The sequence below is a fragment of the Paenacidovorax caeni genome (genome assembly GCF_001298675.1).
Lineage (GTDB): Bacteria > Pseudomonadota > Gammaproteobacteria > Burkholderiales > Burkholderiaceae_C > Paenacidovorax > Paenacidovorax caeni.
Map to the genome: position 1 here is coordinate 1 of NZ_CYIG01000022.1, position 51,786 is coordinate 51,786.

Sequence of the window (51,786 nt, forward strand, 5' to 3'; positions counted from 1 at the left end):
CGCAGGGCGTCAAATGGGCGTGCCGCTGGCTCATAACGCCGGAATTTGCCGGCGAATCGAGCTGCCATCGTCGCTTCGATCCGCATCGCGAAACTCAACGTGCCTCAGTCAGCTCGGACACGCAGGCGGACTGGGTTTTGCAGACCTTCCCTAGGTAAAGATCGTGAACAGGCTCTCAGAGCACGGAGCGTACCCAGCGCACGATCTCGCCGGGCGGCAGCGCGCCCGAGACGCGCGCTACCTCGCGCCCTGCGCGGAACACGATCATCGTCGGAATGCTGCGGATTTGATAGCGCCCCGCGATTTCCGGGTGGGCCTCGGTGTCCAGTTTCGCCAACTGCACCTGTGGCGCCAGCGCCTGTGCCGCCTGGGCAAAGCCCGGCGCCATTTGGCGGCAGGGGCCGCACCAGGGGGCCCAGAAGTCCACCACCACTGGCAGGTGACTGCGGCCCACATGCTTGTCGAAGGTGGTGCCGTCCAGTGCCACAGGGGCGCCGGTCACGAGGGGGCGGTGGCAGTGGCCGCAATCGGGCGCGCTGTCCAGGTCGGCCGCGCGCACGCGGTTCGTGCCGTGGCAGTGCGGGCAGACGAGGTGCAGGGTCTCGGGGGAGGTCATAGAGGCTCTCGCGGGGGTTGTGCGTCTGCCCCTGCAGATGGGGCCGGTGCAGCGACGTTCAACAGCTTCACAGCAGCCGCGCCAGCAGGCTGACCACCCAGCTCAGCAGCAGGGTGGAGGCGAGCGGAATGTCCCACTCACGCCCGGCCAGGCGAAAACGCAGGTCGCCCGGCAGGCGCCCAAAGCCCCAGCGGCGCAGCAGCGGCGTCAGCCCATTGATGAGCACCAGGGCCAGGAAGACGACGAGAAACCAGCGCAGCATGGCGTGCAGTGTAGGGCCGGCGCAGGGTGCCACGCGCGGCTGGCTTGGAGTAAGCTGTAACGCATCACCATCACAACCAGCACGGAGCGGTCATGAGCGACAACAACGCCTTTGGTTTTGCCAAATTGGTTCCCGGGTTCGATTTCTTGCAAAACCTTGCCAAGGGCGCGGCCGACCGGGTGCCGCAATTGCCCAACCTGTCCAACTGGGTTGCGCCCACACTCAACGTTGAGGAGCTGGACAAGCGTATCTCCGAGCTCAAGTCGGTGCAGTTCTGGCTGGAGCAGAATTCGCGCGCGCTGGCCGCGACCGTCCAGGCGTTGGAGGTGCAAAAGATGACCCTGGCGACCTTGCAGGGCATGAACTTCAGCATGGGTGACGTGGCCAATGCCTTCAAGCTCAAGGCGGCCGATACCGTAGCCTCCGGTGTGCAGAAGGCCGGTGACACTGCCGCTGGTGCGGCCCAGGCGATGGCCGGTGCAGCACGTGCGGCAGCCGAGGCCGTGCCCGATGCCGCCGCGAAGGCGGCCAAGGGCGCTGCCGATGTTGGCCTGATCGATCCGCTGCAGTGGTGGGGCGCCTTGACTACCCAGTTCCAGCAGATTGCTGGCAACGCGCTCAAGGATGCCGCACGCCAGAGTGCCATGGACACCACGCGCAACGTGGCCACGGGGCTGGCCAAGGAGGCCTTCAAGACGGCCAGCGACATGGCCACCCAGTTCGCCGCCAAGGGCGTGCAGAGCATGCAGGAGGCCGCAGGCGTGAAGCCGGCCGCGCCAGCCAAGAAGGCACCCGCCAAGAAGGCCGCGAAGCCGGCCGCCAAGCCTGCGGCGAAGGCGGCAAAACCTGCGGCGAAGGCCGCGGCCAAGGCCCCGGCACGCCGCCCTGCGCGCAAGTCGGCAGGCTGAGCGGCAGGCGCTCACTCTAGAGTCAAAATGGCCTCCAGCGCTTATCCATCAAGCGCTGGCAGCTATTAAATCAGGAGCTTTTCGGGCCCGCCATGCTGCGCCGCATGCCCGTGAACGCCTCGAACTCCCAACTGCGCATGGCCAGCAGCAGCGTGTAGCCCTCGCGCTGTGCCTCGGGCTGGCGCTGGTCCGCCAGGTGCTGCTGGGCAAAGTCCTGCGCCACGCGCTGCATGCGCTCCATAAAGGCGGGCGCCAGGCTGCGGCTGATGCTGCCGTGCACCAGCAGCACGCCTTCGCCGGGCCCATCAAAGCCGCCAGCGAAATAGTCCAGCAGCGCGTGCTCGCGGAAGTAGTCCATCACCGGGCCGTGCGGCCGCCAGCGGAAGGTCTTGGCCAGCTTGAGCCGGTAGCGGTTGCCGGGGCGCAGCTCGATGATGCCGATGCGGTCGAGCTGCGCGAGGTATTTCACGCCCTCGGCCTCGGTGAGGCGGTAGGTGGCCAGCACCTGCTCCAGCGTCCACTGGCTGAGCACGCAGATGGCCATCAGCAGCAGCTTCTTGTCGGCCACCACGGCGCGCTCCTGCTCGGCCGACAGCTCTTGTAGCAGGGGCTGGCTGTCGGCCACGCGCCGCGCCAGGTCGGCGAAATCGAGCTTGAGTGCGCGGCAAATGGCATCGATGCGCGACAGTGGCATGTCGCCCTTGGCCAGCATGCGCTTGACGCTGGATTCGGCCATGCCGATGGCCTGTGCCAGATCGGCGTAGGTCATCTGGGCGGCCTTGAGTTCTTTTTTCAGGGCGGTCACGAGGTCGGCGGTGGTGCTCATGGGTATCGATTATGGATACCTGTGGCGTTCACGGTTGGTGCTGGTGCATCCAGGCGGTGCCCAAAATGCGGTGCCTGCCGACACTGCCGGCCATGGCGCCCCGCAGGGGGGCGCCGCTGACCGAAGGAGTGCGCGATGCACCTGCCAACCCTTTCCGCCCAGCGCCTGCGCTGGCTCCTGGCCACTGCCGTGGCCGTTTTCCTGGGCCTGGCCTGCGGGTTGCCGCCGCTGGCCCAGGCGCCCCACTACCACGCCTTTGCCGACCAGCGCGCCTGGGCGGGGCTGCCCTGCGCGCTGGACGTGCTGAGCAACGCCGCCTTCGTGCTGGTCGCCCTTTGGGGCGCTTGGGCGCTGCACGGGCCGCAGGCGCGCCGCCTGCCCGCCACGCCGCGTGCCCTGGCGGCGCTGTGCTTCGCAGGGCTGGCGTTGACGGGCGGCCTTTCGGCCTGGTACCACGGGGCGCCGCACGACGCGACGCTGTGGTGGGACCGCTTCGGCATGCTCTGGGCCTTTGCCGGGCTGCTGGGGCTGGCCGTGCACGCCCGCGTGGATGCGCGCGCTGCCTGGGCTGTGGCGGCGGCCGTGCTGCTGGGGGGCGTGGCCGCGCTGCAGGCGTGGACGGCCACAGGCAACCTGCTGCCCTGGGCGGTGCTGCAGGGCGGGGGCGTGCTGGTGCTGCTGGGCCTGGCCTGCGTGGCGCCGCTGCCGGGGGCGCTGCCGGTGCGCTGGGGCGCGGTGGTGGTGGTCTACGCCGTGGCCAAGGCGCTGGAGGCGGGCGATGCCGCCGTGTTTGCTGCCACGCAGATGTGGGTGTCCGGGCACAGCCTCAAACATGTGGTGGCGGCTGCCGCCGCGCTGCCGCTGATGATGGCGCTGCGGCCCCGCCGTGTCGGGCGCGAAGGCACAATCGCCAGCCTGCCTTTGCGTACCGCAAAGGCGTTCAACATTCAGCGAGGGAGCGCACGATGAGCCAAGCCCAGGCCAACCCGCATGCCGCGTCCGTGGCGCATGACGACCACCCCAACCAATTTGCCCTGCTCACCCAGCGGCGCTTTGCGCCGTTTTTCTGGACGCAGTTTGCCGGTGCGGCCAACGACAACCTGTTCAAGTTCGCCTTCACGGTGATGGTGACCTACCAGCTCAGCGTGTCGTGGCTGCCGCCGAGCATGGCGGGGCTGGTGATCGGGGCGCTGTTCATCTTGCCGTTTTTGCTGTTCTCGGCCACCTCGGGGCAGCTGACCGACAAGGTGGACAAAACGCGCATGATCCGCTTTGTGAAGAACCTGGAGATCACCATCATGCTGCTGGCGGCCTGGGGCTTTTTTGCCGCCAGTCCGGTGGTGCTGCTGGGCTGCACCTTTTTGATGGGGCTGCATTCCACGCTGTTCGGGCCGGTGAAGTTTGCCTACATGCCGCAGGTGCTGTCCGAGCGCGAACTCACCGGCGGCAACGGCATGGTGGAGATGGGCACTTTTGTGGCCATTTTGCTGGGCCAGGTGGCGGGCGGCCTGCTGGTGGCGCTGCCCGGCGTGGGCCCGGCCTACGTGGCCGTGGCCTGCGTGGGCGTGGCGCTGGCGGGGCGTGCGGTGGCGCAGTTCATTCCCAGCGTACCGGCCACCGACCCGGGGCTGGTCATCAACTGGAACCCGTTCAGCGAAACCTGGCGCAACCTGAAGCTGGCGCACGGCAACATCGTGGTGTTTCGCTCGCTGCTGGGCATTTCGTGGATGTGGTTCTTTGGCGCCGTGTTCCTCAGCCAGTTTCCCAGCTTTGCCAAAGAGGTGCTGCACGGCAACGAGCAGGTGGCCTCGCTGTTGCTGGTGGTGTTCTCGGTGGGGATTGGTATCGGCTCGCTGCTGTGCGAGGTGCTGAGCCGCCGCCATGTGGAGATTGGCCTGGTGCCGCTGGGCGCCATCGGCATGAGCGTGTTTGCCATCGACCTGTACTTTGCCTCGCGCGCGTTGCCCGCGTCGCCCATCATGGGGCTGGCGGCGTTTGTGGCGCAGCCAGCGCACTGGCGCGTGATGGCCGATTTGCTGCTGCTCTCGCTGTTTGCCGGGCTGTACAGCGTGCCCATGTACGCGCTCATTCAAATGCGCAGCCAGCCCACGCACCGCGCGCGCATCATCGCCGCGAACAACATCTTGAATGCGCTGTTCATGATTGCCAGCGCGCTGCTGGCGGGGGCGCTGCTGTCGGCCGGGTTCTCGGTGCCGCAGGTGTTCCTGTTCACCGGCATCGCCAATGCCGTGGTGGCGGGCTACATCTTCCTGCTGGTGCCTGAGTACCTGCTGCGTTTCGTCGCCTGGGTGCTGTCGCGCTGCATCTACCGCTTCAAGGTGCGCGGCGACGCGCACATTCCCACCACGGGCGCGGCCATCCTGGCGTGCAACCACGTGAGCTTTATCGATGCCGTGCTACTCATGGCCGCCAGCCCCCGGCCCATTTACTTTGTGATGGATCACCGCATCTTCCGCGTGCCTGTGCTGGGCTGGCTGTTCCGCCTGGCCAAGGCCATTCCGATTGCGCCGCAAAAAGAGGACGCCGCCACTTACGAAGCCGCGTTTGAACGCGCTGCCCAGGTGCTGCGGGGTGGCGACCTGCTCGCCATCTTCCCCGAGGGCGGCATCACGCGCGACGGGCAACTGCAGCCCTTCAAGGGCGGCATCATGAAGATTCTCGAACGCGCCCAGGCCGAGGGCGTGCAAGCGCCCGTGGTGCCCATGGCGCTGACCCAGCTGTGGGGCTCGTTCTTCAGCCGCATCGAGCAAGGCGGGGCCATGGTGCGGCCCTTCCGCCGGGGCATCTGGAACCGCGTGGGGCTGAATGTAGGCGCCCCCGTGGCGCCGTCTGCCGTGCAGCCCGAGGCGCTGCGCGCGCAGGTGGCGCAGCTGCTGGCGGCGGGGTAAAAGTATCGTTTTTTGATGCTGAGTGGCGAATGGTTTGCCACTTGGCACTGAAAGCGAGACTTTCTCGCTCTGCCCGCTGCACCATGCGTTCCATGTTCAACCAACGCCTGAGTGCAGCCACCATGCAAAACGCTCCCCTCACCCTCCCGCGCGACACCAAGGCCTGGCAGCTCCAGGTCTGGGCCTCTTTCGGTATTGCCCTGCTGCTGTGCGCCACCGGCCTGGCCTGGCTGCCCGGCGAGCCGCTGGCGCGCGCCTTCATGTTCATGGGCTATGTGTTTTGCCTGTCGGCAGCCCTGGTGCTGGCCAAGTTTGTGCGCGACAACCAAGGCGGCAGCAGCGACACCCCGCTGTGGCGGCTGGTGGTGTGGGGCGGCTTTGGCACCGCCATGGCACTGACCGGCTGGGGCCTGTGGGACATGGAGGTAAACCCCACCTACAAAGCTTTTCTGGGGGTGAGCTGGCTCTACCTCATCACCAGCGCCTTCACCCTGGCCAAGATGCTGCGCGACCGCCACGAGGCTGATGTGCTGGAGGCGCGCCTGCAAGGCCGCCGCGAGGCGGCCCAGTGAGCGGGCGGGCGCTTCTTTCGTATCGGGTTTACAGGAGAAACGTCATGCGCAATGACATGCCTTCATGGGTGCAGCGCCTGGCCGTCCAGGCACTGCTGGTGGCGGGCCTGGCCTGCGGCAGCGCCGCCCAGGCGCAAAGCGAGGCCTCGGCCGCCCTGTCGCTGATGCCGGTGGCCTCGGTGGTGGTGGCGTCGGGGGCGGCATCGGCCACGGCCGGCGCGGTGGTGGCCCTGCCGGTGGCGCTGTCGGTGGGTGGCGCCGTGCTCACGGTGAAGGCCGTGCAGGCCTCGGCCACGGGCACGGTGATCGTGCTGGAGCGTGCCTCGGACGGCGCCCAGGCCAGTATTGAGCTCACTGGCCGCGCCGCCAGCGCCACGGCCTACGGCGTGGGCACGGTGGTGTCGTGCAGCGTGATCGGCACCGGCGTCATCCTCTCGGCGGCGGGCGAGGTGCTGGCCTTCGTACCCAACGCCCTGGGCCGCGCCCTGCTGCACAACGAAAGGCTGTGACCATGCGCCCCGTTGTTGTTGTTTCCGCAGCGCTGGCGCTGTGGGCTGCGCTGGGGCTGCCAGCGCACGCCGGCCGCTCGTGCGCGCCGCACCGCCCCACGGTGCAGGGCATCGAGCGCGGCATGCAACTGGCGCAGCAGACCGCGCAGGCGCTGGACGCCAGCGGCGCGCGTGTGGTGCTGCTGGGCCGCGCCGGGCAAGACCTGACGAAATACGGGCTGCGTTACTCGCACCTGGGCTGGGCCTACAAGAGCGAAGCCGGGCCCTGGCGCGTGGTGCACAAGCTCAACGAATGCGGCACGGCCGTGGCGGCGGTGTACCGCCAGGGGCTGGGCGAGTTCTTCCTGGATGACCTGTGGCGCTATGAAGCCGTGTGGGCCGTGCCCACGCCCGAGGTGCAGGCGCGCCTGCTGCCGGTGCTGCAAGCCAACGCCCAGGCCACGCAGCTGCACGTGCGCCCCTACAGCATGGTCAGCTACGCCTGGGGCGAGAAATACCAGCAGTCCAACCAGTGGGCGCTGGAGACCCTGGCCGCCGCCATGGAGCCGGTCAGCGTGCGCCAGCGCGCCCAGGCCCAGGCGTGGCTGCGCTTCAAGGGCTACGAGCCCAGCGTGCTGAAGATCGGCCCGCTCACCCGGCTGGGCGGGCGCGTGACGGCGGCCAACGTGGCGTTTGACGACCACCCGCCGGAAAAGCGCTTTTCCGACCGCATCGAGACGGTGACGGTGGACTCGGCCCTGGTGTGGCTGGAGCGCGCGCAATTGGCCGGGGCGCCGCAGGTGACGCGGTGATTAGGGGTCAAAATGGGCTCTGGCGCTTGTGTGGCAAGCGCTGGCAGCTATTAAATTCATAGTTTCCAACGAGATTCCCAAGGAGAGAGGTGCATCATGGGCAAGGCATTGCGTCTGTCGGAGAAGTGGTTTCGCCGCGGCCTGTGGCTGGTGGCGCTGGTGTTCGCGGGGTTTCTGATCGGGCTGGGCGGCACCATCGTGGGCGATTTACCCAAGGTCGAGGCACCGCTGCGCGTGGACGATTTCCTCGACCGCACGGCCGCGCAGGCGCTGCGCAGCCAGGTCAAGGAGGCGCACCAGGCCGAGCAGGACGCCCAGGCCGCGCTGGAGCAGGCGCGGTTGCAGCGCGCCAAGGCGCGCAGCGAGAACCAGGCCGAGCGCGAGACCTTCAACAACTGGCTGGCCGCGCGCCAGGCCACGCAGCGCGCCGAGCACGACCCCGAGGTGATCGCGCGCACCCAGGCGCTGGATGCGCTCAAGGGCCGCGAGCGCCAGGCCCAGCAGGCCGTGGAAGCGCAGGAGCAGGCCCTGCTGGACGCGCGCCAGGGCGCCCAGGCCGCGCAGCAGCAGCTCGACGCGCTGGAGCGCGGCGGCTACGAAAAGCTGGCCGCGGCCCAGCGCACGGTGGAGCTGCGCGTATTCCTTTACCGCCTGGCGCTCACCCTGCCGCTGCTGGTGGCGGCGGGCTGGCTGTTCGCCAAAAAGCGCCAGGGCACCTGGTGGCCGTTTGTGTGGGGTTTCATCTTCTTCGCGCTGTTTGCCTTCTTCGTCGAGCTCGTGCCCTACCTGCCCAGCTACGGCGGCTACGTGCGCTATGTGGTCGGCATCGTCGTCACCGCGCTGGTGGGGCGCTATGCCATCGTGGCGCTGAACGGCTACCTGGAGCGGCAGAAGCAGGCCGAGGCGCTGCCTGACCAGGAGCGGCGCAAGGAACTGAGCTACGACGTGGCGCTGGCGCGCCTGGCCAAGAGCGTGTGCCCGGGGTGCGAGCGCCCGGTGGACCTCAAGAACGACCAGATCGACTACTGCCCACACTGCGGCATTGGCCTGTTCGACCGCTGCGGCCACTGCAGCACGCGCAAGAGCGCCTTTGCCCGCTTCTGCCACGCCTGCGGAACGCAGGCGGCGTGAAACACCCCCTGCGTCGCTTCGCGCCTCCCCCTTCTCCGTAGCGCTGGGCGCGATGGGACGCTCCGTTGTCATCCGGCACGGGCGGTGCGCAGCGCCGTGGAAAACAGAGGGCGCCAACCCGTTCCAGGCCCCGCCGGGGGGCTGTGCGAGAATCGCCGCGCAACCCCGCTCGCTCATGTCCGACCTCTCCCCCGAATCCCCGTCCGCCGCGCCCGCTGCGCGCAAGCGCCCCAAGCCGGGGGAGCGGCGCGTGCAGATTCTGCAGGCGCTGGCCGCCATGCTGGAGCAGCCGGGGGCCGAGCGCATCACCACCGCCGCGCTGGCGCGCCAGCTCGACGTGAGCGAGGCCGCGCTGTACCGCCACTTCGCCAGCAAGGCGCAGATGTTTGAGGGGCTGATCGAGTTCATCGAGCAGTCCGTCTTCACGCTGGCGCAGCAGATCGTGGGCCGCGAGCCGCTGGACCCGCAGCAGGGCAACCCCGAGGGCGCGCAGCAGGCGGCGCGCGTGGTGGCGCTGCTGCTGCAGTTCGGCGAAAAGAACCCCGGCATGGTGCGCGTGATGGTGGGCGACGCCCTGGTGCTGGAGCATGAGCGCCTGCAGGCGCGCATGAACCAGTTTTTCGAGCGCATCGAGTCCACGCTGCGCCAGGCGCTGCGCGGCGCCGCGTTGGCGCGCGGCTCTGGCACGCCGTCGGTGGATGCGCAGGTGGGCGCCAGCGTGCTCACGGCGTTCGCACTGGGGCGGTTGCAGCGTTTCGCGCGCTCGGGCTTTCGCCAGTTGCCCACCGAGCATCTGCAGGCCAGCCTGGGCTTGATGCTCTGAGCTGTGCACCACGCGCGCCAGCGCCCGCGCGGTGCTGTGTTTTGTCAAAAATGTGAGCTTCCAGCGCTTGTCCTGTAAGGGCCGGAGGCGTTTTTTGCTCTGATTTTCAACCCAGGTAGGCCCACGCCGGCAAAGGCGGGCCGCTCTGCGTACCATGGGCTGCTGGAGGCCTTAGTCCGTGCTTTTTTCGTTTTTTGAGAACCGCGTTCCCCCGTATCCCAGCACCGAGCCCGTGCCGCCCCCGCCGGGCTTCTTCGCTTTTGTCTGGGCCTGCACGCGCGGCATGCGCGGCTGGATCGGGCTGCTGACGCTCACCTCGGCGCTGCTTGCGGTGTACGAGGCGGCGCTGTTCGCCATCATGGGCCACGTGGTGGACTGGTTGTCCACCGTGTCGCCCGCAGGTTTCTGGCAAGCGCAGCGCGGCACGGTGTGGGGCATCGCGGCCATCCTGCTATCGAGTGTGCTGCTGCTCGGGCTGCATACGGCGGTGATGCACCAGGTGCTGGCCATCAACTTTCCGATGCGCCTGCGCTGGGTGTTCCACCGGCTGATGCTGGGGCAGAGCATGTCGTTCTACGCCGATGAGTTCGCCGGCCGCATCACCACCAAGATCATGCAGACCGCGCTGTCGGTGCGTGAGGTGGTGTTCATGGTGGTGGATGTGCTGGTGGGCGTGAGCGTTTACATGATCGGCATCCTGGTGCTGGCCGCCAGCTTCGAGTGGCGGCTGATGCTGCCGTTCGCGCTGTGGCTGGCGGCCTACACGGCGGCGTGCTTCTACTTCGTGCCGCGCCTGGGCCAGATCGGCAAGGCGCAGGCCGATGCGCGCTCGATGATGACCGGCCGCGTGACCGACGCGTATACCAACATTGCGACCGTGAAGCTGTTCGCGCACACGCGCCGCGAGGCCGAGTTTGCGCGCAGTGCCATGGAGGCCTTCAAGGCCACGGGCTACACGCAGATGCGTCTGGTGAGCCAGTTCGAGATCGCCAACCACCTGATGATCACGCTGCTGCTGTTGGGCAGTACCGGCACGGCGTTGTGGCTGTGGTCCGAGGGCCAGGCCACGGCGGGCGTGGTGGCGGCCGTGATGGCCATGGCACTGCGGCTGATGGGCTATTCGCACTGGGTCATGTGGCAGATGACGGGGTTGTTTGAGAACGTCGGCACGATCCAGGACGGCATCCTGACATTGACCAAGCCGCGCACCATCGTGGATGCCCCCGGGGCGCAGCCGCTGCGCGTGACGCAGGGGGCGATCGCGTTCGAGGACGTGTCGTTTGCCTACAAGGACGGGGGCAAGCAGGTGATCGACCACCTCAGCCTGCACATTCGCCCCGGGGAGCGCATTGGCCTGATTGGCCGCTCGGGCGCGGGCAAGTCCACGCTGGTGAACCTGCTGCTGCGCTTTCACGAGGCGCAGGGGGGGCGCATCACCATCGACGGGCAGGACATCACCGCCGTGACGCAGGACAGCCTGCGCAGCGCCATCGGCATGGTGACGCAGGACACCTCGCTGCTGCACCGCTCGATGCGCGACAACATCCTCTACGGCCGCCCTGACGCCAGCGAGGCCGAGATGCGCGCCGCTGCGGCGCGCGCCGAGGCCGCCGAGTTCATTGAGCAGCTCACTGACCTCAAAGGCCGCAGCGGCTACGACGCCCAGGTGGGCGAGCGTGGCGTGAAGCTCTCAGGCGGCCAGCGCCAGCGTGTGGCGATCGCGCGCGTGATGCTCAAGGATGCGCCCATCCTGCTGCTGGACGAGGCCACCAGCGCGCTCGACAGCGAGGTGGAAGCCGCCATCCAGCACAGTCTGGACGGCCTGATGCACGGCAAGACGGTGATCGCCATCGCACACCGCCTGTCCACCATCGCCGCCATGGACCGCCTCGTCGTGCTGGAGGCGGGCCGCATCGTGGAGCAGGGCACGCACGCCGCGCTGCTGGCGCAAGGTGGTATCTACGCCCGTCTGTGGGCGCGCCAGAGCGGCGGCTTTCTGGGTGAGGCGCAGCGCGAGGATGGCGGGGCGTTGGGAGGGTAGGGCGGGTATGGGTAATCATTTCGATGGGTTGCGCCTGGCGGCGGCGCTGGCGGTCTTTGTCTCGCATGGCGTGTTTCTGTACCGGCTGCAGCTGCCGGTGCCGTTTCCCGGGCACAGCCTCGGATCGCTGGCGGTGTATGTGTTTTTCTTCATCAGCGGTTATCTGGTACAGCAGAGCTGGGCGCGCAAGCCGCAGTGGCGCGCTTTTGCGTTGAAGCGCTGTATGCGGGTTTTTCCAGGGCTGCTGGTGGCCGTGGCGTTTTCGGTGTTCATCCTCGGTTGGGCGGTAACGACCCTGCCAACAGCCGCCTATTGGAGCGCGCCCGGAACATGGATGAACTTCTTCAACAACGCGGCCGGCCTGGCGACGGTGCAGACACTGCCCGGGGTGTTCGAGTCGAACCCTTTCGCGCGTGCGGTAAATGGCTCCCTGTGGACGATTCGCTATGAGCTGTTCATGTACGCACTGCTGGCCCTACTGGCCTGGAGTACCCGAGGGCGGCGCTGGGCGTATCCGGCAGTGGCGTTGGTTTTGGCCGTTCTGTGGATGGCAGCCCGGCAGGGGCAGTGGGATGTTCGCTGGGAGGCCATCGGCGGCTGGGGGGCTGAGGTATTCAGGTGGGCTGATTTTTGTGCCTTCGGCGTGCCCTTCTTCTTGGGCTGCACGTTTGCCGCCTATGCCCTGCGTCCGCGCGGTTGGATGGCCGGGGGGGCGCTGCTGGCAGCGCTGTGCGCGTACCACGCTGATGCGCAGGCGCTGCGCCAGGTGGCTGTGTGGAGCCTGATTGCCTGCGGGGTGTTCTATGCAGCGCATGTCGGTGCGCCCGAGCGGCAGGGCCGGGGGCGCATCGATATTTCCTATGGGGTTTACATCTATGCGTTCCCTGTCCAGCAGGCAATGACGCAGCTGTGCCTGCGCCAGGGCTGGCCGTTGGCAGTCTGCCTGGGGCTTTCGCTCCTGCTGGTGCTCGTGTTGGCCGTTGCGTCGTGGTTCTGGGTGGAGCGGCCGTGTTTGCGATACGGGAAAACGTGACGCCAAGGGCATAGCCAGGCTTTTGAGGGGGGCGCCGTCTGCGCTGCTCTTTGGAGCCGCCTCCCTATTTTCCCTTAGAGGGATGCCTAACGCGGGAAATTGCTGCAGAATAGAACGAACGTTCGTTTTTTTCTGCTCTCATGCCCACTGTTCCCAAGTCTCGCACAGCCTCCGCCTCCAGCGCCGCACGCACCGGCCGGGGGCGTGCGCTGCAGAAAGGGCAGCAGACCAAGGCGGCCATCGTTGATGCGGCCCTGGGCTTGGCCACACACATCGGGCTGGAGGGGCTGTCCATTGGCGCCCTGGCCGATGTGACGGGCATGAGCAAATCTGGTGTGTTCGCGCACTTCGGCTCGCGTGAGGAGCTGCAGATTTCGGTGATCCGCGAGTACCACCAGCGCTTCGAGCAGGAAGTGTTCTACCCCGCACTGGCGGCGCCGCGCGGCGTGGCGCGCCTGCGCGCGCTGTTCGACAACTGGATGAAGCGCACCTCGGTCGAGATCGACTCGGGCTGCATCTACATCAGCGGCGCGGTCGAGTTCGACGAGCGCTCTGGCCCGGTGCGCGACGCGCTGGTCGACTCGGTGCTGACCTGGCACGCCGCCATGCGCCGCGCCATCCAGCAGTGCAAGGAGTGTGGCGACTTGCAGGCCGAGGTGAAGGAGGAGCAAATGCTCTTCGAAATCCATGGCCTCATCCTGGCGCTGCATTACGAGGCGCGCTTCCTGCGGCACGCGGGCTCGATCGAGCACGCGCTGACCGGCTTCGACAACATCCTGGCCCGCTACGGTGCGCACGCGCGCCTGCCGGGCTGATTTCCTTTTCCACCCAACGCATCACTCAAGGAGTACGCACATGCCCACCTACCAGCCGCCACTGCGCGACATGCACTTTGTTCTGCACGAAGTCTTCCACGTCGCGGACGAGCTCAAGGCGATGCCTGCGCATGCGGAGACCGATGCCGACACCATCAACGCCGTGCTGGAGGAAGCCGGCAAGTTTGCCGCCGAGGTGGCCTTTCCGCTGAACATCAGCGGCGACACCGAGGGCTGCAAGCACGACGTGGCCACGCATTCCGTGACCACGCCCAAGGGTTTCAAGGAGGCTTACGCCACCTACGTCGAGGGCGGCTGGCCCGCACTGTCGTGCGATCCGCAGTACGGCGGCCAGGGCCTGCCCCACGTGGTCAACCAGTGCCTGTACGAAATGCTCAACAGCGCCAACCAGGCCTGGACCATGTACCCTGGTCTGTCGCACGGCGCGTATGAAGCCCTGCTGGCACACGGCACCGATGAGCAAAAGGCCACGTACCTGCCCAAGCTGGTGAGTGGCGAGTGGACCGGCACCATGTGCCTGACCGAGCCCCACTGCGGCACCGACCTGGGCCTGCTGCGCACCAAGGCCGAGCCCGTCGGCGATGGCACCTACAAGATCACGGGCAACAAGATCTTCATCAGCGCGGGCGAGCATGACGTGGCGCCCAACATCGTGCACCTGGTGCTGGCCCGCCTGCCCGATGCGCCCAAGGGCAGCAAGGGCATCAGCCTGTTCGTGGTGCCCAAGTTCAACGTGAACGCCGATGGCTCGCTGGGCGCGCGCAACCCCATCTACTGCACCGGCCTGGAGCACAAGATGGGCATCCACGCCAACGCCACGGCGCAGATCGCCATTGATGGCGCGATCGGCACCCTGGTGGGCCAGCCGCACAAGGGCCTGGCCGCCATGTTCGTGATGATGAACGCCGCCCGCCTGGGCGTGGGCAACCAGTCGCTGGGCCTGACCGAAGTGGCGTTCCAGAATGCGCTGGCCTACGCCAAGGACCGCATTCAGATGCGCAGCCTTTCCGGCACCAAGGCCAAGGACAAGGACGCTGACCCCATCATCGTGCACCCCGACGTGCGCAAGATGCTGCTCACCGCCAAGGCTTACGCTGAAGGCGCGCGCGCGCTGCAAATCTACTGCACGCTGCTGCTGGACAAGTCGCACCACCACCCCGACGAGAAGGTGCGTGCCGAGTGTGACGAACTGGTGGCGCTGCTGACCCCCATCGTGAAGGCCTTCATCACCGATAACGGCCACATCGCCACCAACGCCTGCATGCAGGTCTTCGGCGGCCATGGCTTCATCAAGGAATGGGGCATGGAGCAGTACGTGCGCGACAACCGCATCAACATGATCTACGAAGGCACGAACACGGTGCAGTCGCTCGATCTGCTGGGCCGCAAGGTGCTGGGCAACAACGGCGCCACGCTGAAGAAGCTGGGCAAGCTGATCGGCCAACTGGTGCAGGAAGAGGGCGTGAACGAGAAGATGGCCGAGTTCATCAACCCCATCGCCATCCTGGGCGACCAGATGACCAAGTTCACCACCGAGATCGGCTTCAAGGGCATGCAGAACCCCGACGAAGTGGGCGCTGCCGCCGTGGACTACCTGCGCGTGGCCGGCCACCTGGTGTTTGGCTACCTGTTCGCCCGCATGGCCCAGGTGGCGCTGCGTGCCATCGCCGCCGGCAGCACCGACCCGTTCTACACCGCCAAGCTGCAGACGGCGCGCTTCTACTTCGCCAAGCTGTTCCCCGAAGTCCAGACGCTGATGCGCACGGCCCGCGCCGGCAGCAAGGTACTGATGGACACCGACGCCGCCCTGGCCTGACCGGCGCGGTGTGTGGCGGGGGCGCGGCCGCTCCCGCCAGAAAACAGCCTTTTTGCCATGGAGACCTTATGAGACAAGCGCTAGCAGCTATCGCTTTGGTAGCAATCACGGCACCTGCCCTGGCCCAGATGACCCCGGTCGGGTTGTGGCGCAGCTTCGACGAAAAGACCAACGAGCCCAAGTCGGAGGTGCGCATCGGCGACAACGGCGGCGTGCTCGAGGGGCGCATCGACAAACTGCTGCGCAAGGGTGCAGACCCCGCCGCCAAGTGCACCGAATGCCGCGATGAGCTGAAGGACCAGCCCATGGTGGGCCTGCGCATCATCAAGGACGCGAAGAAGGCCGAGGGCAAGGACGTGTGGGAGGACGGCAAGATACTCGACCCCGAGAACGGCAAGTTCTACACCCTGCGCCTGACCCCCATCGAGGGCGGCAAGAAGCTCGAAGTGCGCGGCTCCATCGGTCCGTTCGGCCGCACGCAGACCTGGCAGCGCGTGGAGTAACCCCCTCATTCATCCCCGGATTCAAAGACAACCATGTCCCGATTCAATGTGAAAAAAGTCGCCGTTCTCGGCGCGGGCGTGATGGGCGCGCAGATCGCGGCCCACCTCGTCAACGTGAAGGTGCCCGTGGTGCTGTTCGACCTTCCCGCGAAGGAAGGTCCCAAGAGCAGCATCGCCGAGCGCGCCATCGCCAACCTGAAGAAGCTCAAGCCCTCGCCCATCGGCGTGGCCGAGGACGCCGACCTGATCCAGGCCGCGAACTACGAGGAGCACCTGAAGCTGCTGAAGGAGTGCGATCTGGTGATCGAGGCCATTGCCGAGCGCATGGACTGGAAGCTCGACCTGTACACCAAGATTGCCCCGTTCGTGGCCAAGCACGCCATCGTGGCCAGCAACACCTCGGGCCTGTCGATCACCAAGCTGAGCGAGGCGCTGCCCGAAGCCATCAAGCCGCGCTTTTGCGGCATCCACTTCTTCAACCCGCCGCGCTACATGCCGCTGGTGGAGCTGATTCCCACCCCGACGACCGAGCCCGTGGTGCTCGACCAGCTCGAAGCCTTCGTCACCAGTGGCTTGGGCAAGGGCGTGGTGCGCGCCAAGGACACGCCCAACTTCATCGCCAACCGCATCGGCATCGCCGGCATGCTGTCGACGATGAAGGAGGTGGAGAACTTTGGCCTGACCTACGACGTGGTCGATGACCTGACGGGCAAGAAGCTGGGCCGCGCGTCCAGCGGCACCTTCCGCACCGCCGACGTGGTGGGCCTGGATACCATGGCCCACGTCATCAAGACCCTGCAGGACAACCTGAGCCTGGAGTCCGATCCGTTCTACGGCAGCTTTGGCACGCCCGCCGTGCTGCAGAAGCTGATCGAACTGGGCAACCTGGGCCAGAAGACCAAGGCCGGCTTCTTCAAGAAAGTGGGCCGCGACATCCTGCGCTTCGAGCTGGAGAGCGAGTCGTATGTGCCTGCCGGCCAGAAGGCCGACGATGTGTACGCGCGCATGCTCAAGCGCCCCGCCGCTGAACGCCTGCAGCTGCTGCGCAATGCCGAAGGCGCGCCGGGCCAGTTCCTGTGGGCCATTTTGCGCAACAGCTTCCACTACGCCGCGCTGCACTTGGAAACCATCGCCGACAGTGCGCGCGACGTGGACCAGGCCATGCGCTGGGGCTTCGGCATGAAGCAGGGCCCGTTCGAGCTGTGGCAGGAGGCTGGCTGGCTTGAAGTGGCGCGGATGGTGCAGGAGGACATCGACGCCGGCAAAGCGCTGTGCAAGGCGCCTCTGCCCAAGTGGGTGTTCGAGGGTCCGGTGGCGCAGGCTGGCGGTGTGCATACGGCTGAAGGCTCGTGGAGCCCGGCGCTGGGCAAGTTTGTGCCGCGCCGCGTGCTGCCGGTGTACGAGCGCCAGCTGTTCCCCGAGAAACTGCTGGGCGAGGCCAGCCTGCCTGACTGGCAGACGGCTGGCACCACGCTGTTCGAGTCCAAGGCGCTGCGCACCTGGACGCTGGACGGCCAGGTACTCATCGCCAGCATCAAGAACAAGATGCACGCCATCAGCCCCGAAGTGATGGAAGGGCTGGTGGAAGCCGTGGAACTGGCCGAGGCCGAGTACCAGGGCATGGTCATCTGGTCGGGCGACGCGCCGTTCTCGGTGGGCGCCGACCTGGAAGCCACCATGCCCGCCTTCGTGGTGGGCGGCGCCGACGCCATCGAGAGCGTGGAGCAGGAGCTGCAGAACCTGATGATGCGCATCCGCTACGCGCAGGTGCCGGTGGTCGCTGCCATCCATGGCATGGCGCTGGGCGGCGGCTGCGAGCTGGCCGTGTACAGCGCGCGCCGCGTGGCCCACATGGAAAGCTATATCGGCCTGGTGGAAGTGGGCGTGGGCCTGGTGCCCGGTGCCGGTGGCCTGACCTACATCGCCCGCCGTGCGGCCGAGAACATGGCCAAGAGCACCAGCCGCGATCTGTTGCCCTTCCTGACCGAAGGCTTCACCGCAGCCGCCATGGCCAAGGTGGGCACCAGCGCCATCGAGTCGCGCAAGCTCGGCTACCTGCTGGATTCCGACCTCATCGTGCCGCACAAGGACGAGGTGCTGTTCGTCGCCATCAACGAAGCCAAGGCCATGGCAGCCGGTGGCTGGCGTGCGCCGCTCAAGCGCCTGTTCCCGGTGGCCGGCCGCAGTGGCCTGGCCACCATCAAGGCACAGCTGGTCAACATGCGCGACGGCGGCTTCATCAGCGCCTACGACTTCAAGATCGCCAGCATGATCGGCGACGTGGTCTGCGGCGGCGACGTGGACGCGGGCTCCCTGGTGAGCGAGGAATACCTGCTCACGCTGGAGCGCAAGGTGTTCTGCCACCTCATCGCCCAGCCCAAGACGCACGAGCGCATCCTGGGCATGCTGAACACCGGCAAGCCGGTACGCAACTGATCGGCCAGGAGAGAGAAACATGAAACAAGTGCAAGACGCCTACATCGTTGCCGCCACGCGCCTGCCCATCGGCCGTTCGGGCCGCGGCTACTTCCGCAACACCCGCCCTGACGACCTGCTGGTGGCCGCCATTCGCGGCGCCATGGCCCAGGTGCCCACGCTGGATCCGAAGGCCATTGAGGACTCGATCATCGGCTGTTCCTTCCCCGAGGGCGAGCAGGGCATGAACATGGCGCGCATTGCCATGGGCCTGGCCTTCGACCACCCCGTGGGCGGCGTGACGGTGAACCGCTTCTGCGCCTCGGGCGTGACGGCCATCCAGATGGCGGCCGACCGCATCCGTGTCGGCGAGGCCGACGTGCTGATTGCCGGTGGCGCCGAATCCATGAGCCTGGTGCCCATGGGCGGCAACAAGCCTTCGTTCAACCCCGAGGTGTTCGCGCGCGACGAGAACGTCGGCATCGCCTACGGCATGGGCCTGACGGCCGAGAAGGTGGCGCAGCAGTGGGGCGTGACGCGCGAGGCCCAGGACGCCTTCGCACTCGAATCGCACCTGCGCGCCATCAAGGCCCAGCAGGCGGGTGAGTTCGCCGACGAAATCACGCCGTTTGAGATCGTCGAGCGCACCCCCAACCTCGCCACCGGCGCGGTGGTGGAAAAGAAGCGCACCGTGAACCTGGACGAAGGCCCGCGCCCCGACACTTCGCTGGAAGGGCTGGCCAAGCTGCGCCCGGTGTTTGCCGCGCGCGGCAGCGTGACGGCGGGTAACAGCTCGCAGACCAGCGACGGCGCAGGCGCGCTGATCCTGGCGAGCGAGAAGGCCGTCAAGCAGTTCGGCCTGACGCCGCTGGCGCGCTTCGTGAGCTACGCCGCGCGCGGCGTGCCGCCCGAGATCATGGGCATCGGCCCGATCGAGGCCATTCCCGCCGCGCTGCGCTACGCCGGCCTGAAGAGCGACGACATCGGCTGGTACGAGTTGAACGAAGCCTTCGCGGCCCAGTCGCTGGCGGTGGTGAACACCCTGGGCCTGGACCCGGCCAAGGTCAACCCCATGGGCGGCGCCATCGCCCTGGGCCACCCGCTGGGGGCGACCGGCGCCATCCGCGCCGCCACCGTGGTGCATGCGCTGCGCCGCCACAACCTGAAGTACGGCATGGTCACCATGTGCGTGGGCACGGGCCAGGGCGCTGCCGGCATCTTCGAGCGCGTCTGATGAGCCTCTGACGCACCTGCCACCCGTCCCCCGTGCAGGGGGCGGGCGGCGGCTTTCTTCCATGCGAGCCGACGCAGAGCGGCACCCAATCCAGGAGACCGACATGGAACCCCGCACCAGGCGATACCCCAGCACAGTCGCTGGGACGACGGCGCCGCCCGCCAACTCCGGGCACACTTGCGCGCCATGAGCACTTCCCAATCCCACCCCCTGGACGCGGCGCTGGCGCTCGCGTCCTCCGCGCCCGGCCAGTACGCGGGCCAGACCAGCCCGTCCTACTGGAACATGGTCGGACCCTTTGGCGGTATCACCGCCGCCACGCTGCTGCAGGCCGTGCTGCAGCACCCCGACTGCCTGGGCGAGCCGCTGTCGCTCACCGTGAACTACGCCGGCGCGCTGGAGGCCGGGCCCTTCACGCTGCAGGCCGTGCCGGTGCGTACCAACCGTTCGACGCAGCACTGGACCCTGGCCATTTCCCAGGCCGGGGCCGACGGCCAGCCGGTGGTGACCACCACCGCCACCGCCGTGACCGCCACCCGCCGCGACACCTGGAGCGCCAGCGACCAACCCCTGCCGCCGGTGCCCGCACCGGCGCAGTGCCCGCAGGCCGAGGCGTTTTTCGGCTCCGAATGGCTGCGGCGCTACGAGATGCGGCTGGTCGAAGGCAGCCTGCCCACGCAGTGGGACGGCAGCGGCGACTCCAGCCTAACGCGGTTATGGATGCGCGATGCACCCGCGCGGGCGCTCGACTTCTGCGCCCTTGCGGCCATGGCCGACATCTTCTTCCCGCGCGTGTGGCTGCGCCGCGCGCAGATGGTGCCGGCCGGCACGGTGTCGATCACCATCTACTTTCATGCCAGCCGCGCACAGCTTGCCGCCACGGGCGCGGGCTACCTGCTGGGGCAGGCGCGCGCCCAGGAGTTCCGCCACGGCTTCTTCGACCACAGCGCCCAGTTGTGGAACGAGGCGGGCACGCTGCTCGCCACCAGCCACCAGATCGTTTACTACAAAGAGTGACCCCCCAAGGAGATTGCACGCCATGAGCGAAGCCACGACCCAAGACATCCTGATCCACACCGAAGCCGGTGTTTGCACCATCACCTTCAACCGTGTCGAGAAGAAAAACTCGCTCACGCAGGCCATGTACGCCACGCTGGCCGATACCCTCGGCCAGGTCGAGGCCGACGCCACCACCCGCGTGGTGGTGTTCCAGGGCGACCCTGCCATCTTCAGCGCTGGCAACGACATCGGCGACTTCTTGAATGCGCCCCCGGCCACGCAGGAGTCGCCGGTGTTCCGCTTCCTGCGTGCCCTGGCAGGCTTTTCCAAGCCGATCGTGGCCGCCGTATGCGGCCCGGCCGTGGGCATCGGCACCACCATGCTGTTCCACTGCGACCTGGTCTATGCGGGCGACAACGCGGCATTCTCCATGCCCTTCGTCAACCTGGGTCTGTGCCCCGAGGCCGCCTCGAGCCTGCTGGTGCCGCAGATGCTGGGGTACCACCGCGCCGCTGAGGCGCTGCTGCTGGGCGACCCCTTCATGGCCGAGGCCGCGCTGGAGGTGGGGCTGGTCAACCGCGTGGTACCTCCAACCGAATGCAACACCGTGGCGCAGGCGCAGGCCCGCAAGCTGGCCGCCAAGCCCCTGTCGTCCCTGGTCGAGACCAAGCGGCTGATGAAGAAGGGCCAGCTGGCGCCGGTGCTTGAGCGCATGGCGGAAGAGGGCGCGAGCTTCGGCCGCATGCTGCGCGAGCCCGCAGCGCGCGAGGCGTTCACCGCCTTCATGGAAAAGCGCCTGCCCGATTTCAGCAAGGTTTGACATGGGCAAGGCCACCGCGGCTCCGGCCGCTTTCGAGCCCGAGTTCATCGAGGGCGTGCGCACGATCTTCGAGGAGAAGATCGTCTTCAACCAGGTGTTGGGCCTGAAGGTGCAGGACGTGGCGCCCGACCGCGTGACGGCGCGCATTGACATGCGCCCCGACCTGATCGGCCACTACGCCTACAACCGCATGCACGGCGGCGTCATCAGCGCCGGGCTTGACGCCATGGGGGGCCTGGCCGTGATGGCGGCTATCGGCGCACGCCACATGGACGAAGCGCCCTTGCAGCGCCTGCAGCGCTTCGCCAAGCTGGGCACCATCGACTTGCGCATCGACTACCTGCGCCCAGCCATCGGCGCGCATTTCGAGCTGCGTGCGCAGGTGCTGCGCCTGGGGTCGCGCGTGGCCACCACGCGCATGGAGTTTCTCGGGGCCGATGGGCAACTGCTCTCGGCAGGCGCGGCCGCCTATATCGTTTCCTGAAGGGCGCCACGGCGGCCTCTGGTGTTGCAACAGGATGGTGGCTGCGGTGTTCCGGTGCAAGACGTGCAAGTGCAGGCAACAAACGAAGGGTTTGCTTACGGCTCTTGCGCGATGCTGGAATTTGTCACGCGTCAAGGCTTCTAGGATGGGCTTTTCCCATTGAACCCAGGAGTCCTGATGGCCGTGCAAAACCCCTTCTTTGGCAAACGTGAACCCGAGTCACCGTTGATGCGCACCAGTGCGCAGCCGCTGCCTGGCGGCACTTCCATGGGCGCCAGCGCCGCAACCGGCCAGGCGGCGCCCGCGTCAACGCAGGCCAAGCCCGGCCGCACCGACAATGGCGGCAGCAAGCTCACGGTGGGGCCCAACATCAAGCTCAAGGGCGTGGAAATCACCGACTGCGACACGCTGGTGGTCGAGGGCACGGTCGAGGCGACCATGGATTCGCGTGTGATCCAGATCGCCAAGGAGGGCGCCTTCCATGGCACGGCCCAGATTGATGTGGCCGAGATCCATGGCCTGTTCGACGGCACGCTCACCGTGCGCGAAAAGCTCGTGATCCACAGCGGCGGCAAGGTCAGCGGCAAGATTCGCTACGGCAAGGTCGTGATTGAGGAGGGGGGGCAGTTGACGGGCGAAATCTCTGCGGGCAACGCCTTGGCTGCCTGAAAGCGTGAACGCGTTGTGAGCGTGGGGCATCTTCCTGTGCGGCCTGTAGCTGTCGGGAAGATGCATCGCGTTACAATCTGACACTTGGTTGGCTTCCTTCGGTATAGTGCGGCAACCGGAATTTCCCCTCTCTCCCTTGGCTGCGCAATTGTTTGACAAGCTTTCCATTCGCACCAAGCTGGTGGTGCTGCTGGGCCTGAGCCTGGGGTTGGGGCTGTGCGTGTCTTCCGCAGTGGCGCTGTATTCCACCTTTGCGGCAGAGCGCCAGTCATCCTTGCGCGCGCTGCACCAGATCGCGGCCATTACCAGTGAAAACATGCGCGCGGCGCTGGCGTTTCACGATGCGCAGAGCGCCGCCAATATTCTGGCGCCGCTGCACACCAACCCGCATATCCGCTATGCCTTCGTTGAAGACGAAAAGGGCCTCCTGCTCGGCCAGTACCGTGCCTCGGCCACGACCGAGCCCGAGGCAGCGGGCTGGCGCAAGGCACTGCAACAGGCAGAGGCGGCAGGCCCGGACGGCCTGCGCCAGGGCATGGAGCACGACCACCATTACGTCATCTACCCGATCGATTTCGACGGCAAGCGCATTGGCACCCTGTCGCTGCGGGCGGATAACCAGGCCATGTACGCCAAGATGCGGCAATTCGTCGTGCTGCAGGGCGGTGCCTCGGTGCTGATTCTGGTCGGCCTGCTTCTGCTGTCTTGGCGACTGCAACTGATTTTTACGAGGCCTATCCTGGAGCTGCTGGACGGCATGCTGACCGGAGGTGAGATAAAGAAAGAGTGGGCGGCGCGATAAATGGGATTTTTGGGGCCGTACCGGGGAATAGTGGGATGACGGTTTTGCAAGTGTCTTGCACACTGCGCAAATGCCGTCATCACTTCCCGACCCGTTGCAACCACTCCAACGTGCGCTCCACGATCTCGCTCCGATCCTCATCGGATAGACCGAGGTAAGGCCGGGCCGGGATCGTCACGGATTTCGCAACGTGCCCCCGGAACATCAGCACCCTGGCCGCCCGGGGCTTGATGGTAGCCCCGAACTGGTGGACGGCCGCATAGGGCAGGTTGCTACCGATCTCGACCGTTCGGTCACCGACAAGCTGCCATGTCATTTGCCCGCGCAGGTAGCCGTTCAGCGTGAGGATGCGGCTCTTGTTGCGGCGCTTCTCTCGCTGATACCAGGGCTGTAACGCGGCCCAGGCGGTGCCATCGGGGGCCGTCTGGCTCTTGAATCGTGCCCGTGTCGAGCGCAGCCCGTACTCCCCCAGTTCGGCGAGCAACGGCGATGGATCGTTGATCGCGTCTACCAGGCCGGACAAATGCTCTATCGCGGCCGTGCCGTCAAATCGTGCGCCAGCCATCACGCTTCCTCGCGGTACTTGCGCCACCGATCCCTGCCGGGCGCGTACTCAAACCCGGGGTCGATGCCCGAAGGCACGCTGACCACGCGCGGCCCGCCTGGGCTGTACTTGCCGATCACACGCTCAACCCATGTCACCTCGGGCGCACGATCCGGCCCGCTCTTGCCCATGCGTGCCAGGTCGCGCGGCCACAGGCCAATCACCTTGCACTGGCATCCCCAGCCGTTGGGCGGGTAATGCGTCTGCCACCAGGGATCATCACGCGCCAGCACCATGCCGTCCCAGGCCTTGTGCTGGTGCCGTGGGTTCTCGACCCAATCGCTGTGCTCGTACATCCAGAATGGCGCAGCCTGCAACTGCTCCCAACGTCCCGCCGCATAGCTGGTGTTGAGGTTGGTCTCGTAAATGACGCGCGTGCGCCAGTCCCGGCCGCCGTTGTAGTCCCAGCCGTAGCGCGCCACGATGACGTCGAAGTCGCGGCGGAACTCTTCCAGTGTTGTGCCCTCGGCAATGGCCTTATCGACGGCCTCCCGGAAGTCGCGCACGATGGCGTCGCGGTTCGCACCAGCCACCATGAACGCCCATTCGTGCTCTGCCGCATAGACATCCGTCCAGGCCTGCGTGGGCATGTTGAGCTTGCGCCTGAAGAACTCGATCATTTCGAGGAACGGCAAGCTGCCGTAAGCCACATCAGCCATTGCCGGCCGCCTCCTGCAGCACCTCATAGCGACCTGCGAGCTGCGCGGCGGACAGGGCCTCGGCCATCGCCGCCGCGTACTGGTCAAGCGTCATGTCAGGGGACAACGCCGCCAGGCCGTCGCGGATGTCCTCCAGGCTGGCCGCCCGCCCCACCAGCGCGCGAATCTGCTCCACCCATGCCGCAGCAGGCGCGCGTGCAGCAGCGGCGAGTTGGGGCGCCATGGCCGCCTGCGGTGGCACCGCTGCCGCCTGCGAGGGCTGTGCTGTGGCGGCTGCAAAGCCTTGATGCCATGCGGTAGCCGCCGCCATCGGCGGGATGACCGGCACATGCTGCACTGGCATGAGCACGGGCTCGCCGTCCTTGGCTGTCGGGACACCCAAGCGCTCGTTCACCCACCACAGTGGGGGGCGCAGCCCCATGTTGACCAGCGGCGGCAGGCCTTGGCTAAAAGCCGTCAGGTCTTCGCGTTCCTGGGTCTTGAGCCGGAACTGGGGCAAGCGGCGCAGGCCACCCAGCGCCAGGCCGTTGACCGAAGCCACGGCGAACACAAGATCGCGCGTGAGCGTGGTGTTTGCCTGGCGAATGTCGCCGTCGCGCAGATCCTTTCTCACTTCGTTGTGCACGTTGCCAAGGGCGTTCGTGCTCGCCTTGCCATCGGCCCCACTTGTGAGGGTGCCGCCCAGGATCACCTTGGACTGGTTGCGCTCGCACCACGAAATCATCAGCTCAAAAGCCTTCGGGTCACCCGAGGCGGCGTCCTTGAACTCCAGCAGCATGCCGTCCGGGATGATGCCCGCCGCGTTGTGCCCGATGGATGCCAGGGCACGCAGCAGCGTGGCTTTCTCCTTTTCGGAGGCGTTCGCCGGGTACTTGCCTAGGCGTACAGGGATGCCGTAAATCTCCAGAAACTCAGCCAGGTCGCCGACCGAGTAGTTCTTGAACAGGTACGTCCATACGAGTTGGCGAAACAGCGCCGCGCGCTCAAGGTAGCCGCTCTTGGCCTTATGGATGTGAGTGATCCAGTTGAAGGGCCGCAGCGGGTCGCCCATGACGCCATCCACCGTGTTGTTGCTGCGCAAGCGCAGCTCCTGCCGGTAGCCTCGGTGCAGTGTGAACCACGACTGCGGACGGTGCGTAATGGTCTTGGGCACCCAGTAGCCCTCCACCTGGTGCCACTCAATCTCAAGGCAGGCATAGCCCTTGCCGATGGCATCCGTCAGGTCGAAGACCATGTCCTCGAAATCGGGAATCTCCATGAGCAACTCGCCGAGCTGGGCGGCGAGCTTCTTCTCGGCAGCGTCGGCGCCCTCGGGCGGCACCACGTCCCATTCGAGCACGCAGGCGCGGCGGCGCTTGCCCATCTCGGCGGCAATGTGGCCGTCCTTTTCCTCCATATCCTCAAACAGCTCGAATTGCGCGGTCAGTTCGCCGGTCTCGGCGGCGTCCAGAATCTTCGCCAAGCGCGAGGGCGTGAGGCCGCGCGTCGGGTGTGTCTGCAACTCGCGCTGCAGGTGTGCCAGTCTGGCGGTCTGAGGCTCCTGCAGGTCGGGCATTTTGATGGGCTGGCCGTCCGGGCCGAGGATGCGTGAAGTTGCCATGGCGTGCTACCAGGTGGCGTGCGATTCGACCAGGCGGATGTAGTCCTCTGCGAACGGGCTGAGGGCGTCTTCCGCGTCGTGGTCATCGGCCGCGCCGAGGTTGTCGAAGCCGCGCGGGAGCGCGGGAGCGGGAATGAAGTCGATAGGGGCGCTCAGGTTGAGCGTGGCGAACCAGCCCAGGCACAGCATCACGGCGCTGTCGCCGTGCCGGAACAGGTCGGGGTCTTTGACGTCCTTGCGGCGGGCCTTGACCACCATCGGAACGCCGTCTACTTCCTCAATGGCACGGAGGTCTTGCGCATAGTTCGGGTCGGCGGGGATGTCGATCATCCCGTCCTCAAAGCCCTGCACGAGCTTGGGCATCCATGTGCCGTACCAGGTACGGTTCAACTTGATCTGGTGGACATGCGCGTGGCCGAACTCGTCGGCGGTCTCCTCGGCCATGGGTTCGCCGTTGCCGCCCGCGTCTATTGCGCCGCCGCAGCGGCGCGGCAGGCGCTTAATGGCGTACCACGAGATCTGCTTCTGCTGCGCGTACGGCACCTTGTGCATTTCGATGGACAGGGGCACGCTGCGGCGCATACCCACACCCAGCGCCGTCGCACCCCAGACCGAGAAGTCCCGATGGCGGGCATAGTCATGCGAGAAGACGTGCCGCTCGTTCTTGTCGAGACGCTCCAGGGCCGGGGCGAGGTAGCGCTCGATCCAATCAGCCACCCACGCCGCGCGCTCGTCCGGGCTCCTGAGCACAAAGTCGTCATCCAACGTGAGGCGCAGAACGCTGGAGTCAGGCAGCACCATGGCCTGCTCAATCCACACACCGGGCAGGCATACACCGTTGCCGTCGCGCGGGATGGCGTCTAGTTCCTCCCGCATGGCGGCCTTCCGCACGCCGTAGCCGTTGCGAATCCTGGTGTACCAGGCTTGCTTGCCCTCCGGCGTGGGCTGGATGCCCTTCATGTAGCAGTAGCGCTCGTAGAGGCCATTGGCCACGGCGTCATCGAACGTGACAGTGACCACGCGCGCATCGGCGCCGTAGCGGCCGGCCTCGATGTCGCGGCAGAACTGGGCAAAGGGGTTGCTCTTTCCGTTATGCGAGCTGATGACGGTGATCTGGCCGCCCCAGATCAGCAAGGCGGTCGCGGCATCCAGCACGCCCTGCACATCCGGGTGAAAGGCGGCTTCATCAATGACAACATGGCCCTGCAGACCCCGGATGTTGGCCGGGCGGCTGGACAGCGCGCACACCTGGAAGCCCGAGGCGAAGCGGATGCGGTAGGCTGTGATGTGCTTGGTCTTGCCGTTGTCGTCCTGGTCCTCGAATAGGAATTCTTCGACGCCGGATGCACCCTGGCCCTGGGCCTGTGCGATGACGCGGGCGAACTTGGCGCAGTAGCCGATGGCCTCCAGGCCCTTTTCTTTGGTGTCGCCGATGTAGTACACGTTGTCGCCGCCTGCACTTTTGCGCGCGGCCGCCACCAGCGTCTTGTTCAGCATGGTGCCGAAGGTGATGCCGGTGCGGCGCCCCTTGGGCACGGCAATGATGGACGCCTGGATGGCTGCCACTTCGCGCTGGTGCTTCATCAGCACCCCATCGTCTAGCGGGTTAAACCCCTCTGGAATGGATCGCACGCTGGCCGGGAGGTCGTCCCATTCCAGCGTGCGCACGGTGGTGGCCAGGGGCTTGATGGCGTGCATGCTTATTGCCCAATCCCCAGGAATTTGCGTCGCCAGAAATCCACCTGGGCCTCATCCATGCCCTGGGCCTTGGCGACCTCCTGCAAATTGGCCTCCTGCTCGGCCAGCAACTTGCGGCGCGCGGCTTCCTCCACCTTCGCCTGGAACTCTTTGAGGTTGATGCTGCTGCGCGTGAGCGTGGCGATGTTCTTGGCGGCCTTGCTCAGGACCTCCACGCGCTTTTCGTGGTCGATCTTCTCGCCATCTTCCCCCTGCTCATCGGCCTCCTGCAACATCAGGATGGCCTCGAAAAGCTCCGTCTGCACCATCGCCGTGAGGGCCTCGCTGCGCGCGTCCTTGTCGTCGCCCGCATGCTGCTGAATCAGCTTCGCCGCCTCGGTGCTGGCGCGGATGGCCGACAGGCGCCGCTCCAGCTTCTGCCCATAGCGGCCTACCGCCGAGCGGCTGGGCAAGTCGCCCGCCGTCGCGGCGGCGGGAAAGCGCCCCTGCAGGTCGGCGATCAGCTCATCCAGCGTCATGCTGCCCGAAGCCAGCATGGCCTGGATGTACGCCTTGATCTCCGGGTCGAGCCGGTCAATGCTGCTCTTGCGGCCCATGGCTCACCAGTACTTCTCGGGCCGGGCAATGCCAGGCTCGCAGGGGATGGTGTACTCGGCCAGATCAACGCCGATGCGGGTCAGTTCGGCGAACCACCGGCCCGAGGGCTGCTTGTCCACCTGCACCAGTTGCCGGTCGTGCAGGTAGTCCATTTCGCGCCGCAGTTCCAGCGGCGTGGCGTCCGGGTATTCCGACTGGGCCACGGACAGGATGGGGCCTTCATACGCGCCAATCGGGCGGGCGTTGTTCAGGGTCAGGATGATGAGCCACCGCAGGTTCTCGCGGCGGATACGGGCGGTGTCGATAGCGGTGCTCATGGGCTCCCTCGTTCTTTCATGGATGCGCGCAACTGCGCGTTGTCGATCTTGGTTGCCAAGCCGTCGAGCTTGGCCTCCACGATGGATTGGCCGCGCACGTAGTCCTCGCGGCGCACGTAGTGCAGGGGCAGATCAGCCTGGAACTTCAAGAACTCACGCTCCAGATTCGTGATGCCCTGGGCCTCCAGCTCGCGGGCGCGCTGCAGGGCATCGAAGCGCTCGTTGGTGCGGGCTTCCTCGGCCGCCCGCTCAACCCGCATGGCCTCGAAGCGCTCGGAAATGCGCTTCTCAAACTGGCCCGCAATGAGCTTTCCCGCGCCGAAGATGATTGCGGCGAAGCCGCTGAGCAGCGCTGCGCCGAACCCCACCAACTGCCAAAAATCAGCTTGTACCGTCACAGATTCCCCTTCCTCTCCCGGCGCGCTTGGCACGCCACACAGAACTGAACGCCCGGCACGGCACGGCGCCGCGCATCGGGGATGTCCTCTGCACAGGCCTGGCAAAACTCGGCCGAGTCGGCCACCGTCTTGCCCGCCAGGCCAGCGCGGCGCGCGTGGTCGCGCAGGGCATCGGCGAGTAGCTCGGCTTCGCGCGCCTGGGCGCGGTCGATGTCATCTGTCAATGGCGCCTCCCGTGCCCGCACGGCATACGTCGCGGGCGAACTGCTGCAGGCCGATCACCTGGTCGCGGAGCCCGTCAGCCTCTGCTGCCAGTTGCTGATATGCGCCGCTGCTCTCTCCGAGTAGCTCTCGGGCGGTGGCGGCTTCGCCAGCGCAGGCGGCAAGTCCGGCATCTCCTGCCGGGTAGGGATCGGGGCGGGCGTTGAGGCGGGCAATCTCGGCGCGCAGGCCGCGCACAGCAGCGGCAGCAGCAGCGTCACGAGCAGCCCGCGCAGCCTCGCGCTTGGCGTCTTCATGGGCGGTCCTTTCGGCGTTACGAAACTTGATGGCGTTGTCGCGGGCGGTAGCCTGGCTGCGGGCGTCCTCTTGCGCGTCCCAGGCGGCTTGCACGCGCGCTGCGCCCTGGGCATCGCCCTTGGCGATCAGGTGGGACTCCCACAGCTTCACACCCACAATGGCGCCGAGAATGGCGGCCGCGATGACAAGGGCGCGGCCGTTCATAGCCCCGGCCCCCAGGCCGCATAGCGCGGCTGGATCAAGACAAGGATGCGGTGGGGGTAGCCCAGGTTTTCGGGGCAGTGCACCGGGGCGCGCTTGGCCCTCCCGCATGCTGCATCTACCTGGGCCTGCGTAGGCCGCACGGCCCCGGTGGCCGCCGCCTCCGCCTGCCAGTGGCCCAGCCCGCCGTTGTAGGCCCGCAGCGCAACGTGCATGCGCTCGCGCGGCGTGTAGCGCGCGGGCGTGCGGTCGTAGAGCCAGCGGTCGTAGATGACCAGTGCGCGCAGCGCCCAGGCCGGGCTAAAGGGCTGCTGCGCGGCCAGTGCCGGATCAATGCCCGCGATCCAGCGCGAGGTGGCGGGCATGAACTGCGCCAGACCCTGGGCGCCCACGCGCGAGACCGCATCAGAGCGCCAGGCGCTTTCTTGGTGCACCTGGGCCGCGAACACGGCTACGGGCGCATCAAGCCCCCAGGCGGCATGCGCCGTGCGCACCAGCAGCGCGCGGTGCTGCTGCGCTGCCTGCGGCACCTGGGCACGCGCGGGCAGTACGAAAGACAGCAGCGCGCACGCCAGCACCAGGCCCACGGCTGCGGCCAAATCCTTGAGCGCCTGCCGCATCACAGCCCCATGGCCACGCCGATGACGACGCAACCGACAACGACAGCACGGCGCAGCATCGCCGCCATGAACACCAGCTCGTAGCCGCTGACGACGCGGAAGTCAGCGTCCCCCTCGGGCTCGGTCGTGCCGCGCCGCCAGTCGCGCTCAAGGTAGCTGTCGGGGCGAGCGTATGGGAACAGCGCGCGGTCGAGCCAGTAGCCGATCACCGCCGCCAACGTAATCAGCGTCAACTTGTACAGTGCCACCGGTAACTGCACCGGAGACACCACAGCGATGCATGCCAGCAGCACCACCGCCAGGACGAGGAACAGGCTGTTGCGCGGGGCGCGCAGCCACAGGGGGATGTGAGGTTTGATATGCATGCACGGCAGGATGCCGCGCAGGTGCGAGATGGCGTGAGTAAAGCGTTTTAGTTATTGAGGGGCTGCGGGCGCTTGCACCATGCAGGGCATGACGCAACCACCACTGCCCCTCTTTCGACAGCGACTGGCGTTGCTGGGGGAACGCCTACGCAACCTAGCCGAACATGGCCCAGGTGCCATGGAGCTGGCTAACGCACACCGCGCTTTGTTAGCAAAACTGTGTATAGCTTCTGGGCGGCAGTGCGATATGCCTCAAGATCGGTCAACGGAATCTGGGCGTCAGCTACGGCCTCGGTGCGGTCGAGAGCAGCCTCCATGACCTCATCCTGCTCCGCGCGCGGCAATCGTGCAAACAAGCACACGGCCAACGATTCGGCTGCATCGATGCGCGCTTGCAGGCGAGTGATGGTATTCACCATCTGGTTCAACAGTGCCAGAACTTCGTCTTGCTCGTTACTGCTCATCTTGGTTCCTTCGGGCATGGCGCTTCCTTGTTGGTGTGATCGTCATTGGTCGCCGCGCGCGGCCTTCATCCCGGCCCGGGCTGGCCGTGCCGTCAAGGACTGCTTGTAGTCGCCCACATAGCCGAAGTCCGGTGCGGGTGCGCGCTCTGAAAACCAGAAGTCGGTGAAGGCCGCCACATCGGGTTCACAGAACCAGTGCGCCTTTCCGCCCGCATCCATGGCCCACCAGCGCGCCAGCCTGGGGGCCTTCTTCCAGTCAACGCCTGGGTGGCCGGTTGGGGTCATATATCGCTGACGCCCCTCACCGCGCCATTCGCGTCCAGTCGAAAGACCTTTTGCTCGATGGCGTAACCTCCAAAACTGTTCTTCGCCCGGTACTTGACCCGAACCATGAAGTCGTTACCTGGGCCAGACACCACATTGCCCCACTCGATCACTTCCAGTGATGATGGGTCTTTGAGATGTCTCTTGAGGTACTGCTCCACCTGCAATACGGAGCCATTCCACGCGCTGTTGGAAACAACCGGAGCCGCAGCAGCCCGTGCGGCATCGGCGGCACGCGCAGTTCTCTCGGACTTTCGCTGCTGCGCATAGGCCCCCCATATCTCGTGATAAATCCAATTGGGGATGGCAACAGCCAGGCACGCAAGAATGATCCCGTATTGCCACCGCAGCGTCTTGCGCTGCCGTTCATCCGCCTTTGCTGCACGCACCCTTTCTAGGTTCGTTGGCGTGCTTGCGCGTGCAGCTGCCTGGGTTGCTTGAGCGGCATCCACGCGGCTATAAATCGCGCCACACTCCGGGCAAGCATCGAACTCCGCGCCTGTGGAAGACGGGTTGGGATGGTGGCACTTCTGACAAGTCTTGAGCATGCTCCCCCTCCTATTCAATGTTGATCGTCGTTGGCTGCTTCATCCGGCCTTGGCGCCTATCGCTGTATAGCAGTCACTTTTCCGCCGTCCGTGTACAGGTACTTGATGCCGCCGACCCGGAAAACATATTGACGATTAACGCCGTTTGAAGTCTCTGTCTCATTGACGTGCGCGCCTGCACCGTAGCGCTCCCAAAAGCGCGTGCAGTTCTCCATTGCATGCACTGTCATGCCGACAAAAGGCACATCGTGTATTTGCCCTCCGCACAATTGCTGGCGCTGCTTCTGTTTTGACTCGTACTCCGCCCATGTGCGGCGCGATGTTTCTTCACTGATCTGTCTTCGCTTGGCTTCTGCTTCGCGTTCGGCTTTGTGTTCGGCTTCGCGGCGAGCGATCTCAGCGCCCACGAGTTCGCCAGCGTCTGGACACGCCGTCGCCTGGTAAACCACCCTGCCATCTGGCCCCATGCACTTGTTGATCGCCCATGCCGGTGTCAGCGCAAATAGGGCGCATGTGAAAACTGCTTGCTTGATCATGCCCGCTCTTCCTCCTGATTGCGTTGGATTGTCTCCACATAGCGTCGCACTCGGTATAGCTGCTGGCCATGGAGCTGGCGGACTAGGCCGGTGCCTAGCTCGCGGCGCATAAAACTCACCACCTGGTTGTAGGCACGCGGCCTCAGTTGCCTCATCAGCGCCAGCACCTCGCGCTGCTCTGGGGTCATGGGGGAGTCATTGGCCGCTGTTTGATCGCATGCCGACACTGGTGCAGGAACATAAATATGCTGAGTGACATGGGTCACATGCAGCGCGCTGCTGTTTGTGCTGCGATCCAAATGCAAGTCACCCTTCAAATGGCCCACCTGCACTGCATCGTCGCCATGCACTGTTTGTTTTGGAAGCAGCCGGGCCAGCCAGGCCAGCAATTTGTTTGATAGCTCGCCCACGCCTGGAACCTCACTTGCTCTTGATGCGCGCCTTACCTGTCACGCTGCCAATCTGAATTGCGTTGTCACCCACTACCGATTGCCCACCGCCACTGCCAGCGGCAGCAGCGCTTTTCTTCGCTGGCGCTGGCGGTAGTCCCGCCGCCAACAGCGCCGCTGTCTGAATCAGGTGCTGGCGCGCCTGAGCGCTGCACCGCCGGTAGCTGTCGAGCAATACCTGCTCGGCAGCATCGTGCGCGGGGTGTGCACCGCTGCGCTCGCCCGTAAGTACGTAGAGAACGTCCACGCCTGCGGCTGAGAAGGCGGCCATCTGAAAGCCATCGGGCGCAGTTCTCCCGCTCTCCCAAGAGAACAGCGTTTGCTTAGTCGTGCCAGCGAGTTCAGCGAACTTGGGCTGACTCAACCCTAGCCGCTCGCGTTCCTCGCGCAATCGCTCACCAATGGGCATGAAATATTTCCCAAAAGCCTATTGCAAGGGAAAGATTTCTTTCCCATAATTCAAACAAGTCAAAACCAAACGGCACTTGCGCCAACAAGTGCCAACAACCCAGGAGCCACCATGCCCCTCAAAACCCGCGCCGAGGTGCGCCAGGAATTCGCCAGCCGTGGCTGGTCAATCTCCGGCTGGGCCAAGCAGCACGGCTATTCACCCGTGCTGGTCGGCTACATCCTCAACGACGACGAGCGCAACCCCAAGCGCAAGTGCCTGCGTGGCGAAAGCCACAACATTGCCGTTGCACTGGGCCTCAAGCATGGCGAGATTTCGCGCACCACCGGCGTGCAGCATTACACCGCGCTGGCAGCGTGAGGGCCATGCAAATGCATCCCGCGCCAACTGTAACAAATCGAGGCTACGCAGCGCTGACGGCTTGCGCCGCCAGCTGCGGCCGCGACGCACTCGGATTTTCCATACCTGCCGCAGTCATCGGGGGGCCGCGCGATGCTGTCGCGCCTCGTCCAGCAAATCAGCCATCCGATTCAGCAGAGCCTGCACTGCGTCCTGACGCTTGTCCCTTGGATGCTGCTGCGTCGCCACCAGCCGCCATGCGTGTGACACACGGGGGCCATCGATGACTTGCGCAACCTCCAGTTCAGCGACCACCCGCAGCAGCGCATGTCCCATGGCGTCAATGCGTGCGGCGAGTTCATCGAAGTCTGTGCTGTCCATTGCGGCCTCCTTGCCCGGTGTGATGGCCGCACTTTGCCACCCTGAAAGCCACTTTCAGTATTTCCACTCCGGCATATGTTTGGACGTGGCTCATGAAGGGGGCTTCCAATGATCCGCCGCGATTGGAAGCGCCTGCGCCCCAGTAGCTTGGTGCATGCCATGCGCCTGTGCAAGGAATTCGCCCAGGCCAAGCACAACCTGAGCGTGGAGCGCATTGCCGACCGCATGGGTGCCACGCACGACGCCCTTTACAAGTGGCTGGCCACGGGGCGCATGCCCGCCATCCTGATCCCGACCTTCGAGTTGGCCTGCGGCTGCAACTACATCAGCGAATGGCTGGCCGCCAGTGCCGGCCGCCTGGTGGTGCCCATGCCCACCGGACGCAAGGCCGAAGGCACCGAGCTGCTGGACATGAACAGCAGCTGCGCAGCCGCCCTGCAGCTGCTCACCGCCTTTTACCAGGCCCCCACCGAGGCCGACACCGAAGCCACCCTGGCCGCCCTGCGCCTGCACCTGGAGCAGGTGGCCTACCACCACGCCAACGTGGCGCGCTACGCCACGCCCGAGCTGGAGTTCGACGCATGACCAAGCGCGCCACCGACTACACCAACGCCGCGCAGCAACGCATCTTGCAGCTGCAGCTGGCCCTGTTCTGTGATGTGGTCAACGGCTACCCGCCATCCAAGCTCGCAGAGCTACTGCGCGTCTCCCCCAGCGCCATCACCCGCGACCTGGACAACCTGCGCATCGCGGGCCTGGCCGAGCGCGACGACGCCACCGGCCACTGGCGCCTCACCCCCCGCCTGCCGCAGCAAGCCATCAAGGTCCTCAACAGCATCGACGCGGCCCAACGCCGCGTGGATGAAGCCCGCAACCGATTCACCCGCAACCCCGACTGAGAAAGAAACCCATGGCACGCCCACCCAAGACCATCGAAGTGCAAGACGTGGATGACAAGACCATCGACCAGGAGAAGTTCGCAGACGCTATGACGCTGATGCGCGCCGACGAGGCCGCACAAGCGCTTGCGCTATCCCAGCGCGAGACCACCGTTCGCGCTGTGGCACAGCAGCTGGGCTACCAGCTGCCGGCAGACGCCACCGACCCCGACCTGATCCAGCGCGACATTGCCGCCAACATGCGCCGCTCCGTGGAAGCCTGCCTGGAAGTGGGGCGTGGTCTGCGTGTCCTGAAGGAAGCGTGCGAACACGGCAGCTTCATTGCTAGGCTGGATGTACTTGGGATTGAAGAACGCGTTGCTCGCCGATTCATGCAGTCGGCCATCAAGTTCACAAAACGGGCGACGTCGCCCGTTTTGACGGCAGCTGGCTCGCAGTCCAAACTGTTCGAAATGCTCGTCCTAGACGACGAGCAGATCGAGGAGCTGGAGCTCACCGGTCAAACTGGCGAGCTCTCCCTCGACGACGTGGCCACCATGAGCGTGAAGGAGCTGCGTGCCGCGCTGCGCGAAACACGCGCCGAGCATGACGCCACCAAGGCCGTCATGTCCAAGAAGCAGGCCCGCATCGACCAGCTGGAGCGCGCCCAGGAGCGCATAGCCAAGCTGCCACCTGACGAGGAGTTGGCACGCCTCCAGCAAGAAGCCACCACCCACCTGCTCGCCGCCCAGGGCGCCATCCGTGGCCAGCTGCGCGCGGCGTTAGTCGCCCTGCAGAACCACCAGGAGGACAACGGCACCTTCATGGCCGGCATGGTGGGGCAGCTCATGGCCGACCTGACCCTGCTGCGCGACGAATTCAACCTGCCCAGCCTGGCGGACGGCGCTCAGCCCGAGTGGCAGCGCTGGGCCACCGCGCAAGGCGCTGGAGCCGCTCAAGCGAACTGAAGGCTGCTGCATGAGCCCCGCACTCATCGAAGCCCTGCTGGACGTGGCACGCCGCGCTCAGGCGGCCGGCCACGGCGGCAAGGAGGCCGTCTACGCAGCCGCCTGCCAGCACCTGGGTCTGTCGCGCGCCACGCTCATGCGCCGCATTAAGGAGGTCACCGTGAAACCTGAACGCAAACGCCGTTCCGATGCAGGCTCCACCGCCTTGAGCCTGCCCGATGCGCAACTGCTGAGCACAACGCTCATGGAGGGCTACCGCGCCAATGACAAGGCCATCCACGCCCTCAAGCTGGCGCTTGTGCGGCTGCGCGCCAACCGGCCGCACTTTGCCTGCACGCTGGATGCTGCAACTGGCGAGATCCGGCCGCTGTCCGACAGCGCCTGCGCCCGCGCGCTGCGCACCTACCGGCTGCACCCCGAGCAGTTGCGCCAGCCCGAGCCGGCACAAGCCCTGGCCAGCGAGCACCCCAACGACGTGTGGCAGATCGACGCTTCCATCAGCACGTTGTTCTATGTGCCTGAGGGCGGTGTGGCCGACATGGACAAGGCGGTGTTCTACAAGAACAAGCCCGAGAACTTCGAAAAGATCAAACGCCAGCGCCTCACGCGCTACGTGCTCACCGACCACTGCAGCGGCGCCATCTTCGTGCACTACGTGGCTGGGGGCGAGTCCATCGTCAACATGGCCGAGGCTTTCCTGGCCGCGATCGCCAAGCGCCCCGACCAGCAGATGTACGGCGTGCCGTTCCACCTGATGATGGACCCAGGCAGCGCGGGTATCGGCGGCGCGTTCAAGACGCTGCTGCGCCGCCTGCAGGTCAAGCCCGTGGTGAACGAGGCGGGAAACCCGCGTGCCAAGGGCCAGGTGGAAAACGCCCACAACCTGGTCGAGACCAACTTCGAGAGCGGCTTCAAGTTCCAGCATGTGCCCAGCATCGCCTGGATCAATGCGCAGGCCGCCCACTGGATGCGCTACTACAACAGCGTTCGTGTGCACAGCCGCCACGGCCTGACCCGCTGGGCCAAGTGGATGGAGATCACCCAACAGCAGCTGCGCCTGGTGGATGCCGACCTGGCGCGCCAGTTGCTCACCCATGAACCCGCCACCCCCAAGGTGGATAGCGGGCTGTGCGTGCGCTTCAACGGACGGGTGTGGTCGGTCAAGCAGGTACCAAACGTGATGGTGGGCGAGAAGCTCACCGTCACCTTCAACCCCTTTAACCCGGCCACGGCCTATGTGTTAGACCGCGATGCCCAGGGCGGCGAAGTGCTGATTGAAGTACCCGAGGTGCAGCGCGACGCGCACGGCTTCGCCGAAGGCGCCGCACTCATCGGCCGCGAGTACAAGGCGCTGCCCGAGACCGCCGCAGACGCCAACCGCAAGCTGGTGGAGCGCATCGCTACCAGCGCGCAGACCGACGAGCAGGCCGCTGCCGCGCGTAAGGCCAAGGCGCTGCCCCTCGGAGGCGCGCTGGACCCCTACAAGCACCACGCGGACCTGCCCGACGTTGCCATGCTGCCGCGCCGAGGCACCGAGCTGCAAACCGGCGCCAGCGTGGCCCAGGCCGCGCCCGAGCTGCTGACCCACTTCGAGGCTGCCAAGGCACTGGCCGCTAGGGGCGTGCCCATGTCGCCCGAGCTGGTCGGCTCGCTCAAGAGCCTGCACCCCGATGGCGTTCCCGAAGCCGAGCTGGGCGCACTGGAGGCCCGTCTCACGGTGCGCGCCAGCCTGCGCGTGGTGGGAGGCCAGTGATGCACGCCACTGCCTCCATGCCCGTGATGCCCCCCCTGCAGCCCGTACTGCAGCAGCACGAGATCACACAGGCCGAATTCGCCCGTGGCGTGGGTCTGTCGGCTGCTGCCGCGTGCCGCCTTGTCCGTCATGGCCTGCTGCCTGCGCGCAGTCCTGCCGCCGTGCGCAAGCGTGCTGTGGACTTTCTCAAGGCCCGTGGCGTGTCCATGGCCCATCTACGCGACCTGGTGCTGCCGCATGTAGCAGCGCCCAAAGAAGTTGGCCCCGCCGGGTTGCACCCCGGCGAGGCCGTCCCCGTGAACCCCGACGCAATCGAAACCCAGGAGGAAGAGTCGATGTTACTTCGCTGCGAACCCATCACCCCCGCCGCGCGCAAGCACTTCAAGCTGCCGCGCAGTCCATTCACCGACGACATCCAGTGCCGTGACGACGTATTTGCGAGCCAACATGGCCGCTACGTGCGCGCAGCGATGATGGATGCGGCCACCAACCATGGCTTCGTCGCCATCATCGGGCAGAGCGGCTCGGGCAAGAGCACCCTGCGCGAGGAGCTGGAGGAGCGCATCCGAGAGGACCGCCGCCCCATCGTCCTCATCAAGCCCTACATCCACGGCGTGGAGCCCAGCGAGGCGCGCGGCAAGCCCCTGCGCAGTGGACACATCGCCGAATCCATCGTGGATGCCTTGGCCCCCGGCATGGCCCTCAAGAGCAGCCCCCAGGCCCGCTACAAGCAGGTGCACGAGCTGCTCAAGGCCAGCCGCAGCGCGGGCTACACGCACCTGCTGGTGATCGAGGAGGCCCACCGCCTGCCCATTCCCACCTTGAAGCACCTCAAGAACTTCATGGAACTCAAGGACGGCCTGCGCCGCCTGCTGGGCGTGTGCCTCATCGGGCAGAACGAGCTGTTCAACATGCTCAGCGAACGCAACCCGGAGGTGCGCGAGATCGTGCAGCGCTGCGAGCAAATCGCCATGGAGCCGCTGGACAACGACGTGGAAGCCTACCTGCAGCTCAAGTTTGAGCGCCTGGGCTTGAAGCTGGCGGACGTGTTCGAGGCCGATGCCATGGACGCCATCCGCGCCCGCCTGATCCAGACGGCCCACGGTCAGCGCACGAACGAGGTGGTGAGCATCTGCTATCCCCAGGTGGTCAACAACCTGGTCAGCCGCGCCCTGAACGCGGCTGCGCAAGTGGGCTTTCCGAAGGTGGATGCCCAGGTGATCGCAGGGTGCTGACCATGTTCGCATTCCGCATCCGTATCACCATGTCAGACGGCAGCAGCGGCCGCTGCACAGGCCTGTTCGCCACGGCCTGCGCGGCGGTGCGCACGGTCTTGTCCAACTTCCCCGGCGCAGTCAGCGTGTCGGCCATCTGCCTGCGAGGTGGTGCATGAAAGCCCCGCGCCACCACTTCGCCCCCGGAACGCTGCAGCAGATGCCCACGCGCACCCAGCGCCTGCGCGTGACGCTGGGCGTCGCCCTCTGGTTCTGCGCCATCGCCATTGGCGTTGTCGTGTCCATCATGTGGAGGGGCGCACTGTGACCGACATCACCTGCCCCGCCTGCGGCGCTGAGTTTGACTTGACGGTGGCTTTCGCCTGTGAAGAGGAGCGCCGTGCCTTTGCGCGCCTTGCCAGCGTCAGCATCCCACTGGGCACTCGCGTGCTCAAGTACATCGCCCTGTTCACGCCACCGAAGCAGCGCCTGACCAGCGCCAAGAAGCTCAAACTGCTCATGCAGTTGCTGCCTGACCTGGAGCGAAAGGTCATCACGCACAAAGGCCGAGACTGGACCGCGCCACTGGACGCCTGGGCACAGGCCATCGACCAGATGCTTGCCGCGCGCGACGCGCAGCGCCTGGAGCTGCCCATGAAAGGCCACGGCTACCTCTACGCCGTCCTGGCGGGTATGGCCGACAAGCACGAAGCCGCCCAGGAAGCCAAGCGCGAGGAAGACGCCCGCCTGCGCCCGCGCCGCGACACCGTGCAAGTGCGCGGCCAGGCGCTGGAGATCGGCGCCGCCCTGGACGTTGTGTACGGCGGCAAAGACCCGGCCCTGGCCGCCATCGAACAGCGCGAACGCAATGCCGCGCCCATGCCCGCGCACCTGCGTGCACGTATCGACCAACTCAAGAAAGGAACGCCATGAGCACTCCATCACCAACGCCCGAGCAGCGCGCCGAGTTTCGCCAGCAGGCATACGACATGGCGGAAAAGATCATCGTCGCGCTGCAGGGCGAGCAACCGTCGTTCGTAGTGCTGGAAGCACTCAACCTCGTTCACAGGTTTGTCACCTCCAACCTGCCGCCAGGATTGGTTGGCTATGTCGCCATGGCAATGGCTAGCTATGCCGGGGAGCTGATGCAGGCCGATGCCAAGGGCAAGGGCCTTTCGCCTTATCCCGACCCTGTCACCACCTCCAAATCCACCACGCATTAAGGAGCCACCACCATGGCAACCCGCATCAAAACAAAGACCCTGGCCGCAGTGCCGCAAAGCAAAAACGACTGCGCCCAATCCATCCGCCTGCTGGGCGACCTGCAGCGCGAATTCGAGCGCGAGCGCGCGGCGATGAACGACGCCATTGGCGCCATCACGCAGCAGCACCAGCCCAAGCTGTCCGACCTGCAGCAGCGCATCGAAGCCCTGCAGGGCGGCGTGCAGGCCTGGTGCGAAGCGCACCGCACCGAGCTGTGCGGCGAGGGCGACAAGCTGGGCAAAACGGCCAACCTGGTCACGGGCGAAGTGTCGTGGCGCCAGCGCCCGCCGAGCGTCTCCATCCGTGGCGCCGACACGGTGCTCGAAACCCTGCTGCGCATGGGCCTGGGCCGTTTCGTGCGTGTGAAGAACGAGCCCAACAAGGAGGCCATGCTGAACGAGCCCGAAGCCGTGCGCGGCATCGCCGGGATCAACATCGTCACGGGCGTGGAAGACTTCATCGTCGTCCCGTTCGAGGCCCAGGCCGAGGGAGCATGACCATGGGCAGCATTCAATCCCGGAAGGCCGCCATGGGCTACATGACGGCAACGCGCCGCCCCTCGTGCCGCAACTGTGCGTATTCGTCGCAAGACTCCAAGCTGGGTGGCACAACCGACGTTTACCCCTGGCACTGCGATAAAGGCGGGTTCGGCACCACGGCGCAAGCCGTGTGCGAAGACCACCAGCCCAGCCGCCTGCAGAAGGAAGGCGGCGCAGCATGACCCGCGACGAAGCCCTCAAGAAGATCAAGAAGTGCCTCGCACTCAGCCGCAGCGCCAACGAACATGAGGCCGCTGTCGCGCTGCGCCAGGCCCAGCACCTGATGCGCGAGCACGGCCTGCGCGAACAGGACGTGTCGCTGGCCGACGTGCACGAGGTCAGGGTGAAGGCGTGCAGCACCGCCGCGAACACCTGGGAATTGCGCCTGGTCGGCGTGATCGCCGATGCCTTCGGCTGCGAAACCTTCGGCAACCTGGAAGGCCGCTACAACGACGCGGGCGCCTTCGTGCGCACGCGCCATTGGGTGTTCGTGGGCATGCAAGCCGCGCCCACGGTGGCAGGCTACGCCTGTGAGGTGCTGCTGCGCCAATGCGCCAAGGCCCGCCTGGCCCACATCGCCAAACAGCCCAAGAACTGCAAGCCCATCACAAAGACGGCACGTGGCGATGCCTTCGCCATAGGCTGGGTGGCTGCTGCATCGCAGCTCGTGGAGCACTTCGCCCAGCCCAAGGCCGACAAGGCCCTGCTGCTCACCTACATCGAGCAGCGGCACGGCGAGCTGAAAAAGGGCAAGGCCCGCGACACCACCAAGGCGCGCAAGACGGATTGGGGCCACTTCTCGGCCGGGCACCGCTCAGGCCAGGACGCCAAGCTCAATCGCGGTGTGGGTGGCATGCCCGCGCAGGGGCGGCTGGCATGACCCGCATCCTCTCCGCATTTGAATCCGTGCGCCCCAAGGGCACGGCCGCCATCGGTGCCGCGCCGCAACCGCAGTCGTGGCGTGATCGCGGCAAAGCGCCGCCCAAGCTGCCCGGAACCCCGTCCCTGTCTCCTACCGGCCCGCTGGTCATGGACCGCACCGGCAAGCGCATCGTGCCGCTGCAGCCGCGCATCAGCAGCGCGGCGATTGAAACCAGCGTGGCTTACCGCGCGTCCGTGGATCGCCGCCAGGCCATAGCGAAAGCGAGTATTTGATGTTCAAGACCTTGATCGTTTACAGCATCGTGTCGCCCTGGCCCGTGGGCCTGGGCGAAGTCGAGGCCGCGCTGCAAAAGGCGCTGTTCCTGGAATGCGGCGCCACGCAGGAGAAGTCCATCGGCTTCGTGCCGCCGCGCGGCGAAGAACACGGCCTGCTGGCCGAGGGCGTGGGCGGGCACTGGGTGCTGCGCTACATGACCGAGGCCAAGATGCTGCCCGCCAGCGTGCTGGCGCGCAAGGTGAAGGAAAAGGCCGCGCGCATCGAGCAGGAAACCGGCCGCAAGCCCGGCAAGAAGGAAAGCCGCGAACTCAAGGACGAGGCCCGGCTCGACCTGCTGCCCATGGCCTTCACCAAGCAGGCCGCCATGTGGGTGTGGATCGACCCGCAGGCCCGCACGCTGGCGCTCGACACCAGCAGCCAGGCCCGCGCCGATGAGGTGGTAAGCCTGCTGGTGGAGCTGTTGCCCGGCCTTGCCCTGGCGCTGCTGCATACGCAGACCGCGCCCCAGGCCGCCATGGCGTACTGGCTCAAGACGCAGGAGCCGCCCCCGGGTTTCAGCATCGACCGCGAGTGCGAGCTGAAAACCACCGACGAAGCCAAGGCCGGTGTGCGCTACACGCGCCACCCGCTGGACATCGGCGAGGTGCGCGCGCATATCGAGGCGGGCAAGCTGCCCACCACGCTGGCCCTGACCTGGGACGACCGCGTGTCCTTCGTGCTGACCGAGGGGCTGCAGCTCAAGGGCATCAGCTTCCTCGACGCGGTGTTCGACGGCCGCTCGCCCGGCGACCAGGGCTTTGATGCCGATGCGGCGATTGCCACGGGCGAGCTGTCGAAGCTGATCCATGACCTGGTGGCGGCCCTGGGCGGCGATGGCCGCGCCGCACAGGCCGCTTGATACGTACAGGAGCCCCGGAAATGCCTTCCAAACCGTTCCAAACCGCAAACCCAGGGGGTTGCACCTCCTGCGGCGCCGGGCCGCTTAAAACGGCCCTGGCTTTTCGTGTGCTCGCGCTGTCGGTCGCGGGTGCGTTTTTCGGCGTGCTGGGCGCGCTGCTGCTCGCCATGCCCGCGCTGCCCGGCTGGGGCTTCGGTGCCTTCGCGCTCAGCAATGTGGCCTGGCTCACGGCCAGCGCTTGGCAGCGCCAGTGGCCCCTGCATGCCCAGCAGTGGGTGTTCCTGGTCTGCAGCCTGCTCGGGCTGTGGAACTGGTGGCTCGGGCCGCTGCTGCTGGGGTAGATCAATGGCAAACCACATTGCAGCCATCCACACGCTCAAGGGCAAGCTGGGCCTGAGCGACGACGACTACCGCGCGCTGCTGGTCAACCTCACTGGAAAGAACAGCAGCAAGGCCCTGGGCGTGCAAGCGCAGGCCCGCGTGCGCGACCACATGCAGGCCCTGGGCGAGCGCCTGGGCGTGCTCAAGCCAACGCGGCAGCGCTCCTTTGCGCAAACCCGGGCCGCAGCGAGCCCACGCGAGCGCAAGGTGTGGGCGCTGTGGAACCAGCTCCACCGCGACGGCGTGATCCAGAACCACAGCGCGCCCGCGCTCAATGCATGGGTCAAGCGGCAGGTGGGCGTCGATGCCCTGCGCTTTTGCAACACTGCCCAGCTCGACTCCTGCATTGAGGGCCTGAAAGTGATGCACGCGCGCGGGAGTGCCGCATGACGATGCCAGCACGCCGCTTGACTGAGGCCGAGGCCGCCGTGCTCGCACAGCACTTGCCAGCAGGGCTGACCGACGAGGTGCGCGACGTTGCCTGGTGCCTTTTTGAATCCATCGCGCTCATGGATTCGCGCGCCGGTACGGCCCATCCAGACCCTGCCTGGCTGCGTGTGCTGCACGCGATGGCGCGCATAGCCACCGTGCAAGTGCTGCACCTTTGCGCCGAAAAAGGCGGCAAAACCATCTACCTGGCCAAGGGCGTGGCCGCGTACCTTTCGGCGCGTGACCTGCAGATGTGCAGCGAGTTCAGGGGCGACAACTACCATGTTCTGGCTCGCCGGTACGGGCTGACCGAGATGCGCGTTCGGCAGATCGTGAACGACTGGCACGAAGAGCAAATTCGCATGCGCCAGGGTCGCCTGCCCGGCATTGACGACTGAGCCCCCCACGCTGGCGTGCAATGCGCCAGCGTTTTCTAAAGCGTTTTAGTTCACCTCAAACGCCCCCCGCCGCGACCATCGCGGCATGCCTTCCCCCAACACCCTCCGTAGCGCTGTAGCTGTCGCCGCCTGCACCTTTGCCGTGCAGGCGGCGAGCGCTGCCGATGGCCTGATGCGCCGGGTGCAGTTCTTCCCAGCCGGTGAGTTCCGCAGCGGCGACACCCGGCCCGAAGAAGTGCCCTCGTGGCGCATCGACGCCGCCAGCGCCGCGCTGGTGATAGAGCGCTTCAACGCCCGCCGCAAGCCCCTCGTGGTCGATTACGAGCACCAGACCCTCAACAAGGAAAAGAACGGCCAGCCAGCGCCTGCTGCGGGCTGGCCCAAGTCCCTGGAGTGGGTCGAGGGTGAGGGCTTGTTCGGCCTGGTCGAAATGACGGCCCGCGCCGCTGCTGCCATCGATGGCAAGGAATACCTCTATTTCAGTCCGGTGTTCGCGTACTCCAAGACGGACGGAACGGTCCTTGAAGTCTTGATGGGCGCGCTCACGAACGATCCCGGCATCCAAGGGATGCAGCCGGTTTCTCTCATGGCCGCCGCCACGGCCGCTTTCCTTCCGTCACTACAGGAGCCCTCCGTGAATCCTTTGCTCAAGGCCGTGCTGGCCGCCCTCGGCCTGCCCGAAACCACTACCGAAGAAGCGGCCACCGCTGCGCTGACGGCCCTCGGCCCGTTGCAGTCCCTGCAGTCGCGTGCGGCCGTGGCCACGGCCGCCTGCACCGCGCTGCAGCTTTCGGCCGACGCATCTGCCGATGCGGTCACGGCGGCCTGTACCAGCCTGCGCACGTCTGGCGCGCCCGACCCCGCGAAGTTCGTTCCCGTGGCGGTGGTCGAGGAACTCAAAGCCAGCGTGGCCGCGCTCTCGGCGGTCAGCCTTGCCCGCCAAGTGGACGACCTGGTCAAGCCCGCGCTGGCCGATGGCCGTTTGCTGGCCGCCCAAGAAGCCTGGGCGCGCGACCTGGGCAAGTCGAACGTCGCCGCACTCACTGCCTACCTGCAGACGGCCCAGCCCATCGCAGCGCTCACAGGCACGCAAACCGGGGGGCGCCCGCCCGAGGGCGCGGCCAAGGGTGACGCGCAGCTCACGGCCTCCGAGCTGGCTGTGTGCACGGCCATGGGCCTGACGCCGGAGCAATACAAGGCCGGTGCCGTGAGCACCACCACCGCTTAACTACGAGAGCCCATCAACATGACTGCACTCACGCAAGACCGCGCAACCCTGCGCCGCCCCGGCGAACAGATCGAACCGCCCGTGGGCGCCAATGCCCGCATCTACGCGGGCGCCCTGGTCGCCATCAACGCCGCAGGCTTTGCCGTACCGGGCGCCACGGGCGCGGGCCTCAAGGGCGCGGGCGTGGCCGAGCGCCGCGCCGACAACACGGGAGGCACCGATGGCGCCATGCGCGTGCGCCTGTCCAAGACGCCCCACCAGTTCGGCAACTCGGCCGCCGCCGACGCCATCACGCTCGCCGACCTCGGCGCCGATTGCTATTTGGTGGACGACCAGACCGTCGCAAAGACCAACGGCGGCGGCACCCGTGGCCGCGCTGGCCGGGTGTACGACGTGGACGCGGATGGCGTCTGGGTCGATTTCCGCTAACCCACGCAACGCCACAGGAGCACCCCGACATGATCATCAATCACGCCAACCTCGCCATCATCAACCAGGCCTACAACGGCGCGTTCCGCGCGGGCCTGTCCACAGCCACGCCCATGTGGCAGCAGCTTGCCACGCTGGTGCCCAGCACTGCGGCCGAGGAAACCTATGCCTGGCTGGGCAATTTCACGCGCTTTCGCGAGTGGCTTGGCGAGCGCCAATACCAGAGCCTGATGCTGCACAGCTACAGCATCAAGAACCGCACTTTCGAGAACACGGTGGAAGTGCTCCGCGACCACATCGAGGATGACAAGTACGGCATGTTCTCGCCCGTCGTGCAGCAGCTCGGACAGGACGCCGCCACGCACCCCGACGAAATGGTGTTCGATGTCGTCAACAACGCTTTCACCACGCGCTGCTATGACGGCCAGTACTTCTTCGACACCGACCACCCCGTGGGGCCTCCGGGCCGCCAGGTGAGCGTGAGCAACTTCCAGGGCGGCAGCGGCAAGACCTGGATGCTGCTGGACACCACGCGCATCCTGAAACCGTTCATCTACCAGAAGCGCCGCGATTACGCCTTCACGGCCAAGACCAGCCTCACCGACGAAGCCGTGTTCAGCCGCAACATGTTCGTCTGGGGCGCCGATGGCCGGGGCAATGCTGGCCTGGGCCTGTGGCAGATGGCGTTCGCGTCCAAGGAGCCGCTCGACGTTGGCTCCTACTCGGATGCCCGCGCCCAGCACCAGTCGTTCCATGACGACAGCGGCAAGCCGCTCGTGATCCGCAGCGCGGAGCTGTGGGTGCCGCCTTCCATGGAGCAAGCCGCGCTGGAAGTCGTCACGGCCGAGCGCCTGGCCAACGGCGCATCAAACGTCATGCGCAACCTGTCCAAAGTGGTCGTGTGCCCTTGGATGAAGGACTGACACGCCCACCCGTTCAACCCCAAGGAGCATCCCCATGGCAACCGCCAAAGATACCCGCGCCAAGGTGCGCACCTCGGCCCCCGCCCCCAAGGCCAAGCCCCAAAACGACACGCAGCTCGTCCTGGTCGTCACGCCCAAGGTCGAAGGCTTTCGCCGCGCAGGCTTCGCGTTTTCCGGCGAGACGCGCCTCCCGCTCGCTGATCTGAGCGACAAGCAGTACGAGCAGCTCACCCGGGAGCCGATGCTCGTGACCTACCTGGCCGAAGCGGAAGCCGTGGCCGATACGGCGGCGGCCGAGGACGAGGACGAAGCCAGCGTCTGAGCAAAGAGCTTTACATGCCGTACATCACGCACGAACAACTGGCCGACAGCCCCGGTGCGCTGGAGCTGTCGGAAGTGGCAACCGAGGAGCACCGCCCGTCCGTGCGGGCCGAGCTGCTCAATGCGCTGCTGTGCGGCCAGGACACCAGCGCCTGGCCGCCCGATGACGTGGCCGACGCCGAGCGCGCGGTGCAGCGCATCGACGCCGCCGTGGCGGATGCCACGGCGATGATCGACGGCTATCTCGCCAAGCGCGGCTACGTGCTGCCGCTCAACCCGGTGCCTGGCCTGGTCGTGGCATGGTGCCGCGCCATCACGCGCTACATGCTGCACAAGGATCGCCGCGCGCTGGAGGCCACCGACCGCATCGCGCGCGGCTACACCGACGCCCAGCGCCTGTTGCAGCAGACGGCGGACGGCAAGTTCAGCCTGGGCGCCGAGGACGTGGTGGCAAACGACAAGCTGGACGCGCGCTTTGAGTGCGCCCCCAGCGTGTTCAGCCGCCGCGAGCTGGGGGCCTTCCGGTGAACTTCGAGCCCTTCGACACCAGCCTGATCGTGCAGCGCCTGCGCGAGCAGGTGCCCGAGCTGCAGTTCGTGGGCGGCGCGGCGGACTATGCGGCGGTGAAAGAGCTGTCATCGTTTCGCCCGCCCAGCGCCTATGTGGTGTTCGCCGAGGAAACGAACACCGGCAAATTCCCTGCCGCCCCGGGCGTGTGCATCCAGAGCTGCACGACGCAGATCGGCGTGGTGCTGGCCCTGCGCCACTACCGCGAGCAGCGCGGCGACCAGATGCAGCAGGAGGCGCGCCAGCTTGTGGGCGCGGTGCGCGTGGCCCTCATCGGCCACAAGCCCGCGTCCCATGGTGCGTCTCCCGTGAGCTGGGTGTCGGGCAAGGTGCTGGACTACGACGCGGGCGTGCTGCTGTTCGCCGACCTGTACCAGCTCCACAACACGCTGCACAAGGATGGGCCGCAGGCCTGCGCGCGATGAACCAGCCAAGCGTCATCGAGCTCAAGCGCGGCGACACCCTGGATCTCGGCTGCGCCATCCAGTCCGAGGGCGTGCCGCTGGACATTACCGGCTGGCAGATCGACTGCTGGGTGCGCGCGCCTGGCGGGCGGCTGGTGCATCGCTTTGCCGTGGATGTGACCGACCCCGCGCAAGGGGAGTACTCCATGGCGGCCAGCAGCGCCGAGACAACGTCCTGGCCCCTGGGCAGGCTCACGGCCGACATTCGCTACGCGGACGCGGCCGGGCGTGTCATGCACACATGCGACGTGATCTTCGCCGTGGCCGACTCGCCCACGATCCCGTGACAGGGCCAACCCATGAGCATCGTCACCCTCATCAACCATGGCGCGCGGCGCCACGTCGTCACCGTCGTGGGCCTGCGTGGCCCGCAACCCAGCCCCGGCGCTGCCGGTGCGCTCATGGCGGCCAACAAGCTCTCCGAGCTCTCCACCGACCCCGCCGTGCAGGAGGCAGCCCAGCAGCACCTGGGGCTCGGCGTTGCTGACCCCCTTGCTCACTACATCTTGGCCAAGGCCTGAAAGGAAGAACCATGTCCCTCGACAACCGTCTCATTGCGCTCGCCCAGGCCATGGGCTCCGATGTGAAGGCCCTCACTCTGGCGCAAGGCCAGCTCAGTGCGCTGAACACGACCACGAAAACAAGCCTGGTCGCTGCCATCAATGAGCTACTGACGCTTGTCAGCGGCACGGGCGCGGTCATTGACGATAACGCCGGAGCTGGCGATACCGGCGTGGCGTGGAGCGCCAGCAAGATCGTCAGTGCGATTGCAGCCGCGCAGATGGCCGTCAAGAACGACCTGGTCAACGGCGCGGGCGCTGCGCTGGACACCCTGAGCGAGCTGGCCGCCGCGCTGGGCAACGATCCCAGCTTTGCCGCAACCATCGCAACACAGATCGCAAACCGCGTGCGCTTCGACGCGGCTCAGGCACTGAGCGCGCCGCAGCAGGCCCAGGCGCGCGACAACATCGGCGCGGCGGCGGCCAGTGCGCTCAATGCGCTGACCGCTGGTCTGGGTGGATACGACCGCGACTACGCCGCCGACTACGCCGCCGCGAAGGTGTAGCCATGGCCTCTTTGCAAGCGCGCATCACGGCATTGGCGCAGGCCATCGGTGCCGACATCAAGGCCCTGGTGAACGTGTACATGCCCCGGGCGGCTTTTGGCGGGATCCCGGACAAGACGCGCAAAATGGCAAATGCCCAGATTGGCGCTGTCGATGCTTTCGTATCCGTGGATGGCGCAGGGACGGACTGGCCCGCCCAATCGCTCTCGACCGCGTGGTGGAACGTCTTCACGTTTGGTATTCCCGGGCGGTTGAGCCAGGTCGCGCAGCAGGTGTTTCACACAAGAGTTGCTCAATTCTGGTTCAGGCATTTGCACGATGCCATCTGGACGCCCTGGTACAGGCACCCGTTCACATTCGCAGAAACCGGGTTCCTCCTGCAAGACGGTGGCGTGCTCGGCTATGGTGCGGGATGCGGCGGCACTGCGAATCAGCCCACGAACAAGCGGATGCCCGTGACGGTCAATAAGCCGTGTGGCGTTATCACAATGCACCCCGAACAACTCAGCGCCGGTGCGTCTGTCGAGTTCATTTTTTCTAGCTCTGCGCTTTCCTCAGCCGCTGTTTTATTGCCGGTTATTCTGGGCTACTCTGGATACTCAGTGGTGGTGGCATACGTCGACACAGCGACGAGTGTGGCGCTGCGTTTGACGAACAACGGCGCCACCAGAAGCGACCCGGTCAACATCAGCTTTTGCATTCTTTCGGGAGCGCATTCATGATCATCGAACTGAAGTTGGACGCTACGAATTGGCTGGAGGCCACCTGGATGGACGGTGCCGCCCAGGTCCGCTGCGTCAGCTACCACCCCACGCAGATCGACATGCTGCGCGCCGATGCGGCGGCGATGGGCACGCCGCTGGATGAGCACCAGGCGATGCTCGCAGAGTGGGTGGCATCCTACGTCCCCCCGCCTGCCGATCCTGCGGCGCTGCGCGCGGCACTGAGCGCACAGCTCGCAGGCGAGTACGAGCGCCGCATGCAGATCATCGCCACCGGATACCCGCCCAGCGAGCGCGAGAGCTGGCCGGTGCAGACCGGGGAGGCCCGCGCGCTGCTGGCCGATCCGGCTACGGCCACGCCATGGATTGACGCTGCCGCCGCAGCGCGCGGCCTTGGCCGCGTGGAGCTGGCCCATCGCATCGTGGCAAAGGACGATGCCTACCGCGTGATCCATGGCACGCTGACCGGCGTGCGGCAGGCGTTGGAGGATGCCATCGGCGCGGCAGGCGATGACGTGCAGACGCTGCAGGCCATCGACGTCACGACCGGGTGGCCGGGCATTTCCTAAAGCGTTTTCCTTCGCACGAAACGCCACGGCGGCGAACACTGAGGGCTCTTACACAGGAGCCCTTTTTCATGTCCACAAAACCCGACTCGCAGCCGCCGCGCGTGCGCATTGAGCTGCTCAAGCCGCACCGCCACGCAGGGCGCGACTACAAGACCGGTCAATTCCTGGAGCTGCCCGAAGGCAAGGCTGGATGGCTCGTTTCGGTTGGCACCGCGAAGGCAGCGCCCGCAGCCCCCCCCCGCAACTCCCGCCGCCAAGAAGGAGTAAACATGGCTACGCAAGCATCTAAATCTACCCCCATCGTCTGGAATGGCCAGGGGCCGGTGCACATTGGCATTTACGACCCGATCAACGGTCGCCCTGAGATGGGTTTCCTCACGAACCTGTACAGCGTGGGTTGTGCCAACCGCACGCTCACCGTCACGCCATCGCGCGAAACGGGCAAGATCAAAGAGAGCTGCTCCGGCCAGCGCATGACCCTCAAGGAATACGAGACGGGCAAGGGCCTGGAAGTGAACCTCTCCATGGTGCAGTTCGACACGCGCACGATGGCTTCGGCGTTCTTCGGCGAAGCGATGGAAATCCCCGGGGGCACAGTGACCGATGAGCAGTTGGCGAAGCTGGAGCCGGGGGACTACTTCTTCCTGCGCAACCCGCGCAGCAAGAGCGTGGTGATCGAGGACAGCACTCCGGGAACGCCCCTGACGTACGTCCTCGGAACGCACTATGAAGAAGATGACGCAGAGCATGGTCGGTACCGCTTGCTGGCACACCCTGCCTTGCACGTCGAGCCACTCAAGGTGGACTACGAGTACGACAGCTTCGTGAATGTCGCCGCATTCAGCAAGACGAACGTCGAGCGCGGGATCATCTTCTCGGGGGTCAACGGCGACGGGCAGAAGCAGCGCGTCATCATCCCGCGCATCCCCCTCGCACTGGATGGCAGTTTCAACTGGCTCTCCGATGAGCCCAGCGACCTGGCGCTCAAGGGCGAGGCGCAGTACGTTCCCGGCCTCAAGAACGACCCGCTGTTCGGCCCGTTCATGCGTATCGACGCGATGGTCTGACCCTGGCCGGGGGGCAATAAAAAACCGCGCCGGGCGTTTGCCTGGGCGCGGTTTTTTTTCGAGGTGAAAGCGCTTTATCGGTGCAGCAAAGAGGCCAGGTAATGCAGTGGCCACAGCAGGAGGCGACCCCAGAGCCAAAGGCCGACAAGCGCAAGTGCACCCACTCCAAGAGCCATTGCACTCTCCGGCGATACCAGGGCCAAGACCAGAGAGGAAGCTGCTGCCAGGGCTCCAATTTTGAGCGCAGCCATGTTCCTGGCGCTCGGCCGGGCGAGGGCAAGCACACCGATGGCGACAACAAGCAAGAGCAGCAGCAGGTTCATGGCTGCGGATATTAAGGCAAGCGAGGAAATATGGCGAACCAGAACATGAAGGCCAAGTTGGTCATTGATGTAGAAGCCAACGGCGCTAACGATGTGGAGGCTATCGCGGATGGCTTGGAAGGCCTGGCACAAGAGAGCGGTGATGCAGCGCCAAAGTTGACCGAGCTGGCGCAAGCCATTCGTGCCATCGGCGCACAGAA

73 protein-coding genes and 1 pseudogene (1 of these 74 only partly in view) are annotated in these 51,786 nt (G+C 66.2%); 51 read left to right on the forward strand and 23 right to left on the reverse strand.

Going from position 1 to position 51,786, the window contains the following annotated elements:
• Window positions 1-175: 175 nt before the first annotated feature.
• Together trxC and BN2503_RS10625 are read right to left on the reverse strand one after the other, a co-directional pair.
• A complete protein-coding gene (gene trxC / locus BN2503_RS10620; RefSeq protein ID WP_054256636.1) occupies window positions 176-616 on the reverse strand; it encodes a thioredoxin TrxC in 441 nt (146 codons plus the stop codon).
• A 67-nt stretch (window positions 617-683) separates the two neighbouring features.
• Complete coding sequence (locus BN2503_RS10625; protein WP_054256637.1) at window positions 684-878, reverse strand: DUF2905 domain-containing protein; 195 nt, start codon at window positions 876-878, stop codon at window positions 684-686.
• A 92-nt stretch (window positions 879-970) separates the two neighbouring features.
• Between BN2503_RS10625 and BN2503_RS10630 the strand changes: the two genes are divergently transcribed.
• A complete protein-coding gene (locus BN2503_RS10630; RefSeq protein WP_054256638.1) occupies window positions 971-1,786 on the forward strand; it encodes a PhaM family polyhydroxyalkanoate granule multifunctional regulatory protein in 816 nt (271 codons plus the stop codon).
• 70 nt (window positions 1,787-1,856) lie between these two features.
• Here BN2503_RS10630 and BN2503_RS10635 read toward each other — a convergent pair whose 3' ends face one another.
• The gene (locus BN2503_RS10635) at window positions 1,857-2,612 is read right to left on the reverse strand and encodes a helix-turn-helix domain-containing protein (RefSeq protein ID WP_054256639.1); all 756 of its coding nucleotides are present in this window, start codon (window positions 2,610-2,612) and stop codon (window positions 1,857-1,859) included.
• Window positions 2,613-2,747: 135 nt separating this feature from the next.
• Here BN2503_RS10635 and BN2503_RS10640 point away from each other — a divergent pair, with 135 nt between their 5' ends.
• The 19 genes from BN2503_RS10640 to BN2503_RS10730 all read left to right on the forward strand — a co-directional run bounded on the left by BN2503_RS10640 (window position 2,748) and on the right by BN2503_RS10730 (window position 22,999).
• A complete protein-coding gene (locus tag BN2503_RS10640) occupies window positions 2,748-3,581 on the forward strand; it encodes a hypothetical protein (RefSeq protein WP_054256640.1) in 834 nt (277 codons plus the stop codon).
• Window positions 3,578-5,521, forward strand: a complete 1,944-nt coding sequence (locus BN2503_RS10645; RefSeq protein ID WP_054256641.1) for an MFS transporter — start codon at window positions 3,578-3,580, stop codon at window positions 5,519-5,521. Before BN2503_RS10640 ends, BN2503_RS10645 begins: the two co-directional genes overlap by 4 nt.
• A gap of 122 nt (window positions 5,522-5,643) precedes the next feature.
• A complete protein-coding gene (locus BN2503_RS10650) occupies window positions 5,644-6,093 on the forward strand; it encodes a YiaA/YiaB family inner membrane protein (protein WP_054256699.1) in 450 nt (149 codons plus the stop codon).
• 44 nt (window positions 6,094-6,137) lie between these two features.
• A complete protein-coding gene (locus BN2503_RS10655; protein ID WP_233495051.1) occupies window positions 6,138-6,602 on the forward strand; it encodes a hypothetical protein in 465 nt (154 codons plus the stop codon).
• Window positions 6,603-6,604: 2 nt separating this feature from the next.
• The gene (locus BN2503_RS10660) at window positions 6,605-7,393 is read left to right on the forward strand and encodes a DUF2145 domain-containing protein (RefSeq protein WP_054256642.1); all 789 of its coding nucleotides are present in this window, start codon (window positions 6,605-6,607) and stop codon (window positions 7,391-7,393) included.
• A gap of 96 nt (window positions 7,394-7,489) precedes the next feature.
• On the forward strand, window positions 7,490-8,524 hold the full coding sequence (locus BN2503_RS10665) for a serine endopeptidase (protein WP_054256643.1): 1,035 nt from the start codon (window positions 7,490-7,492) through the stop codon (window positions 8,522-8,524).
• A 175-nt stretch (window positions 8,525-8,699) separates the two neighbouring features.
• Window positions 8,700-9,347, forward strand: a complete 648-nt coding sequence (slmA, locus tag BN2503_RS10670) for a nucleoid occlusion factor SlmA (RefSeq protein ID WP_054256644.1) — start codon at window positions 8,700-8,702, stop codon at window positions 9,345-9,347.
• Window positions 9,348-9,525: 178 nt separating this feature from the next.
• The gene (locus tag BN2503_RS10675; protein WP_054256645.1) at window positions 9,526-11,388 is read left to right on the forward strand and encodes an ABC transporter ATP-binding protein; all 1,863 of its coding nucleotides are present in this window, start codon (window positions 9,526-9,528) and stop codon (window positions 11,386-11,388) included.
• Window positions 11,348-12,421, forward strand: coding sequence for an acyltransferase family protein (locus tag BN2503_RS10680; RefSeq protein ID WP_233495052.1), 1,074 nt, complete (start codon window positions 11,348-11,350; stop codon window positions 12,419-12,421). Before BN2503_RS10675 ends, BN2503_RS10680 begins: the two co-directional genes overlap by 41 nt.
• A 140-nt stretch (window positions 12,422-12,561) precedes the next feature.
• On the forward strand, window positions 12,562-13,236 hold the full coding sequence (locus tag BN2503_RS10685; RefSeq protein WP_054256646.1) for a TetR/AcrR family transcriptional regulator: 675 nt from the start codon (window positions 12,562-12,564) through the stop codon (window positions 13,234-13,236).
• A 40-nt stretch (window positions 13,237-13,276) separates the two neighbouring features.
• A complete protein-coding gene (locus tag BN2503_RS10690) occupies window positions 13,277-15,073 on the forward strand; it encodes an acyl-CoA dehydrogenase C-terminal domain-containing protein (RefSeq protein WP_054256647.1) in 1,797 nt (598 codons plus the stop codon).
• 68 nt (window positions 15,074-15,141) lie between these two features.
• On the forward strand, window positions 15,142-15,576 hold the full coding sequence (locus tag BN2503_RS10695; protein WP_054256648.1) for a DUF2147 domain-containing protein: 435 nt from the start codon (window positions 15,142-15,144) through the stop codon (window positions 15,574-15,576).
• Window positions 15,577-15,609: 33 nt separating this feature from the next.
• Window positions 15,610-18,012, forward strand: a complete 2,403-nt coding sequence (locus BN2503_RS10700) for a 3-hydroxyacyl-CoA dehydrogenase/enoyl-CoA hydratase family protein (protein WP_054256649.1) — start codon at window positions 15,610-15,612, stop codon at window positions 18,010-18,012.
• 19 nt (window positions 18,013-18,031) lie between these two features.
• Window positions 18,032-19,225, forward strand: a complete 1,194-nt coding sequence (locus BN2503_RS10705) for an acetyl-CoA C-acyltransferase (protein ID WP_054256650.1) — start codon at window positions 18,032-18,034, stop codon at window positions 19,223-19,225.
• Between the two features lie 186 nt (window positions 19,226-19,411).
• Window positions 19,412-20,242, forward strand: coding sequence for an acyl-CoA thioesterase (locus tag BN2503_RS10710; RefSeq protein WP_054256651.1), 831 nt, complete (start codon window positions 19,412-19,414; stop codon window positions 20,240-20,242).
• A gap of 22 nt (window positions 20,243-20,264) precedes the next feature.
• The gene (locus BN2503_RS10715) at window positions 20,265-21,044 is read left to right on the forward strand and encodes an enoyl-CoA hydratase (RefSeq protein ID WP_054256652.1); all 780 of its coding nucleotides are present in this window, start codon (window positions 20,265-20,267) and stop codon (window positions 21,042-21,044) included.
• Window position 21,045: 1 nt separating this feature from the next.
• On the forward strand, window positions 21,046-21,528 hold the full coding sequence (locus BN2503_RS10720) for a thioesterase family protein (protein WP_054256653.1): 483 nt from the start codon (window positions 21,046-21,048) through the stop codon (window positions 21,526-21,528).
• 177 nt (window positions 21,529-21,705) lie between these two features.
• Window positions 21,706-22,197, forward strand: coding sequence for a bactofilin family protein (locus BN2503_RS10725; RefSeq protein ID WP_054256654.1), 492 nt, complete (start codon window positions 21,706-21,708; stop codon window positions 22,195-22,197).
• Between the two features lie 148 nt (window positions 22,198-22,345).
• Window positions 22,346-22,999, forward strand: coding sequence for a CHASE sensor domain-containing protein (locus BN2503_RS10730; RefSeq protein WP_158447352.1), 654 nt, complete (start codon window positions 22,346-22,348; stop codon window positions 22,997-22,999).
• 79 nt (window positions 23,000-23,078) lie between these two features.
• Here the strand turns inward: BN2503_RS10730 and BN2503_RS10735 are convergent, their stop codons facing one another.
• The 18 genes and pseudogenes from BN2503_RS10735 to BN2503_RS20955 all read right to left on the reverse strand — a co-directional run.
• Entirely contained in the window at window positions 23,079-23,564 is a 486-nt protein-coding gene (locus BN2503_RS10735) for a phage virion morphogenesis protein (protein ID WP_054256656.1), read from the reverse strand.
• On the reverse strand, window positions 23,564-24,262 hold the full coding sequence (locus BN2503_RS10740; protein ID WP_082366562.1) for a phage head morphogenesis protein: 699 nt from the start codon (window positions 24,260-24,262) through the stop codon (window positions 23,564-23,566). Before BN2503_RS10740 ends, BN2503_RS10735 begins: the two co-directional genes overlap by 1 nt.
• Window positions 24,255-25,862 carry a DUF935 domain-containing protein gene (locus BN2503_RS10745; RefSeq protein ID WP_054256657.1) on the reverse strand — a complete coding sequence of 536 codons (1,608 nt, stop codon included), beginning with the start codon at window positions 25,860-25,862 and terminating at the stop codon, window positions 24,255-24,257. Before BN2503_RS10745 ends, BN2503_RS10740 begins: the two co-directional genes overlap by 8 nt.
• 6 nt (window positions 25,863-25,868) lie before the next feature.
• Window positions 25,869-27,560, reverse strand: coding sequence for a hypothetical protein (locus BN2503_RS10750; protein WP_054256658.1), 1,692 nt, complete (start codon window positions 27,558-27,560; stop codon window positions 25,869-25,871).
• A gap of 2 nt (window positions 27,561-27,562) precedes the next feature.
• Window positions 27,563-28,156, reverse strand: a complete 594-nt coding sequence (locus BN2503_RS10755; RefSeq protein ID WP_054256659.1) for a DUF3486 family protein — start codon at window positions 28,154-28,156, stop codon at window positions 27,563-27,565.
• Between the two features lie 3 nt (window positions 28,157-28,159).
• Window positions 28,160-28,474, reverse strand: coding sequence for a hypothetical protein (locus BN2503_RS10760; RefSeq protein ID WP_054256660.1), 315 nt, complete (start codon window positions 28,472-28,474; stop codon window positions 28,160-28,162).
• Complete coding sequence (locus BN2503_RS10765; protein ID WP_074930298.1) at window positions 28,471-28,872, reverse strand: hypothetical protein; 402 nt, start codon at window positions 28,870-28,872, stop codon at window positions 28,471-28,473. The genes BN2503_RS10760 and BN2503_RS10765 overlap by 4 nt, the downstream gene beginning before the upstream one ends.
• Window positions 28,869-29,096, reverse strand: coding sequence for a TraR/DksA C4-type zinc finger protein (locus BN2503_RS10770; protein WP_054256661.1), 228 nt, complete (start codon window positions 29,094-29,096; stop codon window positions 28,869-28,871). Before BN2503_RS10770 ends, BN2503_RS10765 begins: the two co-directional genes overlap by 4 nt.
• Window positions 29,086-29,595, reverse strand: coding sequence for a hypothetical protein (locus BN2503_RS10775; protein WP_054256662.1), 510 nt, complete (start codon window positions 29,593-29,595; stop codon window positions 29,086-29,088). The genes BN2503_RS10770 and BN2503_RS10775 overlap by 11 nt, the downstream gene beginning before the upstream one ends.
• A complete protein-coding gene (locus BN2503_RS10780) occupies window positions 29,592-30,212 on the reverse strand; it encodes a transglycosylase SLT domain-containing protein (protein ID WP_054256663.1) in 621 nt (206 codons plus the stop codon). Before BN2503_RS10780 ends, BN2503_RS10775 begins: the two co-directional genes overlap by 4 nt.
• Window positions 30,212-30,577 (reverse strand): putative holin, encoded by a 366-nt coding sequence (locus BN2503_RS10785; protein ID WP_199445249.1) that lies wholly within the window; start codon window positions 30,575-30,577, stop codon window positions 30,212-30,214. The genes BN2503_RS10780 and BN2503_RS10785 overlap by 1 nt, the downstream gene beginning before the upstream one ends.
• Window positions 30,578-30,765: 188 nt before the next feature.
• Window positions 30,766-31,059: a hypothetical protein gene (locus BN2503_RS10790; protein WP_054256664.1), complete on the reverse strand. Its 294-nt coding sequence runs from the start codon at window positions 31,057-31,059 to the stop codon at window positions 30,766-30,768.
• 24 nt (window positions 31,060-31,083) lie between these two features.
• Entirely contained in the window at window positions 31,084-31,326 is a 243-nt protein-coding gene (locus BN2503_RS10795) for a hypothetical protein (protein ID WP_054256665.1), read from the reverse strand.
• The gene (locus tag BN2503_RS20025; protein WP_139235448.1) at window positions 31,323-31,913 is read right to left on the reverse strand and encodes a hypothetical protein; all 591 of its coding nucleotides are present in this window, start codon (window positions 31,911-31,913) and stop codon (window positions 31,323-31,325) included. The genes BN2503_RS10795 and BN2503_RS20025 overlap by 4 nt, the downstream gene beginning before the upstream one ends.
• 56 nt (window positions 31,914-31,969) lie before the next feature.
• Window positions 31,970-32,449 (reverse strand): hypothetical protein, encoded by a 480-nt coding sequence (locus tag BN2503_RS10805; RefSeq protein ID WP_074930300.1) that lies wholly within the window; start codon window positions 32,447-32,449, stop codon window positions 31,970-31,972.
• A complete protein-coding gene (locus BN2503_RS20030; protein WP_139235449.1) occupies window positions 32,446-32,859 on the reverse strand; it encodes a hypothetical protein in 414 nt (137 codons plus the stop codon). Before BN2503_RS20030 ends, BN2503_RS10805 begins: the two co-directional genes overlap by 4 nt.
• 10 nt (window positions 32,860-32,869) lie before the next feature.
• Window positions 32,870-33,169: a hypothetical protein gene (locus BN2503_RS10815; protein WP_233495054.1), complete on the reverse strand. Its 300-nt coding sequence runs from the start codon at window positions 33,167-33,169 to the stop codon at window positions 32,870-32,872.
• A 57-nt stretch (window positions 33,170-33,226) separates the two neighbouring features.
• A pseudogene (locus BN2503_RS20955) lies at window positions 33,227-33,307 on the reverse strand (helix-turn-helix domain-containing protein); the annotation flags it as partial.
• A 111-nt stretch (window positions 33,308-33,418) separates the two neighbouring features.
• Between BN2503_RS20955 and BN2503_RS10820 the strand changes: the two are divergent.
• Entirely contained in the window at window positions 33,419-33,667 is a 249-nt protein-coding gene (locus BN2503_RS10820) for a DNA-binding protein (RefSeq protein WP_054256670.1), read from the forward strand.
• 114 nt (window positions 33,668-33,781) lie between these two features.
• On the opposite strand, the gene BN2503_RS10825 is transcribed toward BN2503_RS10820, so the two are convergent.
• Window positions 33,782-34,027, reverse strand: coding sequence for a hypothetical protein (locus tag BN2503_RS10825; RefSeq protein ID WP_054256671.1), 246 nt, complete (start codon window positions 34,025-34,027; stop codon window positions 33,782-33,784).
• A gap of 108 nt (window positions 34,028-34,135) precedes the next feature.
• Between BN2503_RS10825 and BN2503_RS10830 the strand changes: the two genes are divergently transcribed.
• The 29 genes from BN2503_RS10830 to BN2503_RS10965 all read left to right on the forward strand — a co-directional run bounded on the left by BN2503_RS10830 (window position 34,136) and on the right by BN2503_RS10965 (window position 51,263).
• Complete coding sequence (locus BN2503_RS10830) at window positions 34,136-34,612, forward strand: hypothetical protein (protein WP_054256672.1); 477 nt, start codon at window positions 34,136-34,138, stop codon at window positions 34,610-34,612.
• On the forward strand, window positions 34,609-34,926 hold the full coding sequence (locus BN2503_RS10835) for a helix-turn-helix domain-containing protein (protein ID WP_054256673.1): 318 nt from the start codon (window positions 34,609-34,611) through the stop codon (window positions 34,924-34,926). Before BN2503_RS10830 ends, BN2503_RS10835 begins: the two co-directional genes overlap by 4 nt.
• An 11-nt stretch (window positions 34,927-34,937) precedes the next feature.
• On the forward strand, window positions 34,938-35,873 hold the full coding sequence (locus BN2503_RS10840) for a hypothetical protein (protein WP_139235450.1): 936 nt from the start codon (window positions 34,938-34,940) through the stop codon (window positions 35,871-35,873).
• A gap of 10 nt (window positions 35,874-35,883) precedes the next feature.
• Window positions 35,884-37,626 carry a DDE-type integrase/transposase/recombinase gene (locus tag BN2503_RS10845; RefSeq protein ID WP_054256674.1) on the forward strand — a complete coding sequence of 581 codons (1,743 nt, stop codon included), beginning with the start codon at window positions 35,884-35,886 and terminating at the stop codon, window positions 37,624-37,626.
• A complete protein-coding gene (locus tag BN2503_RS10850; protein WP_054256675.1) occupies window positions 37,626-38,861 on the forward strand; it encodes an ExeA family protein in 1,236 nt (411 codons plus the stop codon). The genes BN2503_RS10845 and BN2503_RS10850 overlap by 1 nt, the downstream gene beginning before the upstream one ends.
• 2 nt (window positions 38,862-38,863) lie before the next feature.
• Window positions 38,864-39,019, forward strand: a complete 156-nt coding sequence (locus tag BN2503_RS20510) for a hypothetical protein (RefSeq protein ID WP_158447353.1) — start codon at window positions 38,864-38,866, stop codon at window positions 39,017-39,019.
• On the forward strand, window positions 39,016-39,168 hold the full coding sequence (locus BN2503_RS20515; protein WP_158447354.1) for a hypothetical protein: 153 nt from the start codon (window positions 39,016-39,018) through the stop codon (window positions 39,166-39,168). The genes BN2503_RS20510 and BN2503_RS20515 overlap by 4 nt, the downstream gene beginning before the upstream one ends.
• Window positions 39,165-39,773, forward strand: a complete 609-nt coding sequence (locus tag BN2503_RS10855) for an HI_1489 N-terminal domain-containing protein (RefSeq protein WP_054256676.1) — start codon at window positions 39,165-39,167, stop codon at window positions 39,771-39,773. The genes BN2503_RS20515 and BN2503_RS10855 overlap by 4 nt, the downstream gene beginning before the upstream one ends.
• Complete coding sequence (locus BN2503_RS10860; protein WP_139235451.1) at window positions 39,770-40,063, forward strand: hypothetical protein; 294 nt, start codon at window positions 39,770-39,772, stop codon at window positions 40,061-40,063. The genes BN2503_RS10855 and BN2503_RS10860 overlap by 4 nt, the downstream gene beginning before the upstream one ends.
• Before the next feature lie 12 nt (window positions 40,064-40,075).
• Complete coding sequence (locus tag BN2503_RS10865; RefSeq protein ID WP_054256678.1) at window positions 40,076-40,600, forward strand: host-nuclease inhibitor Gam family protein; 525 nt, start codon at window positions 40,076-40,078, stop codon at window positions 40,598-40,600.
• 2 nt (window positions 40,601-40,602) lie between these two features.
• Entirely contained in the window at window positions 40,603-40,824 is a 222-nt protein-coding gene (locus tag BN2503_RS10870) for a hypothetical protein (protein WP_139235452.1), read from the forward strand.
• Window positions 40,821-41,522: a DUF2786 domain-containing protein gene (locus tag BN2503_RS10875; RefSeq protein ID WP_054256680.1), complete on the forward strand. Its 702-nt coding sequence runs from the start codon at window positions 40,821-40,823 to the stop codon at window positions 41,520-41,522. The genes BN2503_RS10870 and BN2503_RS10875 overlap by 4 nt, the downstream gene beginning before the upstream one ends.
• Window positions 41,519-41,797, forward strand: coding sequence for a hypothetical protein (locus tag BN2503_RS10880; protein ID WP_054256681.1), 279 nt, complete (start codon window positions 41,519-41,521; stop codon window positions 41,795-41,797). Before BN2503_RS10875 ends, BN2503_RS10880 begins: the two co-directional genes overlap by 4 nt.
• Entirely contained in the window at window positions 41,797-42,699 is a 903-nt protein-coding gene (locus BN2503_RS10885) for a recombination-associated protein RdgC (protein WP_054256682.1), read from the forward strand. The genes BN2503_RS10880 and BN2503_RS10885 overlap by 1 nt, the downstream gene beginning before the upstream one ends.
• Before the next feature lie 20 nt (window positions 42,700-42,719).
• Complete coding sequence (locus tag BN2503_RS10890) at window positions 42,720-43,040, forward strand: hypothetical protein (protein ID WP_233495053.1); 321 nt, start codon at window positions 42,720-42,722, stop codon at window positions 43,038-43,040.
• A gap of 4 nt (window positions 43,041-43,044) precedes the next feature.
• Entirely contained in the window at window positions 43,045-43,470 is a 426-nt protein-coding gene (locus BN2503_RS10895; protein WP_054256684.1) for a regulatory protein GemA, read from the forward strand.
• The gene (locus BN2503_RS10900) at window positions 43,467-43,907 is read left to right on the forward strand and encodes a Mor transcription activator family protein (protein WP_082366563.1); all 441 of its coding nucleotides are present in this window, start codon (window positions 43,467-43,469) and stop codon (window positions 43,905-43,907) included. Before BN2503_RS10895 ends, BN2503_RS10900 begins: the two co-directional genes overlap by 4 nt.
• Window positions 43,908-43,992: 85 nt before the next feature.
• Window positions 43,993-45,135, forward strand: coding sequence for a phage protease (locus tag BN2503_RS10905; RefSeq protein WP_054256686.1), 1,143 nt, complete (start codon window positions 43,993-43,995; stop codon window positions 45,133-45,135).
• A gap of 18 nt (window positions 45,136-45,153) precedes the next feature.
• Entirely contained in the window at window positions 45,154-45,564 is a 411-nt protein-coding gene (locus BN2503_RS10910) for a hypothetical protein (protein ID WP_054256687.1), read from the forward strand.
• Between the two features lie 29 nt (window positions 45,565-45,593).
• On the forward strand, window positions 45,594-46,487 hold the full coding sequence (locus BN2503_RS10915; protein WP_054256688.1) for a Mu-like prophage major head subunit gpT family protein: 894 nt from the start codon (window positions 45,594-45,596) through the stop codon (window positions 46,485-46,487).
• 34 nt (window positions 46,488-46,521) lie between these two features.
• Window positions 46,522-46,809 carry an HI1506-related protein gene (locus BN2503_RS10920; protein ID WP_054256689.1) on the forward strand — a complete coding sequence of 96 codons (288 nt, stop codon included), beginning with the start codon at window positions 46,522-46,524 and terminating at the stop codon, window positions 46,807-46,809.
• Window positions 46,810-46,823: 14 nt separating this feature from the next.
• Window positions 46,824-47,336, forward strand: coding sequence for a gp436 family protein (locus BN2503_RS10925; protein ID WP_054256690.1), 513 nt, complete (start codon window positions 46,824-46,826; stop codon window positions 47,334-47,336).
• On the forward strand, window positions 47,333-47,800 hold the full coding sequence (locus BN2503_RS10930; protein ID WP_054256691.1) for a phage tail terminator protein: 468 nt from the start codon (window positions 47,333-47,335) through the stop codon (window positions 47,798-47,800). The genes BN2503_RS10925 and BN2503_RS10930 overlap by 4 nt, the downstream gene beginning before the upstream one ends.
• Window positions 47,797-48,126 carry a hypothetical protein gene (locus BN2503_RS10935; protein ID WP_054256692.1) on the forward strand — a complete coding sequence of 110 codons (330 nt, stop codon included), beginning with the start codon at window positions 47,797-47,799 and terminating at the stop codon, window positions 48,124-48,126. Before BN2503_RS10930 ends, BN2503_RS10935 begins: the two co-directional genes overlap by 4 nt.
• Before the next feature lie 12 nt (window positions 48,127-48,138).
• Entirely contained in the window at window positions 48,139-48,360 is a 222-nt protein-coding gene (locus BN2503_RS10940) for a hypothetical protein (RefSeq protein ID WP_054256693.1), read from the forward strand.
• An 11-nt stretch (window positions 48,361-48,371) separates the two neighbouring features.
• Window positions 48,372-48,905, forward strand: coding sequence for a hypothetical protein (locus BN2503_RS10945; RefSeq protein ID WP_054256694.1), 534 nt, complete (start codon window positions 48,372-48,374; stop codon window positions 48,903-48,905).
• 2 nt (window positions 48,906-48,907) lie between these two features.
• Complete coding sequence (locus BN2503_RS10950; protein ID WP_074930303.1) at window positions 48,908-49,627, forward strand: hypothetical protein; 720 nt, start codon at window positions 48,908-48,910, stop codon at window positions 49,625-49,627.
• A complete protein-coding gene (locus BN2503_RS20960) occupies window positions 49,624-50,196 on the forward strand; it encodes an HI_1402-related protein (RefSeq protein WP_054256696.1) in 573 nt (190 codons plus the stop codon). The genes BN2503_RS10950 and BN2503_RS20960 overlap by 4 nt, the downstream gene beginning before the upstream one ends.
• A 68-nt stretch (window positions 50,197-50,264) precedes the next feature.
• Window positions 50,265-51,263: a phage tail tube protein gene (locus tag BN2503_RS10965; protein ID WP_199445250.1), complete on the forward strand. Its 999-nt coding sequence runs from the start codon at window positions 50,265-50,267 to the stop codon at window positions 51,261-51,263.
• Window positions 51,264-51,337: 74 nt separating this feature from the next.
• Here the strand turns inward: BN2503_RS10965 and BN2503_RS10970 are convergent, their stop codons facing one another.
• Window positions 51,338-51,586: a hypothetical protein gene (locus BN2503_RS10970; protein WP_054256697.1), complete on the reverse strand. Its 249-nt coding sequence runs from the start codon at window positions 51,584-51,586 to the stop codon at window positions 51,338-51,340.
• Window positions 51,587-51,631: 45 nt separating this feature from the next.
• Here BN2503_RS10970 and BN2503_RS10975 point away from each other — a divergent pair, with 45 nt between their 5' ends.
• A protein-coding gene (locus BN2503_RS10975) for a tape measure protein (protein WP_158447355.1) crosses the window boundary here: on the forward strand, window positions 51,632-51,786 show its beginning. 3,802 nt of this gene lie beyond the right edge of the window; the window shows 155 of its 3,957 coding nt (coding positions 1-155); its start codon is at window positions 51,632-51,634; its stop codon lies off the right edge, out of view.

Excerpts from the sequence above, each read along its gene's own strand:
- trxC (WP_054256636.1), bottom strand. The coding sequence starts at position 616 with ATGACCTCCCCCGAGACCCTGCACCTCGTCTGCCCGCACTGCCACGGC.
- BN2503_RS10625 (WP_054256637.1), bottom strand. The coding sequence starts at position 878 with ATGCTGCGCTGGTTTCTCGTCGTCTTCCTGGCCCTGGTGCTCATCAAT.
- BN2503_RS10630 (WP_054256638.1), top strand. The coding sequence starts at position 971 with ATGAGCGACAACAACGCCTTTGGTTTTGCCAAATTGGTTCCCGGGTTC.
- BN2503_RS10635 (WP_054256639.1), bottom strand. The coding sequence starts at position 2,612 with ATGAGCACCACCGCCGACCTCGTGACCGCCCTGAAAAAAGAACTCAAG.
- BN2503_RS10640 (WP_054256640.1), top strand. The coding sequence starts at position 2,748 with ATGCACCTGCCAACCCTTTCCGCCCAGCGCCTGCGCTGGCTCCTGGCC.
- BN2503_RS10645 (WP_054256641.1), top strand. The coding sequence starts at position 3,578 with ATGAGCCAAGCCCAGGCCAACCCGCATGCCGCGTCCGTGGCGCATGAC.
- BN2503_RS10650 (WP_054256699.1), top strand. The coding sequence starts at position 5,644 with ATGCAAAACGCTCCCCTCACCCTCCCGCGCGACACCAAGGCCTGGCAG.
- BN2503_RS10655 (WP_233495051.1), top strand. The coding sequence starts at position 6,138 with ATGCGCAATGACATGCCTTCATGGGTGCAGCGCCTGGCCGTCCAGGCA.
- BN2503_RS10660 (WP_054256642.1), top strand. The coding sequence starts at position 6,605 with ATGCGCCCCGTTGTTGTTGTTTCCGCAGCGCTGGCGCTGTGGGCTGCG.
- BN2503_RS10665 (WP_054256643.1), top strand. The coding sequence starts at position 7,490 with ATGGGCAAGGCATTGCGTCTGTCGGAGAAGTGGTTTCGCCGCGGCCTG.
- slmA (WP_054256644.1), top strand. The coding sequence starts at position 8,700 with ATGTCCGACCTCTCCCCCGAATCCCCGTCCGCCGCGCCCGCTGCGCGC.
- BN2503_RS10685 (WP_054256646.1), top strand. The coding sequence starts at position 12,562 with ATGCCCACTGTTCCCAAGTCTCGCACAGCCTCCGCCTCCAGCGCCGCA.
- BN2503_RS10690 (WP_054256647.1), top strand. The coding sequence starts at position 13,277 with ATGCCCACCTACCAGCCGCCACTGCGCGACATGCACTTTGTTCTGCAC.
- BN2503_RS10695 (WP_054256648.1), top strand. The coding sequence starts at position 15,142 with ATGAGACAAGCGCTAGCAGCTATCGCTTTGGTAGCAATCACGGCACCT.
- BN2503_RS10700 (WP_054256649.1), top strand. The coding sequence starts at position 15,610 with ATGTCCCGATTCAATGTGAAAAAAGTCGCCGTTCTCGGCGCGGGCGTG.
- BN2503_RS10705 (WP_054256650.1), top strand. The coding sequence starts at position 18,032 with ATGAAACAAGTGCAAGACGCCTACATCGTTGCCGCCACGCGCCTGCCC.
- BN2503_RS10710 (WP_054256651.1), top strand. The coding sequence starts at position 19,412 with ATGAGCACTTCCCAATCCCACCCCCTGGACGCGGCGCTGGCGCTCGCG.
- BN2503_RS10715 (WP_054256652.1), top strand. The coding sequence starts at position 20,265 with ATGAGCGAAGCCACGACCCAAGACATCCTGATCCACACCGAAGCCGGT.
- BN2503_RS10720 (WP_054256653.1), top strand. The coding sequence starts at position 21,046 with ATGGGCAAGGCCACCGCGGCTCCGGCCGCTTTCGAGCCCGAGTTCATC.
- BN2503_RS10725 (WP_054256654.1), top strand. The coding sequence starts at position 21,706 with ATGGCCGTGCAAAACCCCTTCTTTGGCAAACGTGAACCCGAGTCACCG.
- BN2503_RS10735 (WP_054256656.1), bottom strand. The coding sequence starts at position 23,564 with ATGGCTGGCGCACGATTTGACGGCACGGCCGCGATAGAGCATTTGTCC.
- BN2503_RS10740 (WP_082366562.1), bottom strand. The coding sequence starts at position 24,262 with ATGGCTGATGTGGCTTACGGCAGCTTGCCGTTCCTCGAAATGATCGAG.
- BN2503_RS10745 (WP_054256657.1), bottom strand. The coding sequence starts at position 25,862 with ATGGCAACTTCACGCATCCTCGGCCCGGACGGCCAGCCCATCAAAATG.
- BN2503_RS10750 (WP_054256658.1), bottom strand. The coding sequence starts at position 27,560 with ATGCACGCCATCAAGCCCCTGGCCACCACCGTGCGCACGCTGGAATGG.
- BN2503_RS10755 (WP_054256659.1), bottom strand. The coding sequence starts at position 28,156 with ATGGGCCGCAAGAGCAGCATTGACCGGCTCGACCCGGAGATCAAGGCG.
- BN2503_RS10760 (WP_054256660.1), bottom strand. The coding sequence starts at position 28,474 with ATGAGCACCGCTATCGACACCGCCCGTATCCGCCGCGAGAACCTGCGG.
- BN2503_RS10775 (WP_054256662.1), bottom strand. The coding sequence starts at position 29,595 with ATGAACGGCCGCGCCCTTGTCATCGCGGCCGCCATTCTCGGCGCCATT.
- BN2503_RS10780 (WP_054256663.1), bottom strand. The coding sequence starts at position 30,212 with ATGCGGCAGGCGCTCAAGGATTTGGCCGCAGCCGTGGGCCTGGTGCTG.
- BN2503_RS10785 (WP_199445249.1), bottom strand. The coding sequence starts at position 30,577 with ATGCATATCAAACCTCACATCCCCCTGTGGCTGCGCGCCCCGCGCAAC.
- BN2503_RS10790 (WP_054256664.1), bottom strand. The coding sequence starts at position 31,059 with ATGCCCGAAGGAACCAAGATGAGCAGTAACGAGCAAGACGAAGTTCTG.
- BN2503_RS10795 (WP_054256665.1), bottom strand. The coding sequence starts at position 31,326 with ATGACCCCAACCGGCCACCCAGGCGTTGACTGGAAGAAGGCCCCCAGG.
- BN2503_RS20025 (WP_139235448.1), bottom strand. The coding sequence starts at position 31,913 with ATGCTCAAGACTTGTCAGAAGTGCCACCATCCCAACCCGTCTTCCACA.
- BN2503_RS10805 (WP_074930300.1), bottom strand. The coding sequence starts at position 32,449 with ATGATCAAGCAAGCAGTTTTCACATGCGCCCTATTTGCGCTGACACCG.
- BN2503_RS10815 (WP_233495054.1), bottom strand. The coding sequence starts at position 33,169 with ATGGCCGCCTTCTCAGCCGCAGGCGTGGACGTTCTCTACGTACTTACG.
- BN2503_RS10820 (WP_054256670.1), top strand. The coding sequence starts at position 33,419 with ATGCCCCTCAAAACCCGCGCCGAGGTGCGCCAGGAATTCGCCAGCCGT.
- BN2503_RS10825 (WP_054256671.1), bottom strand. The coding sequence starts at position 34,027 with ATGGACAGCACAGACTTCGATGAACTCGCCGCACGCATTGACGCCATG.
- BN2503_RS10830 (WP_054256672.1), top strand. The coding sequence starts at position 34,136 with ATGATCCGCCGCGATTGGAAGCGCCTGCGCCCCAGTAGCTTGGTGCAT.
- BN2503_RS10835 (WP_054256673.1), top strand. The coding sequence starts at position 34,609 with ATGACCAAGCGCGCCACCGACTACACCAACGCCGCGCAGCAACGCATC.
- BN2503_RS10840 (WP_139235450.1), top strand. The coding sequence starts at position 34,938 with ATGGCACGCCCACCCAAGACCATCGAAGTGCAAGACGTGGATGACAAG.
- BN2503_RS10845 (WP_054256674.1), top strand. The coding sequence starts at position 35,884 with ATGAGCCCCGCACTCATCGAAGCCCTGCTGGACGTGGCACGCCGCGCT.
- BN2503_RS10850 (WP_054256675.1), top strand. The coding sequence starts at position 37,626 with ATGCACGCCACTGCCTCCATGCCCGTGATGCCCCCCCTGCAGCCCGTA.
- BN2503_RS20510 (WP_158447353.1), top strand. The coding sequence starts at position 38,864 with ATGTTCGCATTCCGCATCCGTATCACCATGTCAGACGGCAGCAGCGGC.
- BN2503_RS20515 (WP_158447354.1), top strand. The coding sequence starts at position 39,016 with ATGAAAGCCCCGCGCCACCACTTCGCCCCCGGAACGCTGCAGCAGATG.
- BN2503_RS10860 (WP_139235451.1), top strand. The coding sequence starts at position 39,770 with ATGAGCACTCCATCACCAACGCCCGAGCAGCGCGCCGAGTTTCGCCAG.
- BN2503_RS10865 (WP_054256678.1), top strand. The coding sequence starts at position 40,076 with ATGGCAACCCGCATCAAAACAAAGACCCTGGCCGCAGTGCCGCAAAGC.
- BN2503_RS10870 (WP_139235452.1), top strand. The coding sequence starts at position 40,603 with ATGGGCAGCATTCAATCCCGGAAGGCCGCCATGGGCTACATGACGGCA.
- BN2503_RS10875 (WP_054256680.1), top strand. The coding sequence starts at position 40,821 with ATGACCCGCGACGAAGCCCTCAAGAAGATCAAGAAGTGCCTCGCACTC.
- BN2503_RS10880 (WP_054256681.1), top strand. The coding sequence starts at position 41,519 with ATGACCCGCATCCTCTCCGCATTTGAATCCGTGCGCCCCAAGGGCACG.
- BN2503_RS10885 (WP_054256682.1), top strand. The coding sequence starts at position 41,797 with ATGTTCAAGACCTTGATCGTTTACAGCATCGTGTCGCCCTGGCCCGTG.
- BN2503_RS10890 (WP_233495053.1), top strand. The coding sequence starts at position 42,720 with ATGCCTTCCAAACCGTTCCAAACCGCAAACCCAGGGGGTTGCACCTCC.
- BN2503_RS10895 (WP_054256684.1), top strand. The coding sequence starts at position 43,045 with ATGGCAAACCACATTGCAGCCATCCACACGCTCAAGGGCAAGCTGGGC.
- BN2503_RS10900 (WP_082366563.1), top strand. The coding sequence starts at position 43,467 with ATGACGATGCCAGCACGCCGCTTGACTGAGGCCGAGGCCGCCGTGCTC.
- BN2503_RS10905 (WP_054256686.1), top strand. The coding sequence starts at position 43,993 with ATGCCTTCCCCCAACACCCTCCGTAGCGCTGTAGCTGTCGCCGCCTGC.
- BN2503_RS10910 (WP_054256687.1), top strand. The coding sequence starts at position 45,154 with ATGACTGCACTCACGCAAGACCGCGCAACCCTGCGCCGCCCCGGCGAA.
- BN2503_RS10915 (WP_054256688.1), top strand. The coding sequence starts at position 45,594 with ATGATCATCAATCACGCCAACCTCGCCATCATCAACCAGGCCTACAAC.
- BN2503_RS10920 (WP_054256689.1), top strand. The coding sequence starts at position 46,522 with ATGGCAACCGCCAAAGATACCCGCGCCAAGGTGCGCACCTCGGCCCCC.
- BN2503_RS10925 (WP_054256690.1), top strand. The coding sequence starts at position 46,824 with ATGCCGTACATCACGCACGAACAACTGGCCGACAGCCCCGGTGCGCTG.
- BN2503_RS10935 (WP_054256692.1), top strand. The coding sequence starts at position 47,797 with ATGAACCAGCCAAGCGTCATCGAGCTCAAGCGCGGCGACACCCTGGAT.
- BN2503_RS10940 (WP_054256693.1), top strand. The coding sequence starts at position 48,139 with ATGAGCATCGTCACCCTCATCAACCATGGCGCGCGGCGCCACGTCGTC.
- BN2503_RS10945 (WP_054256694.1), top strand. The coding sequence starts at position 48,372 with ATGTCCCTCGACAACCGTCTCATTGCGCTCGCCCAGGCCATGGGCTCC.
- BN2503_RS10950 (WP_074930303.1), top strand. The coding sequence starts at position 48,908 with ATGGCCTCTTTGCAAGCGCGCATCACGGCATTGGCGCAGGCCATCGGT.
- BN2503_RS20960 (WP_054256696.1), top strand. The coding sequence starts at position 49,624 with ATGATCATCGAACTGAAGTTGGACGCTACGAATTGGCTGGAGGCCACC.
- BN2503_RS10965 (WP_199445250.1), top strand. The coding sequence starts at position 50,265 with ATGTCCACAAAACCCGACTCGCAGCCGCCGCGCGTGCGCATTGAGCTG.
- BN2503_RS10970 (WP_054256697.1), bottom strand. The coding sequence starts at position 51,586 with ATGAACCTGCTGCTGCTCTTGCTTGTTGTCGCCATCGGTGTGCTTGCC.